Origin of the sequence: Chitinophaga pinensis (assembly GCF_007896845.1) — a bacterium.
Lineage (GTDB): Bacteria > Bacteroidota > Bacteroidia > Chitinophagales > Chitinophagaceae > Chitinophaga > Chitinophaga pinensis_C.
On sequence record NZ_VOHS01000027.1, the window covers coordinates 1 to 57,671 of the forward strand.

The 57,671-nt window shown below is 45.5% G+C and carries 49 protein-coding genes and 2 pseudogenes (1 of these 51 running past the window's edge); 33 read left to right on the plus strand and 18 right to left on the minus strand.

Annotation, left to right across the window (positions count from 1 at the left end):
* The first annotated feature begins 339 nt into the window (after positions 1 to 339).
* The 5 genes and pseudogenes from FEF09_RS21200 (at position 340) to FEF09_RS33370 (ending at position 2,305) form a co-directional block, all read left to right on the plus strand.
* Positions 340 to 647 (plus strand): annotated as a pseudogene (locus FEF09_RS21200) (aspartyl/asparaginyl beta-hydroxylase domain-containing protein).
* Entirely contained in the window at positions 640 to 789 is a 150-nt protein-coding gene (locus FEF09_RS30865) for a hypothetical protein (RefSeq protein WP_186774444.1), read from the plus strand. Before FEF09_RS21200 ends, FEF09_RS30865 begins: the two are co-directional and overlap by 8 nt.
* A 12-nt stretch (positions 790 to 801) precedes the next feature.
* Positions 802 to 942 (plus strand): hypothetical protein, encoded by a 141-nt coding sequence (locus FEF09_RS30870; RefSeq protein WP_186774445.1) that lies wholly within the window; start codon positions 802 to 804, stop codon positions 940 to 942.
* Between the two features lie 414 nt (positions 943 to 1,356).
* A complete protein-coding gene (locus FEF09_RS21210) occupies positions 1,357 to 1,644 on the plus strand; it encodes a hypothetical protein (RefSeq protein ID WP_146306965.1) in 288 nt (95 codons plus the stop codon).
* 101 nt (positions 1,645 to 1,745) lie between these two features.
* Positions 1,746 to 2,305 (plus strand): annotated as a pseudogene (locus FEF09_RS33370) (adenylyl-sulfate kinase).
* Here the strand turns inward: FEF09_RS33370 and FEF09_RS21225 are convergent.
* The 6 genes from FEF09_RS21225 to FEF09_RS21240 all read right to left on the minus strand — a co-directional run bounded on the left by FEF09_RS21225 (position 2,261) and on the right by FEF09_RS21240 (position 5,601).
* A complete protein-coding gene (locus FEF09_RS21225; RefSeq protein ID WP_146306968.1) occupies positions 2,261 to 3,040 on the minus strand; it encodes a hypothetical protein in 780 nt (259 codons plus the stop codon). The pseudogene FEF09_RS33370 and the gene FEF09_RS21225 sit on opposite strands and share 45 nt — an antisense overlap.
* Before the next feature lie 31 nt (positions 3,041 to 3,071).
* A complete protein-coding gene (locus tag FEF09_RS33375; protein WP_261387645.1) occupies positions 3,072 to 3,197 on the minus strand; it encodes a hypothetical protein in 126 nt (41 codons plus the stop codon).
* A 344-nt stretch (positions 3,198 to 3,541) separates the two neighbouring features.
* Positions 3,542 to 3,733 carry a hypothetical protein gene (locus tag FEF09_RS21230; protein ID WP_146306969.1) on the minus strand — a complete coding sequence of 64 codons (192 nt, stop codon included), beginning with the start codon at positions 3,731 to 3,733 and terminating at the stop codon, positions 3,542 to 3,544.
* 300 nt (positions 3,734 to 4,033) lie between these two features.
* On the minus strand, positions 4,034 to 4,162 hold the full coding sequence (locus FEF09_RS33380; protein WP_261387646.1) for a helix-turn-helix domain-containing protein: 129 nt from the start codon (positions 4,160 to 4,162) through the stop codon (positions 4,034 to 4,036).
* Positions 4,159 to 4,923, minus strand: coding sequence for an AraC family ligand binding domain-containing protein (locus FEF09_RS21235; protein WP_315898175.1), 765 nt, complete (start codon positions 4,921 to 4,923; stop codon positions 4,159 to 4,161). Before FEF09_RS21235 ends, FEF09_RS33380 begins: the two co-directional genes overlap by 4 nt.
* 180 nt (positions 4,924 to 5,103) lie before the next feature.
* Positions 5,104 to 5,601: a lysozyme gene (locus tag FEF09_RS21240; RefSeq protein ID WP_146306970.1), complete on the minus strand. Its 498-nt coding sequence runs from the start codon at positions 5,599 to 5,601 to the stop codon at positions 5,104 to 5,106.
* A gap of 199 nt (positions 5,602 to 5,800) precedes the next feature.
* Here FEF09_RS21240 and FEF09_RS21245 point away from each other — a divergent pair, with 199 nt between their 5' ends.
* The 11 genes from FEF09_RS21245 to FEF09_RS21295 all read left to right on the plus strand — a co-directional run bounded on the left by FEF09_RS21245 (position 5,801) and on the right by FEF09_RS21295 (position 16,364).
* Positions 5,801 to 6,115 carry a hypothetical protein gene (locus tag FEF09_RS21245; protein ID WP_146306971.1) on the plus strand — a complete coding sequence of 105 codons (315 nt, stop codon included), beginning with the start codon at positions 5,801 to 5,803 and terminating at the stop codon, positions 6,113 to 6,115.
* Positions 6,116 to 6,719: 604 nt separating this feature from the next.
* Positions 6,720 to 7,586, plus strand: a complete 867-nt coding sequence (locus FEF09_RS21250) for a sensor histidine kinase (protein ID WP_146306972.1) — start codon at positions 6,720 to 6,722, stop codon at positions 7,584 to 7,586.
* Complete coding sequence (locus tag FEF09_RS21255; RefSeq protein WP_146306973.1) at positions 7,570 to 8,193, plus strand: response regulator transcription factor; 624 nt, start codon at positions 7,570 to 7,572, stop codon at positions 8,191 to 8,193. The genes FEF09_RS21250 and FEF09_RS21255 overlap by 17 nt, the downstream gene beginning before the upstream one ends.
* Positions 8,194 to 8,278: 85 nt before the next feature.
* The gene (gene miaB, locus FEF09_RS21260) at positions 8,279 to 9,700 is read left to right on the plus strand and encodes a tRNA (N6-isopentenyl adenosine(37)-C2)-methylthiotransferase MiaB (RefSeq protein ID WP_146306974.1); all 1,422 of its coding nucleotides are present in this window, start codon (positions 8,279 to 8,281) and stop codon (positions 9,698 to 9,700) included.
* A 72-nt stretch (positions 9,701 to 9,772) separates the two neighbouring features.
* Positions 9,773 to 11,032 carry a sigma-54 interaction domain-containing protein gene (locus tag FEF09_RS21265; protein WP_146306975.1) on the plus strand — a complete coding sequence of 420 codons (1,260 nt, stop codon included), beginning with the start codon at positions 9,773 to 9,775 and terminating at the stop codon, positions 11,030 to 11,032.
* A gap of 42 nt (positions 11,033 to 11,074) precedes the next feature.
* Entirely contained in the window at positions 11,075 to 11,590 is a 516-nt protein-coding gene (locus FEF09_RS21270; RefSeq protein ID WP_146306976.1) for an LptE family protein, read from the plus strand.
* Positions 11,591 to 11,637: 47 nt separating this feature from the next.
* On the plus strand, positions 11,638 to 12,918 hold the full coding sequence (locus FEF09_RS21275; protein WP_146306977.1) for a hypothetical protein: 1,281 nt from the start codon (positions 11,638 to 11,640) through the stop codon (positions 12,916 to 12,918).
* A gap of 10 nt (positions 12,919 to 12,928) precedes the next feature.
* Positions 12,929 to 13,285 carry a preprotein translocase subunit SecG gene (gene secG, locus FEF09_RS21280; RefSeq protein WP_146306978.1) on the plus strand — a complete coding sequence of 119 codons (357 nt, stop codon included), beginning with the start codon at positions 12,929 to 12,931 and terminating at the stop codon, positions 13,283 to 13,285.
* Positions 13,286 to 13,353: 68 nt separating this feature from the next.
* The gene (gene mltG / locus FEF09_RS21285) at positions 13,354 to 14,412 is read left to right on the plus strand and encodes an endolytic transglycosylase MltG (protein WP_146306979.1); all 1,059 of its coding nucleotides are present in this window, start codon (positions 13,354 to 13,356) and stop codon (positions 14,410 to 14,412) included.
* A 13-nt stretch (positions 14,413 to 14,425) separates the two neighbouring features.
* Positions 14,426 to 15,397 carry a YihY/virulence factor BrkB family protein gene (locus tag FEF09_RS21290; RefSeq protein WP_146306980.1) on the plus strand — a complete coding sequence of 324 codons (972 nt, stop codon included), beginning with the start codon at positions 14,426 to 14,428 and terminating at the stop codon, positions 15,395 to 15,397.
* 364 nt (positions 15,398 to 15,761) lie between these two features.
* Positions 15,762 to 16,364, plus strand: coding sequence for a redoxin domain-containing protein (locus FEF09_RS21295; RefSeq protein ID WP_261387647.1), 603 nt, complete (start codon positions 15,762 to 15,764; stop codon positions 16,362 to 16,364).
* Between the two features lie 71 nt (positions 16,365 to 16,435).
* On the opposite strand, the gene FEF09_RS21300 is transcribed toward FEF09_RS21295, so the two are convergent.
* The 3 genes from FEF09_RS21300 to FEF09_RS21310 form a co-directional block, all read right to left on the minus strand.
* Positions 16,436 to 18,949, minus strand: coding sequence for a M14 family metallopeptidase (locus FEF09_RS21300; RefSeq protein ID WP_146306981.1), 2,514 nt, complete (start codon positions 18,947 to 18,949; stop codon positions 16,436 to 16,438).
* 77 nt (positions 18,950 to 19,026) lie between these two features.
* The gene (locus FEF09_RS21305; RefSeq protein WP_146306982.1) at positions 19,027 to 19,431 is read right to left on the minus strand and encodes a toxin-antitoxin system YwqK family antitoxin; all 405 of its coding nucleotides are present in this window, start codon (positions 19,429 to 19,431) and stop codon (positions 19,027 to 19,029) included.
* Between the two features lie 174 nt (positions 19,432 to 19,605).
* Positions 19,606 to 22,380, minus strand: coding sequence for a TonB-dependent receptor (locus FEF09_RS21310; RefSeq protein ID WP_146306983.1), 2,775 nt, complete (start codon positions 22,378 to 22,380; stop codon positions 19,606 to 19,608).
* A gap of 193 nt (positions 22,381 to 22,573) precedes the next feature.
* On the opposite strand from FEF09_RS21310, the gene ggt reads away from it, so the two are divergent.
* The 7 genes from ggt to FEF09_RS21345 all read left to right on the plus strand — a co-directional run bounded on the left by ggt (position 22,574) and on the right by FEF09_RS21345 (position 33,309).
* The gene (gene ggt, locus FEF09_RS21315; protein WP_146306984.1) at positions 22,574 to 24,274 is read left to right on the plus strand and encodes a gamma-glutamyltransferase; all 1,701 of its coding nucleotides are present in this window, start codon (positions 22,574 to 22,576) and stop codon (positions 24,272 to 24,274) included.
* Positions 24,275 to 24,295: 21 nt separating this feature from the next.
* Positions 24,296 to 24,826 carry a DUF1572 family protein gene (locus tag FEF09_RS21320; RefSeq protein ID WP_146306985.1) on the plus strand — a complete coding sequence of 177 codons (531 nt, stop codon included), beginning with the start codon at positions 24,296 to 24,298 and terminating at the stop codon, positions 24,824 to 24,826.
* A gap of 6 nt (positions 24,827 to 24,832) precedes the next feature.
* Positions 24,833 to 25,276: a hypothetical protein gene (locus tag FEF09_RS21325; RefSeq protein WP_146306986.1), complete on the plus strand. Its 444-nt coding sequence runs from the start codon at positions 24,833 to 24,835 to the stop codon at positions 25,274 to 25,276.
* A 6-nt stretch (positions 25,277 to 25,282) separates the two neighbouring features.
* Positions 25,283 to 26,329: a pyridoxal phosphate-dependent aminotransferase family protein gene (locus FEF09_RS21330; protein ID WP_146306987.1), complete on the plus strand. Its 1,047-nt coding sequence runs from the start codon at positions 25,283 to 25,285 to the stop codon at positions 26,327 to 26,329.
* Between the two features lie 2 nt (positions 26,330 to 26,331).
* A complete protein-coding gene (locus FEF09_RS21335; protein ID WP_146306988.1) occupies positions 26,332 to 27,210 on the plus strand; it encodes a TraB/GumN family protein in 879 nt (292 codons plus the stop codon).
* A gap of 222 nt (positions 27,211 to 27,432) precedes the next feature.
* Complete coding sequence (locus tag FEF09_RS21340; protein WP_222597062.1) at positions 27,433 to 28,320, plus strand: TraB/GumN family protein; 888 nt, start codon at positions 27,433 to 27,435, stop codon at positions 28,318 to 28,320.
* A 258-nt stretch (positions 28,321 to 28,578) separates the two neighbouring features.
* Positions 28,579 to 33,309, plus strand: coding sequence for a translocation/assembly module TamB domain-containing protein (locus tag FEF09_RS21345; RefSeq protein ID WP_146306990.1), 4,731 nt, complete (start codon positions 28,579 to 28,581; stop codon positions 33,307 to 33,309).
* A gap of 414 nt (positions 33,310 to 33,723) precedes the next feature.
* On the opposite strand, the gene FEF09_RS21350 is transcribed toward FEF09_RS21345, so the two are convergent.
* Positions 33,724 to 34,926, minus strand: coding sequence for a bifunctional 3,4-dihydroxy-2-butanone-4-phosphate synthase/GTP cyclohydrolase II (locus FEF09_RS21350; RefSeq protein ID WP_146306991.1), 1,203 nt, complete (start codon positions 34,924 to 34,926; stop codon positions 33,724 to 33,726).
* Positions 34,927 to 35,297: 371 nt separating this feature from the next.
* Between FEF09_RS21350 and FEF09_RS21355 the strand changes: the two genes are divergently transcribed.
* The 8 genes from FEF09_RS21355 to FEF09_RS21390 all read left to right on the plus strand — a co-directional run bounded on the left by FEF09_RS21355 (position 35,298) and on the right by FEF09_RS21390 (position 46,047).
* On the plus strand, positions 35,298 to 38,591 hold the full coding sequence (locus FEF09_RS21355) for a carboxypeptidase regulatory-like domain-containing protein (RefSeq protein WP_146306992.1): 3,294 nt from the start codon (positions 35,298 to 35,300) through the stop codon (positions 38,589 to 38,591).
* Between the two features lie 228 nt (positions 38,592 to 38,819).
* Positions 38,820 to 39,680 carry a hypothetical protein gene (locus FEF09_RS21360; RefSeq protein WP_146306993.1) on the plus strand — a complete coding sequence of 287 codons (861 nt, stop codon included), beginning with the start codon at positions 38,820 to 38,822 and terminating at the stop codon, positions 39,678 to 39,680.
* A 13-nt stretch (positions 39,681 to 39,693) separates the two neighbouring features.
* Positions 39,694 to 40,539, plus strand: a complete 846-nt coding sequence (locus FEF09_RS21365) for a hypothetical protein (protein ID WP_146306994.1) — start codon at positions 39,694 to 39,696, stop codon at positions 40,537 to 40,539.
* Between the two features lie 172 nt (positions 40,540 to 40,711).
* The gene (locus tag FEF09_RS21370; RefSeq protein ID WP_146306995.1) at positions 40,712 to 41,419 is read left to right on the plus strand and encodes an alpha/beta fold hydrolase; all 708 of its coding nucleotides are present in this window, start codon (positions 40,712 to 40,714) and stop codon (positions 41,417 to 41,419) included.
* Between the two features lie 81 nt (positions 41,420 to 41,500).
* Entirely contained in the window at positions 41,501 to 42,622 is a 1,122-nt protein-coding gene (locus FEF09_RS21375; protein WP_146306996.1) for a RimK family alpha-L-glutamate ligase, read from the plus strand.
* 221 nt (positions 42,623 to 42,843) lie between these two features.
* A complete protein-coding gene (locus FEF09_RS21380; protein ID WP_146306997.1) occupies positions 42,844 to 43,944 on the plus strand; it encodes a carboxylate-amine ligase in 1,101 nt (366 codons plus the stop codon).
* A gap of 17 nt (positions 43,945 to 43,961) precedes the next feature.
* A complete protein-coding gene (locus FEF09_RS21385; protein WP_146306998.1) occupies positions 43,962 to 44,807 on the plus strand; it encodes a type 1 glutamine amidotransferase in 846 nt (281 codons plus the stop codon).
* A 40-nt stretch (positions 44,808 to 44,847) separates the two neighbouring features.
* The gene (locus FEF09_RS21390) at positions 44,848 to 46,047 is read left to right on the plus strand and encodes a hypothetical protein (protein ID WP_146306999.1); all 1,200 of its coding nucleotides are present in this window, start codon (positions 44,848 to 44,850) and stop codon (positions 46,045 to 46,047) included.
* Here the strand turns inward: FEF09_RS21390 and FEF09_RS21395 are convergent.
* The 5 genes from FEF09_RS21395 to FEF09_RS21415 all read right to left on the minus strand — a co-directional run bounded on the left by FEF09_RS21395 (position 46,042) and on the right by FEF09_RS21415 (position 50,563).
* Complete coding sequence (locus FEF09_RS21395; RefSeq protein WP_146307000.1) at positions 46,042 to 47,670, minus strand: FAD-dependent oxidoreductase; 1,629 nt, start codon at positions 47,668 to 47,670, stop codon at positions 46,042 to 46,044. The genes FEF09_RS21390 and FEF09_RS21395 overlap by 6 nt on opposite strands.
* A 151-nt stretch (positions 47,671 to 47,821) precedes the next feature.
* Complete coding sequence (locus FEF09_RS21400) at positions 47,822 to 48,130, minus strand: rhodanese-like domain-containing protein (RefSeq protein ID WP_012793528.1); 309 nt, start codon at positions 48,128 to 48,130, stop codon at positions 47,822 to 47,824.
* A 54-nt stretch (positions 48,131 to 48,184) separates the two neighbouring features.
* The gene (locus FEF09_RS21405; protein ID WP_146307001.1) at positions 48,185 to 49,009 is read right to left on the minus strand and encodes a PASTA domain-containing protein; all 825 of its coding nucleotides are present in this window, start codon (positions 49,007 to 49,009) and stop codon (positions 48,185 to 48,187) included.
* A gap of 37 nt (positions 49,010 to 49,046) precedes the next feature.
* Positions 49,047 to 50,036 (minus strand): D-alanine--D-alanine ligase, encoded by a 990-nt coding sequence (locus FEF09_RS21410; protein WP_146307002.1) that lies wholly within the window; start codon positions 50,034 to 50,036, stop codon positions 49,047 to 49,049.
* A gap of 179 nt (positions 50,037 to 50,215) precedes the next feature.
* Positions 50,216 to 50,563: a 4Fe-4S dicluster domain-containing protein gene (locus FEF09_RS21415; protein WP_146307003.1), complete on the minus strand. Its 348-nt coding sequence runs from the start codon at positions 50,561 to 50,563 to the stop codon at positions 50,216 to 50,218.
* Between the two features lie 94 nt (positions 50,564 to 50,657).
* Between FEF09_RS21415 and FEF09_RS21420 the strand changes: the two genes are divergently transcribed.
* Both FEF09_RS21420 and FEF09_RS21425 read left to right on the plus strand, forming a co-directional pair.
* Positions 50,658 to 51,650: an acyl-CoA reductase gene (locus FEF09_RS21420; protein ID WP_146307004.1), complete on the plus strand. Its 993-nt coding sequence runs from the start codon at positions 50,658 to 50,660 to the stop codon at positions 51,648 to 51,650.
* Between the two features lie 307 nt (positions 51,651 to 51,957).
* On the plus strand, positions 51,958 to 53,496 hold the full coding sequence (locus tag FEF09_RS21425; protein WP_146307005.1) for a trypsin-like peptidase domain-containing protein: 1,539 nt from the start codon (positions 51,958 to 51,960) through the stop codon (positions 53,494 to 53,496).
* Between the two features lie 131 nt (positions 53,497 to 53,627).
* Here FEF09_RS21425 and FEF09_RS21430 read toward each other — a convergent pair whose 3' ends face one another.
* From FEF09_RS21430 to proS, 3 genes are all read right to left on the minus strand, one after another.
* On the minus strand, positions 53,628 to 54,389 hold the full coding sequence (locus FEF09_RS21430; RefSeq protein ID WP_012793534.1) for a LytR/AlgR family response regulator transcription factor: 762 nt from the start codon (positions 54,387 to 54,389) through the stop codon (positions 53,628 to 53,630).
* Positions 54,386 to 57,313, minus strand: coding sequence for a two-component regulator propeller domain-containing protein (locus FEF09_RS21435; protein WP_146307006.1), 2,928 nt, complete (start codon positions 57,311 to 57,313; stop codon positions 54,386 to 54,388). Before FEF09_RS21435 ends, FEF09_RS21430 begins: the two co-directional genes overlap by 4 nt.
* A 70-nt stretch (positions 57,314 to 57,383) precedes the next feature.
* Positions 57,384 to 57,671: the end of a proline--tRNA ligase gene (gene proS / locus FEF09_RS21440; RefSeq protein WP_146307007.1), read on the minus strand. It continues 1,194 nt past the right edge of the window; only the last 288 of its 1,482 coding nucleotides appear in the window; its start codon lies beyond the right edge, outside the window; it ends in the stop codon at positions 57,384 to 57,386.

Sequence of the window (57,671 nt, forward strand, 5' to 3'; positions counted from 1 at the left end):
ACAGATATCCATAGGGGATGTTTGATTTACTAAAACGGCCAAATTAATGCATTTAAAAATACTTTAATAAAATACTCATTATTGAATCAATTTAATCCCCTATCTTAGCCTTATCTTAAGATTTCCAATGAATTACATCAGGTTTTCTCTCTACCTATAATCACCAGCAGCTCTGTGCTGAACTGGAAAACGTGCTCCACAGGACTGGCCGCTCCATTTTAATACACGGGACTTTAATGGAGAGTGGCGCAGTATATCCCTGCGTCCGTCAGCGGAAACAGCCATGATATATTCGCACATCCGGATGCACAGTATCAGGATACCCCTGTACTCGCTGAGATGCCCTATGCGAAAGAGATCATAGATTCGTGGCAGTGCGAAAAAGAAGCCATCCGGTTACTCTCTTTATCTCCCGGCAGCGAGATCAAACCACATAAAGACCCTGGCTGTGGATACGAAGATGGTGTGTTCAGAATACATATTCCGATCATGACCCAATCCGATGTATACTTTATGCTGGAAGAGGAAAATTACAGCTGCAGCCAGGCGAATGCTGGTACATGGATTTCAGCCGTACACATGCTATCGTAAACAGGGGCTATACCGCAAGAGTGCACCTTATCATGGACTGCATCCGGAATGAATGATGACCAGCTATTTGCGGCAAATGGATATGATATCGCTGTAAAAAAGCAACCTGCTGCAATGGATGCTGCCACCCGCGCTGCAATGATAGCAGAACTGGAAAGAATGGATACGATGCCGCCAGACAGCTCATTGCCCGTTTAAAGAAGATCAATAATGCAATATACCCCGATCAACAACTGGATTCCCTATAAACTCACATATAGACAGGCAGAATGGATGGTGCAATGGCTGGATCTCAGCGATCACGCATGGACCTGCCCTTCTTTGATGAAACTATTCAGGCCTGCAGAATAAAACAGCTGGAAAGATCACGTCTGAAGAGTACTTCCACTGCCGGTTTTCTGATGGAGGCCTGCAAAGACCTGCCGGACTACAACCCTCCGCTTTTGTATTCATGTATCGCGTTGTGGATCCACACTGGTATCTCAGGCATTCAGCACTTCTGCAGAAAATATCGTAGTGGCAGAAGCTCCCCTACTGGATGAAATACTACGCAGCACTGAACAACAGACCGATCTTGATCCACAGACCGTGAAGCATGGTTCAAAGCGGCGGTTAATCTGATGGGACAACACCGCAATGCAGAGGAGACCGATTATATTATCATTGGATAGCTGGCATATTCATTTTTACGAACTACTGAGAGAATGGTATCCGGAGACACCTTTTTCTTCCTCTACCGCCGGCCCGATCAGGTAGTAGCCTCTCATGATAACGCAGAGGATTACAGGCTGTGCCCGGACTGATCAACCCTGCCTTGCTGAAGTAGGTGATGTTACACGTTTTGGCAGCGATTTCGACCGTTATACTGCTACTGTACTGTTGGAGTACTTTATCAGGTTACAGGCAATTCATGGACTTAATAATCCACTTAACGGATTCTTTGACTATGCAGACGGTGCGTTTGAAATGATGGAGGCTTTCAGTGCATTCTCCCGCATTCCTATAAAAGATGCCGCGCAGTTGAGCGAACGGTTAAATATCACAGCAGTATAAAGGAGACGTATTCAAACCGGATACCGCTGCTGATGTAAAGTATTTTTATGAAGATTGTCATGCTGCTTACGAACAGCTGAAAGCACGGATAAATTAACGAGATGGGGCAGATTATTCAGTTCACGGGCCTTTCAGGCGCCGGGAAAACGACGCTGTCAGCCGCCTTGCTGACATGGGGACAACAACATAATATTTCAATTAAACTGGTAGACGGAGACGTATACAGACAAACACTCTGTAAGGATCTGGGGTTTAGTAAAGCTGACCGCCTTGAAAATATCGCCCGGCTGGGCGCTTATGCGGCATCAATTGCTGCGGAATACGATTTCGTCATTATTGCTATCATCCGTATGAAGAAGGGAGGAATAAGCTGAAACAGCTTTATAATGCTGCTTTGGTCTGGTTACGATGTGACCTTACAACGTTGATCAACAGAGATCCGAAAGGCTTGTATAAAAAAGCATTGTTACCGGATGATCATCCTGAAAAGATCCATAATCTCACCGGACTGAATGATACGTTTGACATACCTCTCAGTCCGGATCTGATCATTGATACAGGCCATACAAACGCCGGTGAAGCGCTTGCTGCGGCAGTTGCTTTTCTTAATCAACTGTTACACCGGCAGGTCCCTGCAACTGATAGCCCTTCCCCCATTTGAAGACATAACGTCTCGCAAGGGTGAAAGTGCCTTCTTATTTGTTTTTGCGTAAGGTCTTACTTCATCCGGCAGACTTTCCAGATCGGTAGCCGTATATTTCCCTTTGATCGTTACGATGATATCGCGGAAGAAACGTTTGTCGCTTTCCGGCGAACTGTACGTACAATCCCATGAAGCCAGTCCTTCTTCTTCTGATACCTCCGTACGCTGCGCGTCATATATGGCCATCACTTGTTTATAAGTACCTCCGGTACCTGCTATCAGGTATAATACACCTCCGAATGGTCCGCCGGCAGGACCGTTCACCACCTTCAGCATAAATGCATACTGATCATGTCCGATCATGAGCGCCTTTGGATCCGGGCAATTGGAGAATGCGCCATAGGCACCAATAGCAGGCTGAAAGAACTTCATAGACCATACCTTGCCCGTCAGCGCGAACTTCGCAATACCCAGTGTGCCGCCGGTAAAACGGGATACCTGTGCACCATCCGCATCATATTCAGAATGGTTAAAGGTCAGCATTTTGTATTGCGTGCCCGAAGAGTCCTTATAGCTGATCACATTCAGCAAACGGGTGGCAACACCTTCCGCATATGGAAAGTCATACGCAGCGTCTTCATTTGCATCAATGTAAGCTTTGGCTTTACAGGTTTTACAATCCCAGTTGATCATTTCATTGATATAATCACCCGAAACGATTTTATAGTGTTTGCCCGGAAAGAGTTTTAACAATGCTTTTTGTCCGTCGAAAGGTTCCGGGATTTCACAATACGCGTGTGGGAGATAACATTGTGTCGCTGATATTCGCTTTCAATAATTCTCCGTCCTGTGCAAAGCAGCCTGTCGCGACGCCCAGACTGCACAGTAATCCAATAAATAATTGTTTCATAAAGTTATACTAGCAGGACTAAAGATAGCAGATTTTGACAGATTCTATTCTCCCTGAAATCTGTGATTTACATGATTGGAATCTGCCTTCTCCGGATATAAATCCGGGGAGCTATTCTGATAAAACCATAGTAATTCCTGTATTGCCTGTATTCATTCACCGCCTGCTCCACCGCCGAAAAATCATAAATGATCTCCCTGACACCCAATAGTATACTGGTATGTTCAAAGACGACAACACTGTCACAGGGTTCATCCTTCGGTAGGGGTAGTTTTCCTGAAAACTCACCGTCGCCTCCTCTCCCAGTGTGGCGGCTTTTTTACGCAGCTGCTCCGGCAGACTATTTATGGGAAATCGTTGCGTGGGATTGCCGGCCATCTGACGTAAGTATCAGCTGCGGCAGATACATCTCCGAGGTGCTTATTTACATAACGGGTGATATGTCTGTCATTCATCCTTTTCAATGCCACACAGGCACAACATTGAAAGGTAATACAGGCCATAAGGCCCATGAGGAAAAAACAGATCTTTTTCATCGGGTAAGAGGTGGATAAGTGTCCCTTCCGAATTTAAGCATTCATACCGGACCCGGCTAAATTTCCCTGTCAAATACTCTAAAAAGTGCTCAATTTCCACTCATTATGTACTTTTTCAGTATATTGATTTAACTTATGAAAGTTTGATCATGTACAATTCCATAATTATGAATTCCACAACAGCTAATGCTACCGTTCAGCAGCAGCGGATGGCACGTAAAATCACGATTGAAGTAGTATTAACCATTATCCTGGCAGGAGCTGCGGTATTGCTTACCATTTAAGGTCACAAAGAAAGAATTAACGAAGGCTTTTCCTGAACTCTTCGGGGGTTTGTCCTGTGTACTTCTTGTAAAATTTCGTGAAATAAGAATTATCTGCAAATCCCAGCTGATAGGCTATTTCAGAGATAGTAGAATCTTTGTTCACCAACAATCTTTTTGCCTCCAGTATGATCCGTTCCGGATCAGCTCTCCTGCAGACATGCCCAGTGTACTATTACACAATGCATTTAAATGGTTAGGGGTAATAAAGAGTAATTCTGCATACTCTCTGGGCAATTTCAGCGTAGTAAAATTCTTCTCTATCAATTTCTGAAAATTCTTCAGCAGAATATAATTGTAGTTATTCGACTGGACAGGTGATTTTTCAAAACTGAGTCTTCCGATAAGAATAAATGCCTGTAACATCAGCACCTGTATCATATCTACAGACATATCAGCGGACTGCTCACTCTCCCTGATCAATTCTTCAAAGATCCTTATAACAGGTGTATGTAGCTGTTCCGGCAGATTGATAACAGCTTCATCTACATCTCCCGTGAAAAAAGGAAACTGCTCAAGATAATCGGGTTTCTGTAAGAGCGATTGCAGGAAATTAAATGAGAAGTTGATAATGTAACCATCTACTTTCCCTTCAAACTGCCAGCTATGCACCTGACCGGGAATCATGAAATAAATCTGGTAAGGCTTTACAGTAAAGGTTTTGAAGTCGATCGTATGTGTACCGGCGCCTTCGGTGAATAAAGTAACGTGATAGAAATTGTGTTTATGCGCCGCACGGAGATTCTCATGTACACTGAGGTAGGATGCAAATCTGCTGATCTGAATATCATCGTGTTTATACCCCGTGAGTGTACTTACATCGTATACCGGAAATGCCTTTTTACCATCCTGACAGCTTAATATGATCTGAAATTGAGTTGACCTGTCGCAGCGATCAACGACAGGCTAAATTAATAAATTCATTGGGGAAGCTGCCCCTGAATCAAAACCGGCCTTCCCCGGGAATTAGCTGTGTATAAACAGATCATTCCTGAGAAAGGCCGGTAATATTTATACGGGCATACGGTGATGCACCAGAAGATGTAATCAATAATCGAAGAACTCAACCTCTCCGCTCATGTAGAGGTAAGCCTCTGCTTTACGTCTGCGGGTCAGGCCATCCAGCACTTTACCACCAGACATGTTCCATTTCAGGAACTCCATTACTACAGAAGGATCTTTAGGATCAGCTTTCACTACTTTCAGCAGGGTGCTATCACCCAGACCTTCCGCAATACCGTTTTTATTCATGTCGCTACCAACGTTGTAAGCGAAACATACCAGCGCGTCAAACTGCTGTTGTTTCAGTCCTTTTACACCCGCAGTAAGCTTGTTAACATCGGCTACAAAACCCTTTTTGATGTTGGCAAACAGTGCATCCGCACGTTGCTGTGTAATAGTATCTCCCTTTTTAACTGCTTTTCCGTCTTCATATACGGTATTGCCCCAACCGATTGTCCAGATGCCTTTGCTGTCCTGATATGCTGCCAGACGGCATTTCTCGAAATGTTTAATGAGCTTTTCCCCTTTTTCGCCTAATTCCATAGTTTGAGATTAAATATTATAACTGTGAGATGATAAAGATATAATTTTTCTATTATTTATCAAGAATAAGAGGATCAATGAAGGTATATATTAGTGAATTGAGATATTTTTATCAGCCGGGTTTACCGGATATACTGTCTACATAAGGCAGGAGCTCTGTTTTGCCACCTATATCACGACAACTGTTAATATTTTAGTAATGAGAAAGGCTTTTTTATTGATCCCCGTACTGCTATGCACGTGGCTGGTTTCCTGTGAAGGCTATAGTTGTGCTTCAGGGGTTATACTTGACAAAGAGACAAAGTTGCCGCTGGATAGTGTGTACATCCGGGTACTGAGCGATGATGATAAATCAATGTATACAGATAGTACAGGAAAATTCTCCATGTGCAATGGTATGGGAGCTTGTTTTCCCGACTGCAAGGATATTGTAGTAGAATTTTCAAAAGCAGGATATGGAACGGTAGCGTTCAAAGAACCGCATGACTCTATATTTTATCTGGAACCTTTGTGAGGAGATGAAGGGATTAAGTTAAAATCGTACAGACTCCTCACTTGTAAGGCTTCTGGCATTAGTCTGATAGTACTCATCCTTCGTTAATGCTACGTATTTAACGTAGCATTAACGAAGGATGAGTATAGTCTGAGTACCTTTTAATCAAAAAGAAGACAAGTATCTGATAGCAATATGTATCAAAAAAAGGAGCCGGACTAAACCAGTTTCTTCCTGTGTCAAAAAAACAATTCATACCTGTTACATACATGGTGAATATACGAAGCATCTCATGAAATCTGATGGCAATTGCCCGCTAACAATAAGTCCGGCAATTACCACTACAGCCTATTTAAGACATGTCTTCGGTTTTTTGATGCAATATGAAGGAAGCCGGTATTCCGTTGAAGCAGTGCTCCCTTGTTTTATGCTGATTATGAAGGTTATACATTTCAGGGTTTTCATGTTATTTTTTGAACAAAGCCCCTATTAAATTACCGTGGCAACACTTTTTTTTGTACAATTGTATAGAATTCAGGGACAAACTTTTCAGCACTACCCCAGTAGATAATCTGTCAGTCAGCTATTAAATTTTACTATTTATATCCTCTTATTTCTCTGTACTATGAGCGAGGAAATATTGACGCACCTGATCCCCTCAATAACGGTTACCCAGGAACCGATCATGTACTCTTTACGGCTTACCCATCCCGTAAGCAGTTATCTTTTATCCACGGGTATTCTACCGGCTACCTGCTGGGGAATTGCGGCGTTATGGATTATCGTCATGATAAAGCGACTGGATATATATGAGAAAAAACAACACGATCTGCTATTGCAACTGGAACGGCAACAGACGATGATGGCCATTCAGGAAGTCAGCATACAGGAAGCAGAACGTAAAAGGATCGCGGCCGATATTCATGATGAAATAGGCAGTAACCTCGCCGCTATCCGGGTCAATCTGCAAAGTCTCCATTACAGAACCGCTCAGGATGAGCAGCAGGCGAGTAATCTGCTGCAACTGGTAGACCAGACCAGTCAGAATGTAAGAAGAGCCGCACATAATCTCGTTCCCCCTCTTTTCGGACACATTCCCTTAACAGATATTCTCCAGTCATACTTTAGCTTGCTGAGGACTCCGGAGGTACTTTTTCACTTTTGCAACAACAAATACCAACCCTGCTTCGATGCCCGGCAGGAACTGATGTTATACCGGATCGTGATGGAACTGACGACCAATATTATCAGACATTCAAGGGCTTCCGCAGCAACCATTCAACTGCTTTACTATCCCGAATACCTGGAGATACTGGTAGAGGACGATGGCATCGGCTTACCACTTAATGGCCGTCCATCGGGTATCGGACTTTCAGGCGTGAAAACAAGGGTAAAATCCCTTGGAGGAAAATTGCACATTGATTCAGGCATTTCTGGCACAACCTTTATCATTCATATTCCCGTAATTCCACAACATGCAGCCCCCTGTTAATATCATCCTTGCGGATGATCACACCCTCTTTGCTGATGGCATCCGTTCACTGCTTGAGCAGACGCCACATATTACTGTCCAGGGTATCGCTTCCAACGGACAGGTACTCATCGAAATGTTGCAACGGCATCAGCCGGATCTTGCGATACTGGATATCAGTATGCCGATGCTAAATGGTCTGGAAGCGACAAAAATCATCCGGAGAGATATGCCACATATCCGGACCATCATTCTCTCCAGCTACAGCGATCCTCACCTCGTATCTCTGTCCCGTAGTTACGGTGCAGATGGCTACCTGATGAAGACCTGTAATCAATATGACCTCCTGCAGACAATCAGCCGGGTGCTCAGGGGAGAAAGCTGTTTTCCACAATTACCCCGGATGCAGGAGCCGGAAATTGATCACTCTTTCCGGGAATTCAATCTGACCCGCCGGGAATTGGAAATCTTACATCTTATCAATCAACAATTTACAAATCAACAAATTGCCACACACCTATATCTGAGCATTTATACGGTCGAGACCCACCGGAAAAATATTATGCAGAAACTACAGTTGAAAAGTCCCGCCGCGCTTACCCGTTTTCTCCTCGAAAAAGGGCTGTAACCGGTAGCCACAGTACCTGCCATGTCATTCTGTCATTTTCGGATTTTATTGCTTAGTTTTGCTTTCCTAAAATTACTTGAAAAGGATGCTGGAACAGGTTACAAAAGTGCATGACGAAAGTCGCCAGGGCGAGGCTTACACGCCTGTGGCCGGAGAATCACAGACTTATACAAAAAAATTCTATATAGAGAGCTATGGTTGCCAGATGAACTTCAATGATAGTGAGATCGTGGCATCCATCCTGAAAGAAGAAGGCTTCGGTCCTACCCGTAATGTGGAGGAAGCGAGTCTGGTATTATTAAATACCTGTTCGATCCGTGAAAAGGCGGAGACAACCGTACGCAAACGCTTAACAGAATTCCGTAAAATAAAACAGCGTAACCCGGAACTCCTGGTGGGAGTATTGGGCTGTATGGCTGAACGACTGAAGGCCAAACTGCTGGAAGAGGAAAAACTGGTAGACATGGTAGTAGGCCCGGATGCCTACAGAACCCTGCCGGCCCTCATCGAGGAAGCAGAAACCGGTCAGAAAGCCGTAAACGTACTGCTCAGCCGCGAGGAGACTTATGGCGATATCAATCCGGTAAGACTGGACAGCAATGGCGTTACTGCCTTCGTATCCATTATGCGTGGCTGTAACAACATGTGTTCTTTCTGCGTAGTACCGTTTACCCGCGGACGTGAACGCAGCAGGGACAAGTCGTCCGTTATACAGGAAGCAACCGATCTGTTTAACAGAGGCTACCGTGAGGTGACCCTGCTGGGCCAGAACGTGGATTCCTACTACTGGGTAAGTCCGGAAAATGACAATGATATCACCACCTTCGCCAATCTGCTGGAAGCGGTTGCCCTGATCAGCCCACTGCTCAGAGTACGCTTCAGTACCTCTCATCCGAAAGACATTACCGATGATGTGCTGCATACTATGGCGAAATACGAGAACATCTGCAAATACATTCACCTGCCTATGCAGAGTGGAAGTACCCGTATACTGCAACTGATGAACCGTACCTACACCAGAGAATGGTACATGAAAAAGGTTGACCGCATCCGCGAAATACTGCCAGGTTGTGCATTGTCTACCGACGTGATCACCGGTTTCTGTACAGAAACAGAGGAAGATCATCAGGATACCATGACCCTCATGGATTATGGTAAATACGATCTGGCCTATATGTTCTTCTATTCCGAACGCCCGGGTACACTGGCTGCACGCCGTTATCAGGATGATGTTCCGGAAGAAGTGAAGAAACGCAGGCTGTCTGAAATAGTAGACCTGCATCGCGCACAATCACTGAAAAGTATGCAGGAGGATGTTGGTAAAACGTTTAAAGTGCTGATCGAAGGCGTTTCCAAACGTTCAGAAGATCAACTTTTTGGCAGAACAGATCATAATAAGGTAGTGGTATTCCCGAAAGAGGATTTCCGTAAAGGGGAATACATATGGGTGAAGGTAGCCGATTGTACTGCCGGCACTTTACTGGGAACTTCGACAGGGCGAGTTTAAAAGACAAATTAATTGGATCACAGCACCATCTGCAGATTTCACAAGTCTGTAAATGGGTAAATTGAGGATGATATGGATAATAACATTCAGTCCATTAAAAACAGGTTTGGCATTATAGGAAACTCACCGGCATTGAATTATGCATTGCAGGTGGCAGCACAGGTGTCCAACACGGACCTTACTGTGTTGATAAATGGGGAAAGTGGCGTTGGTAAAGAGGCGTTTTCAAATGTTATCCATTCATTGAGTGCCCGTAAACATAACCCTTTCATTGCCGTTAACTGCGGCGCCATTCCTGAAGGGACTATTGACTCAGAACTTTTCGGCCATGAAAAAGGCTCCTTCACAGGCGCTGTAGACAGCCGTAAGGGATATTTTGAAACCGTAAACGGTGGTACGATCTTCCTCGATGAGATCGGAGAAATGCCACTGGGTACACAGGCCCGCCTGCTGCGCGTACTGGAAACAGGCGAGTTTATCAGAGTGGGTTCTTCCAAAGTACAAAAAACAGATGTACGCGTTGTAGCAGCCACCAACAGAGACCTGCTGGAACATACACAACAAGGTAAATTCAGGGAAGATCTGTATTACCGTCTGAATACCGTGCCTATCCGCGTACCGGCACTGAGAGACAGGAAAGAAGATATTATTCTCCTGTTCCGTAAATTCTGTGTAGACTTTGCTGAACGTTATAAAACACCCGCCATCCAGCTGGATGAGGAAGCGCGTAATATACTGATCAACTACACATGGAGAGGTAACGTACGCGAACTGAAGAATATGGCTGAACAGATCTCCGTACTGGCGCAGGATAAACTGGTAAACGCAAACGAACTCAGACGCTTTCTGCCTGAGATACCAGAGCCTTCCCGCCTGCCGATGATCGCAGCACCACAAGGCAAAAGCAATGGCGACTTTGCCAGCGAAAGAGACATCCTGTACAAACTCTTCTTCGATATGAAGAAAGATGTAACAGAACTGAAGAAGATGTTCTTCGACATCCTTCAGAATCCGGCCATAGCACATACCGGTAACTTTCAGGACAGCCATGTACTGCACAGTTTCCATCCGCAGCCGGAAGTAACGTCGACAGCAGTACCGGTACCAACCGCCATTTCGTCGCCACAACCCATTATTTTACAACAGGATAACAACAAGATAGATCACCACGAAGAAGTAGAGGAAACATTATCCATTGCCGACAAAGAGAAAGAACTGATCGTCAAAGCCTTAAAGAAACACAAGGGCAAAAGGAAAGACGCAGCACTGGACCTGGGCATTTCCGAAAGAACACTGTACAGGAAATTAAAAGAATACAACATTAACGAATAAGATGTCTGTCCGCCGCTGGCGGACAGCTTTAATTTTTTTACGATGATCAGATTACTTCAGGGGATAGTTACCATCAGCTTATTGCTTGTATTGGGCGGATGCTCCGTTCATTATTCCGCAACCGGAGCAAGTATCGAACCGGGTGCAAAAACCGTCAACGTAAGATTTATCGACAACAGGGCCCCTATCAATAACCCGACACTGAGTCAGAACCTGACCGAACGTCTGCGTAATAAGGTACAGTCCCAGACCAGTCTGGTACAGATCAATGAAGATGGTGCGGATTATGAGTTCAAGGGTGCAGTTACCGGTTACTCCTTCAGTAACGCGGCAGTGACGAATGTGGATCAGGCAGCTACCTCGAGGCTGACTGTGACCGTAAACATTACCTTTGTAAAAAGAATAGGCGATAAAAAAGGTTATTCGCAGTCATTTACCCGTTCTGCTGATTTCTCGGCTTCACAGTTGCCGACGACAGTAGAAAATGGGTTGCTTGAGAACAATATTCTGCCGCAAATTGTGGACGATATTTTCAACAAAGCATTCGCTAACTGGTAAGTATTACAAAAACTTTCGTATTTAACTTTTTTTCATACTTTAGCAGCATGACCGCAAATAGGATCGTCCAACACATATTCCAACAACCTGACATTAAGCAGGTTGATGAGTCGGCCCTTGAAAGGCTGGTATCCTCTTATCCGTATTTTACAGCTGCCCGCCTGCTGCTGGCGCGCAAACAATACACTGTGAACAAAAACCTGCTGTCCCCCGCCGTTAAGAAGGCACAGCAGTACAGCAATAACATGCATTACTTTTACCGCTTTGTCACTACAGATGAGAAAAGTCTCGCTGTAGCAGAAGAAGTGCCGGTAGTGCCTGCTCCTGCTGCACAGCAAGAAGAGAAAGCCGCATTTTCCGGTCAGGAAACAGCACCTGTAGCCGAAACCATTGCATCAACACCTGTAGCGGAGCCTGCTCCGGTTGCAGCACCGGAAGCACCGGTAACGGCAGCAACGATTGAGACGACACCTGCACCTGTTGCAGAAACGCCTGTACTGCAAGCGGTTGTGGAAACACCTGTAACAACAGCACCAGCACCTGAGCCGGTATCAGCTGTAGTTGCACCGGAAGCACCGGTAACAGCAGCCAATATCGCAGCAACTGCGGATCATCCCGTACAGGCCGCTTATACACCTGCAAGACCAGCTGATGTAACGCCTGTACCAGAAGAAGATACCGAAGAAGAGATCTCCGTGACTGCCAATGAGGTCGTAGCTTCTCCTGCACCTGAAGCTCCTGTAATGGCCACTCCGGTAACTACGCCAGCTCCTGAGCCGGTACGTGTTCCGGAACCAACGCCAGTTCCACAGCCTGTTGCTCAGGTGATGGAAGAGACAGCTGCGCCGGAAGCAGAACCTATTAAGATATTTCCTCTGGACACTTCCTCCGAACCGGAAGGCGCACTCACCTTTCAGCCGCTGTACAGCGATGACTACTTCGCTTACAAACGCCTGAAAGATCCTGAGCATGCAGAAGGTCTGAACGAGAAAGGCGCTGCGGAAATGAAGAGCTTCACTTCCTGGCTCAGAGACATGAAGCAGACCTTTGCTGAAAAAGCCAGCAAGAAATGGTATCATGAGCAGATGCAACGGAGCTATGAGGATTCCAATCCTGAGGTATCCGAGAAAGTGGAAAAGATGGCAATGGAGTCTATTACATTAAATAATGACATCGTTTCAGAGACCCTCGCGGAGATCTGGGCACGTCAGCAACAGTATCAGACAGCCATCCATATATATCAAAAATTAAGTTTGCTTAATCCCAACAAAAGCGCTTATTTTGCGCAAAAGATTAAAGAACTTCAGTTACTAACAGAAAAAAGTTAACTTATATACTATGTTATTGATTTTCGGCATTTTAATCATCCTGGCCTGTGTGCTTTTGGGTTTTTTCGTACTGGTTCAGAACCCGAAAGGTGGTGGTTTATCCGGTACCTTAGGTGGATTTGGTAACCAGGTGATGGGCGTACGCCAGACTACAGATGTACTTGAAAAAGGCACCTGGGTACTGTCAGCCATCATTGCCGTACTGTGTCTGACTTCTTCCCTGTTCATCTCCAGAGGTACTACTTCTGAACAGAGAAAAGCAATCATGGAGCAGAACGCAACCGCTCCGGCGCCAACACAGACTCCTGCAACTCCGGTAAATCCAACAACTCCGGCTGGTCAGCAGACTCCTGCGCCGACAAAATAATTTTCCGCTGTTAAAGCTATTTTTGAACCTCGCCGTCACAAGCGAGGTTTTTTATTGAATACCACCCTATGGCAAAGAAAAGCAAAGCAAAAAAAAGTCCAACTAAAAATCTGTGGATCAAACGTCTGCTGGTAGCTGCCGCCGCCATCCTCGCCGGCCTGCTGGTATACGTTGTATATTATGTCTTTGGTCCGAATACAAAAGCTTTCGGCGACAGCAAGTTCTTTTACATCCGTACTGGTAGTACCTATGGTACAGTAGAGGAAGGACTTGAAGAACAGGGCATCATCCGCAGCCGGCTCAGTTTCTCAGTAGTTGCTAAACAACTGGGATACCGCGACCACGTAAAAGCTGGTAAATACAAAATAAGCAGAGGCATGAGCAATTTCGAAATCATAAAACTGCTGCGTGCCGGTCGTCAGACGCCGGTGAATCTGACCATTACCAAACTGCGTACAAAACAGGATCTGGTCAGAAAGATCTGTTCCAATCTGGAAGCAGATTCTGCTACCTTCCGTGCCCTCCTGAGCGATCAGGTATATCTGCGCCAGTATGGTCTCGACACCAATACCGTCATGAGTGCCTTCCTGCCAAATAGTTACCAGTTCTACTGGAATACTACTGCAGAAAATGCCTTCAAAAAGATGGAAAAAGAAAGCGATGCTTTCTGGAATGATACGCGTAAAGCCGCAGCACAACGACTTGGACTGACACCTGTACAGGTCATCATCCTTGCCTCCATCGTTGATGAAGAAACCAACAAAAACGATGAGAAACCGCTTATTTCCAGCGTATACCTGAACCGTTTCCGCAAAGGAATGCGTCTGCAGGCAGATCCTACTGTTAAATTTGCCCTGCAGGACTTCTCCATCAGAAGGATCCGCGAAGGACACATCGCATTTGAATCTCCTTACAATACCTATCAGGTGACCGGTCTGCCGCCAGGACCCATCTGTACACCTTCTATCAAATCAATTGAAGCTGTATTGAACACACCTGAAACTGATTATATCTATTTTTGTGCGAAGGCCGATTTCTCCGGATATCATGCCTTTGCCGCTACTTACGCAGAGCACATGAAAAATGCACACGCATTCCATCAGGCGCTGAATGCGAGAGGAATATAACCAGCAATAAACAATGCCTTTCAGACCAGAAAACATCATCTTCCATTCAAAGCCTTTCCGCAAACTCGTGGATATCAGTAAAACACTGGTATTACCGGGATTTGAAGGAGTGCCCCTGTATGATGTGATCAAGTTCTTTCTGAAAGAAATGCGTAATCAAAGCCTGGGGGAACGGGCAGCAGCCATTTCATTCAACTTTCTGCTGGCTATTCCCCCATTCTTTATCTTCCTCTTCACACTCGTACCCTACATCCCTATGCAAAATGTAGAGGCGACGTTGTATGAATTGGCAGAAGATGTGACACCAAACTACAATACCTACATCATCATACGGGACATGATCCATGACTTCCTGTATACCCATCATAATGGTTTGCTGTCTATCGCATTTATCATGGGCTTCTTTACCTCCTCCAATGCGGTGATGGGTATCGCACGGTCATTTAACAAAAAACTCCCCGGATTCCGTCGCAGAAAGTGGTGGCAGAAACGCCTGATGGCACTCAAGCTGACGCTTATTCTCATCGTACTACTGCTGATCACAGTCATCCTCATCATCGCGCAGGGTACTGTGCTGGGATACATTTTCAACTATTTCGGTATAACTGATAAACGGATCCTTTCACTCGCCGATGTTGCCAGATGGTTGCTGATCGTATTACTCTTCTTCTCCATGCTATCGGTTATCTATCGCTTCGTACCGGCCACCGTCAAAAAGTGGAAGTTCATTACGGCGGGATCAACGTTTGCTACTATTCTGATGATATTAGTAACCATCCTGTTTTCATTCTTTGTAAATAACTTCGGCAACTACAATAAGATCTATGGCTCCATAGGCACCATTCTCATACTGATGCTGTCGATCTACTTCTACTCATTTATTCTCCTCATCGGATTTGAACTAAACGCAAGCATCCGCATCCTCAAAGAAATAGCCAACCTGCGGAAAGAAGATCTGCCACTCGAAGTACAGGGACTCTCCTGATCCGCACATCCGGCATCAGCTACTAAAACCAGTAACACCCACCTCCACTGCCAAAATCTCCGGAACAACGTTCCATAGCAAGGAACTTCAAAGAACTACAGCCGGATTTACACCTCTCCGCAGCATGGGAAACCCATCACAAAACACTGGATTTCAAAGCCTACAGAGTCCATAACAAAAGGCAGCCGAAACCCCTTACTGTAATAGGATTCTGCAACTTTAACCCTGAAAGAACAAGGCTCATAAATTAGAGAAAAACATCACATATTTTGTATCTTTGTAATGGAATCTGAGGTCGGATTCCCCGCATTGTTTTTTCCCCGGCAAATATGCAGGGGGACTTGTTAACCTGAAACCTATATTTATGAAAACACTATACTGTCTACTTTTTCTCAGTTGCTGCCTGATGGCCATGCGCAATCCAGCTGATCTGCCGCTGGAAATAGGCGCACCATTGCCAAAAGCAGATCTCGTCTTACAGGATTGCTCCGGTAAGGAAATCACTTTGAATAAAGCAAGAATGAATAACGGACTGCTGGTCATGTTCTCCGGCAACACCTGCCCATATATCGAAAGAAATCAGCTAAGAACACAGGAAATCTGTAAATATGCACTCAGTAATAACATCGGCGTCGTACTGGTTAATTCCAATATCGCGACCACAGATGAAAAAGCAGTACTGGCAGCTATGCAGACCTACGCAATGGGCCAGCAATATAACTGGTACTATGTAGCAGATAAAAAAGCGGAATTAGCAGACGCTTTTGAGGCGAATCATACGCCTGAGTGTTATCTGTTCAACCAACAGGCAAAACTCGTTTATAAGGGCGCTATTGATGATAATCCGGGCAATGCGGAGGCTGTGAAGATGCGGCATCTGCATAATGCTATCAATGATATGCTGGCAGGAAAAGCAGTAAAGGTGAATTCAACAATGGCAACAGGTTGTAATATCAGGCGTTTTTAAAACGCTTATCGGATATAAAAAAGCCTGACAGATACGAACATCTGTCAGGCTTTTTATTTTATCTGTGTTACCTACCACACCATAAACACCGCATTTCCAAACAGCAGTTTACCATTCTCCCAGAAGCTCCTGAATAAAGGGTCATCTGCCATCATCACAATCTTCCCTTCTCCTATTTCCTTCACACCGAATATCAGACCATCTTTCAGCTTTTTCCGCATCTCTGCTCCAACAAAACCACTCAGATAATTATCTTTTTTGATGATCCCGACATTCCATCCACCCTCTTCCAGATACTCGTATATTCTGCTATCCTGTTTAAGGGTATAATAAACCGAAGGAAAGCCAAATGCCAGCGGGTGCGTATTATCAAGCTGCACCTTATAGATAGCCCCGGGAATCAGCTGTTTTACCCCTTCACGTTCACGATTGGCATAGGTTTTCAGTAACGCATATTCATCCTTCTTTTCGTCTTTATCATCGTCCAGCTTTTTCTGATGAATGCCCCAATCCAGTCCGGCTATCTGCGCCAGCGCATCCTGCATAACGATCAGTTTACCACCACCATTTACCCAATCGCGCAATTTGTTCGCAAAGTCTTTATCAGACAGGTACCGATAATTGCCATCAGGTAAAATTAACACGTCGAGTGCCTTCCAGTTCACATTGGGCAATTGCTTTACATCTACGACCGTCAGTGGATAATTGATCTGCTGTTCAAAGAAATGCCATACTTCTCCGGCAGCAAGGGATGAAATACCCTCTCCCATTACGACAGCGATCCTGACGGGTTTGATGAAACGTACTTTCTCAGAACCGAAATCCACCCCTTTTTCTACAAAGCCGGTAGTAACAGCATCCAACGTAGTTTTGTAAGTATTGGCCAGCGAGACTACCTGCTCATCAAACTGTCCGTTGGTGGCCTCATTGCCGGAACGGGTAATGATCAGGGTACCTGCGGGGAAGTTTTTACCACCTGCCATGAATTCACCTTCTGCATATCTCACCCGGATCTTCTTTTGCAGTAATGCGGAAAGAAAACGTACGTCTTTAATACTGTTCCAACGGGCAAGATAAGCGTATGGACGGGCAGCTGCCAGCGCAGTGTTCACCGTCACCTGCAAACTATCTTTTGCCGGTGTGAGCGGCTGACGCAATGCGTATGTCTGCAAACCGTATGCATAGGGTAAGGACCATGCGGTGATATCATAAGTCACGGAGTCGGTCAGGCGGGAATCTGGTTCAAACAATACTTTCAGGAGATTGGAGCGGGCCTGTGCAGCACTGATCACCATATCTTCTTTATCGATGGTGAAACTTTCCGTCTTACCGTTGAAATAGTTAAACCCACTGGCTTTGCTGATACCTGCACCATATCCGAAACGGATACCATTTCTATTGAGCAACACACCCAGACTGGCGAGTTTTTCATTATTACCTGCCGCCTTGACGACATAAGATTGATAAGGCCCTTCTGGTGAATGAACAGCCTCATAGAAGTATTTAGCATATTCATTCAGCAGCTGCGAAGCCTGTTGCGAAGCGATTTCTATTGTAGACAAACCCGTTGTACGGTGATGTGCGATACGCTGGGATAAGGTCAGGGTATCACCATCCTGTTTAAGTCCGGCGAGACCTGCTCTTCCGCCACCACCCTGTTCGTAGGTCATACCGATAGCGCCATTATAAGTCGGATATGTATCACCATAACTGGGATAAAACATATCGAAGAATTCTTTTGTGAAATACAACCAGCCTTCTTTATCAAAATAGCGTGCATTATTCTTACCGATCAGCATCTGCATACTGCGCTGCCATGGTTTGATGATATCGTGAAAAGGCTCAGCTGCAGGTGCAAAATAGTAAGGTGCGTCAATGGATTGTTCATGAAAATCGACATGCACCTGTGGCATCCAGCGGCTGTACTGTGCTACACGTTGCTGCGATTCTTTCTGCGTCTGCCATGCCCAGTCTCTGTTCAGGTCAAAGTAATAGTGGTTGGATCTTCCTCCCGGCCACGGCTCATTATGCTCACGTGCGAAGAGCAGAGGATCTGCAAAACGGGTATGTACCTGATTGTAGAAATTCACATAACGTTCCCTTCCGTCAGGATTCAGACATGGATCGATCAGCACAACAACATTCTTCAGCCAGTCCTGTGTTTCCGTATTGGCTTTATTGGCCAGCAGATACAGGGTGATCATAGCGGCTTCCGTAGATACCGCTTCATTACCATGTACATTGTAACTAAGCCATACTATAACGGGATCGCCGGTTGCAGGTTTGCCGGTACCAGATGACAGGTCCAGATTGTGTTGTCTGATCTGTTCTGTTTTACCCATATTTTCCGGAGATGAAATAACCGCCAGCATCAGTGGACGGCCTTCGTAGGTAGTACCGTATTGGGATAATTGCATGTTGGGTGTAACAGCGGCAACGGCTTTGAAATAGTCCAGTACGCGGTGATAGGGTGTGAATTGAGTCCCAAGCGCATAACCGAGGAACTGGTCAGGTGTAGGCAGGGTCTGGGAAAACCCCATCTGCACGAAGAACAGTATTAGGGATGATAACAGCAATTTGCGCATAATTGATCCTTGGATTTATTTACCTAAGATAATCAATTGCAGCCTTATATAGTTGGATGATGTATGTTGGGGCGATGTCAGGGGGTTTCTACGCTTTCGCCTATCAGACCATAATACTGCACGCATTCCAGTTTGCCATCCTGACGATAATAACGGAATTCACCCACCCTGTTATCTTCATGCCAATGACCGCTTTCAGATAGTTTTCCGTTATCATAAAATACATTACGCTGCCCTTCCAACTGTCCCTGATAACGGTAAAAGACCTCTCTGATTTTACCATTTGTAAAGTAAAGCTCCACTTTTTCCTTATTAGGATCGTTCCGAAAACCATATACTTTCCAGCGGATACAGCCGTTCTCTTCCCGCATCACCTGACGCAACAATTGAGTATCCTGCTCCACGGCATCCGTACAGCCTGACTCCATCTTTGTCAGAGACAGCAACAGTAATCCTGAAAGTAATCTGCCGTATTTAGTCATAGAAATATGTTCGCAGGGCTATGCCGTGCTGATATTGTCCTCAAAAAAGCCCTATCGAATATAGAGAATAATCTTAATATAAAGAAAGGGCAGGTAACAAAAATCGCTTACACATTAGTATAAGCGATTTTTGTGCCTATTTATTGTGTAGGTTACTATATGATATTCATATGGTTATAAATTCAACTCCAGTCTTGCGAACAGAAAACGTCCATTGTAACCAAACTGGGTAGCCCTCCGGGAATACCTGAATTGGTTGTTGGTCGTATTCGCAGGATTCTCTACCAGGTCCGGATAAACGTCAAAAACGTTATTAGACCCCACACTCAGCTTCAGGGCCGGAGTAAGTTTATAGCCAAGCGCCACATCTGTCACCACTTTCGCGGAGAAAGTCTGATAGAACTTCGGGTCGTTGGTGGCCTCTTCCACACTGCCAAAATGCACATTACGCAGGAAGGCGTTGAACTTGCCAATGTTATAAGACAATGTCAGGTTCACCTTCTCACGGGGTACACTCCTCTCCAGATAGATCCTGCTGGCCCGGCTGAAATAGATGCTTTCTTTACCTTTTAGTTTTTCGGAAGCCTTGATCTCTCCTACTCTTTGCGTATAGCTGTAAGTGCCGGAAAGGTCTGCCCGGAAGGTACCTGCACCCAAGCGGGTACTATATGTCAGTACCAGATCCACGCCCTTCGTTTCGGAGTTAATGGCATTAGCGAAGAAAGCAGCCCTGTTGGCATTGGCAAGCGACAACAACTGATATATTTCCTTATCAATAGCAGACGCTGTATCTGCATTGTTGCCGGAGAACTGGTCCGTATATACGATACGGTCGTTGATACGTGTGAAATAACCATCCAGCGTCAGATTGAATTTGCCGAAACTACCGGTAAAACCGGCACTGATACTTTTTGATTTCTCCGGCTTGAGTTCCGGAATACCCAGCAGTTGCGCAGGCCGGCTGTCATTCGTGAAAGTACCCACTTCATATGGCACACCATCTACAAACAAAGTAGAAGTCGAAGAATAATAACGCTGATGCAGGGACGGCGCTCTGAAACCGGTGCTGGCAGAAGCCCGGACCGCCGTTTGCTCACTTAGCTTATAACGTGTGGTCAATTTACCATTCAGCGTACTACCGAAATCGTTATAATTCTCAAAACGTAATGCACCTCCCAGTAAAAAGGCATTTGTAAAATTAGCTTCTATATCCATATAACCGGAGATCGCGCTACGGGTTGCCTTGATAGCATTCTCCGGCCGGAAGCCCGGGAATACCTGTGCACCACCGGGTCTTGCACTACCATCAGGACCGAAGATCGTATTAACAGCTCCCTGCGGATCAGGGATCAGTATGGGATTGCCATTGGCATCTGTCCCGATCTGTGAAGCACGGCCATAGTCTGTGTAGGAGTTTTCAGCACCGGCAACCAGCTCATATTGTTCAAAGCGATGTTCCGCACCAAAAGCGATATCCAGTCCCTGTAATACATCCAGCCGACGGGAGAAATCGAGGTTGGTGGTATTCTGGGTGAAGACAGGCCCACCACAGGTGAAACGTGTCGGAGAAGCTTTTTGTAATGAGGCATTCAGGGAGTTTTCTACTTTGAAGCCAAACTCATTACGACCGTAAGTATTGCTGAAATCAACTTTCCAGTCACCAAGATTACCCCTTATACCAGCAGCCAGCGAACGATCATAAATATCACTTTGTATCATCGGCAGGAAGCCCAGCGGATAGATATCTATGATATTACGACTGTCATGTGGCAGACGGTATACTCCGGCAGCATCGCCGTTGCGATAACCGATTCCTCCGAAGAAATAAACTTCCGCATTGTTCTCCAGCGGAATATTTGCGTTTACAAAAAGTTGCGCACTGCGTAATCTGGATTGCCCGGCGCGCATACGGATATCATTACGGGTGATGTTATTGGCCACCAGAAAAGAATCCGTCTTATCAACACCGCCGGGATATGTTCTATAGATAGCCCCTTCCCATGGACCGGAACGGTTAGTATAATTACGATAGTCATAAGAACCACCGAAGTTGATATAGCCTCCTTTCTGTCCGACAGGGATACCATAATTCACGCCGGTTTGTACGGTTTGTCCGTCGATATTATCATCCGCCTGTGAAGTTACATTTGCTCCGGTGGTTACATTCACCGTCAACCTGTTCACGGAACTTTTCAGAATGATGTTGATCACGCCTGCGATCGCATCAGAACCATATTGCGCGGCTGCGCCATCACGCAGTATCTCCACACGATCAATAGCGGATGTAGGAATACTGTTCATATCTGTACCTACGGCGCCACGGCCAAACGTACCGTTTACATTGACAAGGGCTGTATTGTAGCGGCGTTTACCATTCACCAGTACCAGGACCTGATCCGGACCAAGACCACGCAGGGAAGCAGGATCAATATGGTCCGTACCATCGGCGACAGTCTGCGTCCCGGAGCTAAACGAAGGCGCTACATAGTTAAGGATCTGGTTGATAGATACCTGTGGTGCATCTGCCGCAATCCTTTTAATATCTATCACATCGACAGGAACAGGCGTCTCTGTCTGTGTACGGGGCAGATTCCGCGAACCTAACACGACCAGCTCATTCATGGTCGTACTGGCTGTCAGAATCACGTCGAGCGAAGTGGTTTGTCCGGCGCTTACGGTCACTGTTTTACGCTGGGTGACAAAGCCTACATAGCTGATCTGTACGGTGTGAGTGCCCGGTACTATCTCAAGCGAAAAACGGCCCTGCGCATTGGTATAACCGCCTTTATTGGTATGTTCGATATGGACAGTCGCATTCGCCAACGGGGCTCTGCCATCTGTAACGGTACCGGTGATGGTGCCTGTCTGGGCATACGTAAGGGTTGACAGGCATAAAAATGCAAGCAATGGAAGCACAAAGCTTCTCAGGTGGGTTACCACGTGTAACATAGGGTTCGATTTAGATTTAGTGTTTAAAGATTTCGGCTATCGGGTTTTTATGGTTATGAGTCGGTCTTCTTATTTTGTTGCTACATGTGTTGGCACTGTTCCTGATCTACATCTAAAATACTAATTTGGAAGCGCATTTTATAATAACTTGCAAATATTCCAGTCACGATAACTTAAGGAAAATCCAGCTAACATGCGCAAGGTTTCATTATTACTGGTTATGACCCTCACCAGTACAGCTTATGCTCAGCAGCGTCCTGTAAAGAACGACGCCTATCACTACAAAATAGAGAAAACGATCACTGCCTCACGTGGGGCGGTAGTATCAGCCCATCCGCTTGCGAGTCAGGCAGGATTACAGATGTTACAACAAGGAGGCAATGCAGTAGATGCGGCCATCGCCACACAGCTGGCACTGGCAGTTGTATATCCTGCTGCGGGCAATCTCGGTGGAGGCGGATTTATGGTCGCACATCTGAAAGATGGAAAGAATATAACGATCGATTACAGAGAAAAAGCGCCCGGCGCGGCCTCAAGAGATATGTATATCGACGCGAGTGGTAACGCCAATACCAGCCTGAGTCAGGACGGACATCTGGCAGCCGGCGTACCCGGCACCGTCGCTGGCCTGTTTGCCTCCCTACCCTATGCAAAACTGACGATACAGCAGCTGATTGCACCAGCCATCCTATTGGCAGAAAAAGGATTTGCCATTACGGAAAGAGAGGCCATATCACTGAACAGAACACAGGATAATTTCAAGCAACTGAATACACAGGGTAACGCTTTCATAAAAGCCACTCCGTGGAAAGCAGGCGATACACTCCTGCAGAAAGACCTCGCCGCCACCCTGAAAAGGATCAGAGACAATGGCAAAGCAGGTTTTTATGAAGGAGAAACAGCCCGTCTGATCGTTGCTGAGATGCAACGTGGACACGGCCTGATCACAGCAACGGATCTGAAAACATATGAAGCAAAAGAAAGAACAGCCGTTACCTTCGCCTACAAAAAATATAATATCGTGACCATGCCATTGCCTTCCAGCGGAGGTATCGCTTTACAGCAAATGATGGGTATGGTGGAGAAATATCCTCTGCATGACTGGGGCTTCCATTCCGTTGCAGCTATGCACCTGATGATAGAAGCAGAACGGCGCGCTTACGCAGACCGTGCAAAGTTTCTCGGTGATCCTGACTTCGTGAAAGTACCTGTAAAACAGCTGACGGATCCTGCTTATCTGCAGACGCGTATGCAGGACTTCGATCTGAAAAAAGCCAGCGTCAGCACCGCTGTTGCTGCCGGCAATATATATGAAAGCAAAGAAACCACTCACCTCTCTGTGATGGATAACGAAGGCAACGCCGTTGCTGTTACTACCACGCTCAATGGCGGGTATGGCTCAAAGGTAGTGGTAGGTGGTGCCGGCTTTTTCCTGAACAATGAAATGGATGACTTTAGCGTAAAACCGGGTGTGCCTAATATGTACGGATTGATAGGTGCAGAGGCGAATGCAGTCGCACCGGGTAAACGTATGCTCAGCTCCATGACACCTACTATCGTCCTGAAACAGGGTAAACCTTATATCGTAACAGGTACACCGGGTGGTTCCACCATTATCACCTCTGTATTTCAGACCCTTCTGAATCTGCTGGAATTTAACCTCTCCGCACAACAGGCGGTTGATGCACCAAAGTTTCACCACCAATGGTTGCCTGATGAAGTCTATGTAGAACCAGACTTTGATCAGACGCCACTGAACGGTCTGAAGCAAATGGGGTATAAAATCGTACCGGGCAGCCCTATTGGTCGTGTGGAACTGATCAGGATCAATGGAAAAGGACAACTGGAAGCAGTGGGCGACAAACGAGGTGACGACAGCGCTGCAGGTTATTGATAACAACAAAAACTATTTATCATGATAGGAAAGATATTTCTCGACAGCGTACTGAAAAGATTTGCCTATTATAAATCACTCGGCGATCAGACCATTGGGGCGCTGACAGCAGCACAACTACACTGGCAACCGGAAGGTGAGCCAAACAGCATCTACCTCATCATTAAACATATGAGTGGTAATATGCGCTCCCGCTGGACGGACTTCCTGACCAGTGACGGAGAAAAACCCTGGCGTAACAGGGACGTCGAGTTTGAAGCAGATGAGATACCCGAAGCAACGATCAGGCAATTGTGGGAAGATGGCTGGAAATGCATGCTGGATGCTATTGCGGCATTACAACCGGAGGATCTGGAAAAGACCGTATACATCCGCAGTGAACCACATATTGCACTCGATGCCATCAACAGGCAACTGGCACACCTCCCCTATCATGTAGGGCAAATTGTGTACATTGGCAAAATGATTAAAAAGAACGACTGGCAAAGTCTGTCTATTCCCAAAGGGAAATCGCAGGACTTCAATCAGGAAATGTTCGGCAAAAAACAATAATAAAACATGCGCATTCCATCACGGATCTTCCTGTTCATGGCCCTTTTAGCCATCGTATTCAGCGCCTGCAACAGCAGCCGCAACAACGAACTGCTCATCCATAAGAAATGGCGTGTATACGATGTAGTAGTGCCTCCGGGCAGTCCGTATGACAACACACAGATCACACAGGCGATCGACCTCAAAAGAGGTTATTATACCAATGTGTATTATCAGTTTCTGGATAATAACCTGTTCATTGCCACCATTGACAACAGACCTGATTCCGGCAGATATAAACTGCTGAGTGACGGGAAGATCATATCAGTGACAGCCGCCAACGGACTCCGTTCTGCGGCAGACAAGGTGACCGAAAACCTCGTAACAATAGTAAAGCTGGACGCTACACATTTTGATATGAAAGTGTATACCGGTGAGTACTATTTTATACTGAAAACAAAAGCTGAATAATTAAGCATGGAGGCACAGTTCACACATTCCACGCCCACCAGCACAAGTAATATAGCCGGAAAAGAATATCTCTTCTTTTCCGGCTTTTCTTATCTGGGGCTACATAGTCATCCGGCTTTCAAGGAACTCCTGAAAGAAGGCATTGACCGGTATGGTACGGTATTCATTTCTTCCAGAATTGCCAATACAAGACTGCATCTCTACGAAGAACTGGAACATGCGTTAGCTGTGCACCTGCGACAACAAGCTTCGGCCACATTCTCTTCCGGATATCTGGCCTCACAGGCAGCAGCACAATATGCAGCGACACAAGGAGAGTTATTGTATGCACCTAATGCCCATCCGGCATTAAGAACTAATAAACCGGCCATCCCGACAGATATCTGGGCAGACTGGGCTGCCAAAACAACAGAAAAAGTAAATGCGCATCCTGATCATACTTTTGTGATCGTTGCGGACGGAGTCAATCCTCTAAGCAGCACTATCAATGATTTCAGCTGGTTAAGTGAAATAAAACGGCAGGTATTGGTACTGATCGACGATTCGCATGGCATAGGAATTGTCTCAGATGATGGCAGTGGTATTATCAGTCGCTTACCGCAATTGTCTGCGGTTCGCTATCTGCTATCCGCGTCACTGGCAAAGGCTTATAGTACGGAAGGAGGCGTTGTGGCCGGACATGCAGGGCATATTGCTGCTATCAAAAAAACAGCCTTATTCACAGGCGCCACACCGATGATGCCCGCTAATGCGTGGGCATTCCTGCAAAGCTTTCCTTTACATACTGCTCAGCTTACGCTGTTGCAGCAGCAGATCCGGCACTTTGAAGCGCTGGCAAAGGGAATAGGGTATCTGTATAATCCTTTTCATTTGCCCATTTTTCTGCTGAAGGATCGTGCAGGCATAGAAAAGTACCTGCTGGACCATGACATTATGATCTCGTCTTTTGGCTATCCGAATCCTGATAGTCCGCCGGTGAACCGGATCATTATCTCCGCCCAGCACAGTGACAAAGATCTGGAAGTATTGCACACATTACTCATAAACCAATAAGTATGTTACTTAAAAAGATCGGTACACTGCTGCTTTGCAGTTTTTCATTGTTAACCGCCAAAGCTCAGCAACAACCCAAAGAAAAGTCTTCCCTCTTATGGGAAATCTCCGGTAAAGACCTTAAAAGCCCTTCCTGGTTATATGGTACCATCCATATTGTTTGCCAGGACGACCTGCATTTCTCCACCGCTACCAGGGATGCTATTAAACAGGCTAAGTCATTATTCCTTGAGATCGATATGTCTGATCCGCAGGAAATGCAGTCCCTGCAGGCAGCGATGATGATGCCGGAAGGTTATTCCTTTAAAAGCTTTGTCAGTGAAGCCGAATACAAACAATTAAAAGAATGGTGTCAGGACTCTATGCATCTGGACGTAGCGGTACTTGACAGATTTAAACCGCTTGTATTGCTGTCGCTGATCACCAGACAGTATTTTACTTCTGTTTGCCAGAACCCGGCTTATTGTGAAGCAGAACTGGTAAAGCTTGCACAGGAGCAGCAATTGCCTGTTCACGGACTGGAAAAAGCACTTGATCAGGTTGCCATATTCGACAGTATTCCTGATAAGGAAGAAGCACAGATGATCCTGAAAACCATCGGTGAACCTGAGAAAACACGCGAAACCTATTCTCAGATGTTACAATCTTACCGCGCACAAGATGTGACCGCACTCGCCAAACTGATGACCGAAACAGAAGACATGGTACGCTATAAAGATATTCTGCTGGATGCCCGTAACCGTAACTGGGTGCCACTTATTGCAGCAGCAGCGGCGAAAGAACCTACTTTCTTTGCAGTAGGCGCAGGACATCTGGGTGGTAATACCGGCGTTATTGCATTATTGCGCAAGCAGGGATATACAGTGAAGCCAGTACAATAAGCTCCCACCCATCAATGATAGCCGGCATGTCCTGCATGCCTCAGGTCATTCAGGGGGATGACAATTCAATTGTCTATATAGCTGATACAGCTATGAACTATGGCGCAATTCTGCTAATTTCGCCCCATAAAATCCCGCAACCTGAAACGAATACCTAAGAAACCAGCCATTATACTCCTGAGTATATCAGGGCTTATTGCTTTGACAATTGTCCTGATGAAGATGCCAGCAGTAAAGCTGTTTAAAACGCATACGGAGACAGACCGGCTATCTGCACAACAAACAAAAGATACTGCAGTTACATCATCCCTGCTGTGGAAGATATCCGGCAATGACCTGGAAAAACCATCGTGGCTCTACGGGATAATAGATGTATTCTGTTCACAACAGCCTCACATACCTGAGGCTGTACGCACCGCGCTGAAACAATCACGTTCATTATATCTTCCAACAGATATACTTGTGCCGGGCCCTGAAAAGGAAAAGGCAATACGGGCAGCTATAACGATGCCAGAAGGATATTCGTTCAAAAAGCTATTCAGTGAAGCAGAATACAAAGAGCTCCGTGAATGGTTTCCCGACTCTCTGAAAACGCGCCTGGCATCGATGGACAGAGTCAGACCAGCAATCATAAATGCGCTGATTATATATATGGCTTTCGCACCATTTTGCAAAGAGCAGGTGTATGATGGTACAGAACTGGTAAAACTTGCGCAGGCGCAGCAATTGCCCGTATTTGGACTGGAAGAAATAGCCGATGAAATAGCTGTGGCTGACAGTATCCCGGATGAAGAAGAAGCACAGATGATGCTCAAAATAATCAGAAATCCCCAAAAAATGGATAGCTTATTTCGTGGAATTATCAATGCCTACAAAATACAGGATATTGATTCAATTCTCATAGCAATGACGGCTACAGAAGATATGCAACGTCATAAAGCCATGATGCTGGACCACCGTAACTATAAATGGGCACCTCTCATTATCGATCAGGCTCTCTGGGCACCTTCATTCTTTGCTATACCAGCCGTTCACCTGGGTGGCAGCACAGGACTGGTCGCATTACTCCGTAAAGAAGGCTATACGGTCACTCCTGTGCTCATGCAATAAACTGTTAAATTCCTGTTACAAACGCCCATTTACAGACGACAAACAGTGATCCCGCGTTCTCATGGGGGTTCTATCAACACATCACCGGATATTAAATCGTTGCATTCATAGACTATTCAGCTATGGACTATGGACTAATTCAACTATTTTTGCCGGATTAAATCTCGCAGCCTGAAAAAAGTACGCAAAATATTAACTGTAATCCTTCTGAGTTTACTGGGCCTTGTTATCCTGATAAGCGTCCTCGTAAATATTCCGGTGGTACAGAACTTCCTTGTACATGAGGCCACAAGCCGGCTATCCCAACAACTAAAGACGAAAGTTGAAATAGAGCACGTCAATATACGGCTCTTTAACAGTCTGCGGTTGGAAGGAACCCTGATCGAGGATCGTCATAAAGACACCCTGCTGTATGCCCGTGTACTACAATTGCGTATTACAGACTGGTTCTTCTTTCAGGAAAAGCCCGTACTGAAGTTCATAGGACTGGAAGATGCTGATGTGAACCTGATCCGTCACAGAAATGACTCCTTATGGAACTATCAGTTTATCATCGACGAATTCAGTGCCCCACCAGATACCACACACAAGAAAAAGGAAGGAAGCGGAGGCATATCCCTTGATCTGCGTAAAACGGACCTGCGCAATGTCCGTATCAATCAGATAGACGCCTGGATCGGTGAAGACATGCGTGTGGCTGCTAAACGCATTTATCTGGATGCCAAGAATATAGATCTCAATCTGCATAACATTGATATACAGGAACTGACACTGGATAAGCCTACGTTTATCATTACCCGGTACCCGGCTTCTCCACTTCGCAAGAAGAGACCTGCACCACCCGCACCCGAACTGACAGATACCGCTGCCATACCAGCCTTACGCTGGAACAGCGCCAACTGGAAGTTGCTCGTAAAAGAGATTTCCATCAAGGACGGTACACTGGGAGTAGATGATCTGGAAGATTCTACAAAGATTGAAGCAGGCTATTTCGCCCCCAACCATATCCGTTTCAATAGTATCAATCTCTCTCTGGCTAATACAAGTATGGTAAAGGACAGTATCCTCGGCGATCTGACCATGAGCACCAAAGAGCGTTGCGGTTTCGAGGTAAAGAAACTGACTGCACGCTTTAAGATGTCGCCGGTGGAAATGGAGTTCTCCCACATGGACCTCATGACCAACCGTAGCCATCTGCGGGATTACTATACCATGCAATATGCTGATATCAGCAACATGAATGACTATGTAGATGCCGTTTATATGCGCGCACATATCGTGAACAGTAAACTGCATTCTGATGATATTGCCTACTTTGCACCGATCCTGTCCGACTGGAAAAAAGAGATCCTGCTGAACGGAGACGCCAGAGGCCCTGTCAGCAATCTGAAAGCTAACAACATTGAATTACAGGCCGGTACAACCACCCGTTTACTCGGAGGTATTGAACTGCGCGGCCTGCCTGATATCAACAACACCTCCATTGATTTTCATGCAGATGAACTGCTGACCACCGGTGCAGATATCCTTAGTATCGCGCCGGAGTTAAGGAATACAGATCCATTAAGGCTGGACCGCCTGACCAACATCCGTTTTGCGGGTAGTTTCACAGGATTCGTAAGTGACTTCGTTGCCTATGGTAAGTTCCAGACCAATCTGGGTAACCTGAACTCGGATATCAACTTCAAAACGAGCAAGGATATACCGGTGTATTCCGGTAGTCTGACAACAGATGCCTTTAACGTGGGTAGCCTCTTAGGTGTACCTGAACTGACCAGCATTTCCCTCAGCGCAAAACTGAACGGCGAAGGCTTCAACTTCAAGACACTGAAGGCCGCAGTAGATGCAGATGTACAACAGATCACGCTTAACGGATACTCTTATAGCAATATCAAGACGAAAGGCGATATGAACCGCAAGTTCTTCAACGGTTCACTGACTGCCAATGATCCGAACCTCGATATGGATTTTGCAGGTACTATTGACTTCAATGAAGAGGTACCCATATTCGACTTTGATGCTGACATCCGTCACAGTAATCTACGCGCCTTACAGCTGACAAAAGATTCCATTATGCTGCAGGCAAAACTGGCACTTAACTTTGCCGGTAGCAATATTGATAACTTTAACGGTTCTGCGAGAGTATACAACGTATCCCTGTTCAAAGACCAGCGCAGACTGGAATTTGACTCCCTCAACGTGTCCACTCACTTTGAGAATAATGTAAAAGTACTGGCGATACAGGGTAGTGAAATCGGCGGGTATGTAAAAGGTAATTACAGCTTCATGCAGTTACCAGACGCCTTCCGGCTCTTATTGAACAAATACTATCCGAGCTACTTCCCCGATGCGCCAAAAGATAATATCCAGCAGGATTTCTCTTTTGCATTCAATATGGGACAAGTAGACAAACTGATCCGTGGCTTCTCTAAAGACATTTCTGGTTTTGATAATTCTACTGTAGAAGGCTCACTGAATACAATCAAAGGAAATCTGGCCCTGCAGGTGAATGTACCGCTGGCCTCCTACAGAAATTTCCATTTTGAAGACCTGCAACTGAAGAGTTCCGGTAACTTCAATAAGATTGATATCAGCACAAGTATCGGAAAAGTCTCTTCCGGCGATCGGGTATGGCTACAGCATCCGCTGATACTGGCAAACTCCGGACGGGATACTTCCTATATCAAAGTAGACCTTCAGGCTGGCGACTCTTCCAGTCTGGATGGATTCTATGCCCGCGTGGTGACCGTACAGGAAGGCGTCAAGGTGAGTTTCCTCAACAGCGCCTTTACAGTAAACGAGCGACAATGGAATGTGACACCGGGCAACGAGATCTACTGGAGCAAAGACTTCCTGACAATCAATAATCTGCAGGTAACGAGAAATGAGCAGAGCATTACGGTGGAAACCAATGAGTTCAATCCGGATGAGTCACGGTTCATCGTGAATCTGAAGAACCTTAATCTGACAGACGTAATCCCTTCCCAGCTAACCGCCTTGCGTATTGAAGGCTTTGCTGACGGGAAAATAGATATTTCCGATCCGATACATAATCTTGCTGTTGATGCCAATATCACAACCAGCGAATTACGTATTGATAACGACTCCATTGGTCTGGTAGCTTTTGAAGGTGGATACAGACAGGAGACTGATGACGTGACCTTTTCAGTACGATCAGAAAATAAAGGAAAGAACCTCTTCGCAGAAGGCCTGATCGGCGTGTCTGAGACTAATAACAGACTGGAAGCCAATGTAGAGCTAAATGGCACCTCCCTCAGTATACTGGACCGTTTTGTCAATGAGTATGTAACTGATCTGAAAGGCAATGTGAGCGGAAAGCTGTCTGTTGCCGGTACTACCAAAGTCCCGTCGGTCCGGGGGAATCTGCGTATTGACAGTGTGGGGGTCAGGGTATTATACCTTGGTACCCGTTATACCATTCCACGACTGAATGTCAATGTGGACGATAACCTTATAGAATTCGGTAACTTCTCTATCGTCGATAAGAATAACAGCAGGGCGAGTGCCAGCGGTTATATCTCTCACGATCATTTCAATAACCTGAACTTCGACTTTGACGTAACTGCCCGCAACTTTGTCTTCCTTAATACGGGTGCGGCAGACAGCGACCTGTTTTATGGAGATGTAATTTCAGATGGTAAGGTGTATTTCTCCGGTCCGCTGAATGATCTTCAATTGCGTATTCAGGCCCGACCGGGTAAAGGCACACACTTCTATCTCCCCTTATCAGATAGTAAAGACATTGGCCGTTCTGACTATATCACTTTCAAATCCTATGGTACAGAACTGAAGGAAGAAAAGAAAAAGAAGAAGGACAACGTACGTCTGAACGTGAAACTGGATATTTCGGCTACGCCGGATGCGCAGATCGACGTGATTATGGATGCTGCTTCCGGTGATATGATCTCCGCAAATGGTAACGGTAACCTCCAGATTATGGTGAATACTGAGGGAGACTTCAATATGTTTGGTAACTATGAGATCGTTTCCGGATCTTACAATTTCACCCTGCAAAGGCTGACCAGCTGGAAATTCGACATTGATAAGAGCAGTACCATCACCTGGAATGGTGATCCGAATGAAGCCAAAGTAGACGTTCACGCCAAATACACCCTGCCTAAAGTCAGTCTGTACAACCTTGTGGGCACTGCCTCTACTGCAAGCGACAAACTGGCTACCCGTACTGAAAGAGTGGACATCCTGATCAATCTGCGGAATGAGCTGATGAAACCGGATATTACTTACGAGATCAACCTGCCGGAAGTAGGGTCACTGGCTTATGAAAGTGGCGTTGCTGCCAAGCTGCGTGAGGTGAATCAGGACCAGAACAAAGCACTGCAACAGATGGCCGGCCTCCTGTTGTTCAACCAGTTCCTGCCGGAAGATCCTAACTCCGCCGGCGGTGCAAACGTGGCAACTACCGGTAAGAACAGTGTGGGACAGGCATTGAGTGCACAGGCATCAGCCATCCTGAATAATATTACCGGTGTACTGCTGAAAAACAGTGGTATCGGTATCAACGTGAACTACCGCGCCTATAACATTGGTAATCAGGACAATGCCTCGCTTGACCGTAATCAGGTAAGCGCCGGTGTGACCAGTAACCTCTATAACAACAGGATCAGATTATATGTGGGTGGCGACTATGATTGGGGGAAGGCGAATACATCGGCTAATGCAAACCGTTTCGCAGGTGACTTCCGTGCGGAGTATCTGCTGACACCGGAAGGCCGTGTTCGTATCAATGCGTTTAGCAAATCGGATTATGATGTGTATAACCTTGTAAACCGTAACAAGGCTGGTCTGGGTATTTCTTACGTACGTGAGTATAATAAGTTCTCGGAGCTGTTTAATGAACGGAACAGGCGTCGTATGCTGGATTCTATGCGTAGAGCGGAAGCAGCGAGATTAGAAGAGAAAGAGCGGGAAGACAGAAGGGAAGATTCGATAAAGAGAGTTAAGAATTAATATTCAATTAGTTAAACCTGACATTGTCCTGAAGACCAGCAAATTAAAGACAGGCATAGGACAGTTGTAAGGGTGTAGATGAGGTGGATCTGATACGGGCCTGAGATACTGTAAAGCCGGAGAAAAGGTGGACTTGATCTGGAGATGAGGTGGACTTGATATGAACCTGAGACGCTATAAAGGCGGAGAAAACGTGGACTTGATATGGAGATGAGGTGGACTTGATATGGACCTGAGAAGCTATAAAGGCGAAGAAAACGTGGACTTGATATGGAGATGAGGTGGACTTGATATGGCATTAATGCGATCTATATATAGTTAATATAAAAGTGAAGGCGCTTCCGGACCGGAGGCGCCTTCACTTTTATATTAACTTTTGCAACGATCTCCGCTGCATTTGAATTCCTGCTTGCATTACCCTTTGAGGATCTCATGTCCTAACTTATCACGTTTGGTCTTGAGATAGAACTCGTTATGTGGGTTTGGATGTACCTCGATCGCTACATTTTCCACGATTTCAAGACCGTATCCTTTCAGACCGGCTCTTTTACGCGGGTTATTAGTGATCAGGCGCATTTTGGAGATGTTCATATGACGGAGGATCTGTGCTCCGACGCCATAGTCGCGTTCATCCATTTTGAAACCCAGTTCGAGGTTAGCCTGTACGGTATCGCGGCCTTCTTCCTGCAGTTTATAAGCTTTCAGTTTGTTGAGCAGACCGATACCACGACCTTCCTGATTCATGTACAGGATCAGGCCTTTCCCTTCACGTTCTACCATTTCCATGGCTTTATGCAGCTGTTCGCCACAATCACAACGGAGGGAATGGAGGATATCGCCGGTTACGCAGGAAGAGTGAATGCGAACCAGTACGGGTTCACCTTTTTCCCAGGTACCTTTTTTCAGTGCCATGTGCAGGTCACCTGAGTTGAGCTGTTTAAAAGCGACGAGTTCGAAATCACCGTATTCAGTTGGCATGTTTACGGTTACCTGTTCCTCGATCAGGGTTTCTTTTTCGAGGCGGTATTCGATCAGGTCTTTTATGGAGATCAGTTTCAGGTTAAACTGGTTGGCAATTTCGCGTAATTCCGGGAGGCGTGCCATGGAACCGTCTTCGTTCATGATTTCCACCAGTACACCAGCAGGTTCGAATCCGGCCAGTCTGGCCAGGTCGATGGTTGCTTCGGTATGGCCGGTACGACGAAGTACGCCACCACTTTTTGCTTTCAGGGGGAAGATATGTCCCGGTTTGCCCAGTTCTTCCGGACGGGTATTAGGATCAATCAGGGCCTGTACGGTCTTGGCGCGGTCGTGAGCCGAGATGCCGGTGGTGCAGCCGTGACCCAGCAGGTCAACGGATACAGTAAAGGGAGTCTGGTGCAGAGCAGTGTTATCACGCACCATCATTTCCAGTTTCAGTTCCTCGCAACGCTCCTCCACCAGGGGGGCACATATTAAACCACGGCCGTAACGGCTCATGAAATTGATGATCTCCGGTGTAACGTTCCTTGCTGCTGTAACAAAATCTCCTTCATTCTCCCTGTCTTCATCATCTACCACTATTACCAGCTTACCATTCCTGATATCTTCTATGGCTGATTCTATTGTATCTAACATAGAGCTTTATTATAGATTAATGTGCAAAGTTATGGTAAAATAAGAACTGTTCACTTTCCTTTCTGCTTACTTTCAGGTAAGCCGATGCATATATTATTATATGTATATCAATCTCTCATTGATAAAACCGAATAATTTGACAACGTACGCGGCTATAAATAAGGTATTTAAAAGTTTTCTATTCGATTTTTTAGAAATTACGAAGCAATTTCTTGAACAAACTCAATGAAATGGCTGTTAAAACTGGCAACTGTCCAAAATTGTATCCTATAAGCCTAATGAGATCAATCGCATAACAATTTGTTAATTTCAAGTTAAAATTCGTTAGGATTTATTCCCCAATTTTGCGTCATAAATCAAACTGCTCTTATATGGGATTTAGAAGACTACTATTTACATTCATTGTTCTGTTTAGCACAATCACTTCGTTTGCGCAGGTAACTACCAGTAGTATGATTGGTAAAATTACCGGACCTTCGAAGGAGGCGTTACCCGGGGCTACCGTTGTTGTGATCCATCTGCCCTCAGGTACCAAATACGGAACAACCACCGATGCGGAAGGTTACTACCGTATCCCCAACATGAACGTTGGTGGTCCTTACAAAGTAACATCTACCTTTATCGGTTACACTGAATTCAACCAGAGCGATATCTTCCTCGCACTCGGTCAGCCATTCAGACTGAACATCAGCCTTGGCGAAAAAGCCCAGGACATCAAAGAAGTACAAGTAGTTGGTCAAAGAAGCTCTGTCTTCAATTCCAGCCGTAAGGGTGCACAGACTACCCTGAACCGTACACAGGTTGAAGCACTGCCTTCAGTAGGTAGAAACCTGACCGACTTTGTACGTTTAACGCCACAGGCGAAACTGACCAAAGATGGTAGCGGTAACCAGACTATCTCCATCGCAGGTACCAGCAACAAGTACAACGCTACTTTCGTGGATGGTGCGGTACAGAACGATGTATTCGGTCTGGCTGAAAATGGTACCAATGGTGGTCAGATCGGTATTTCTCCGTTCAGCATCGACATCATTGACCAGTTCAATATCAACGTATCTCCGTTTGACGTTAAACAGGGTGGTTTCGCCGGGGGCGCCATCAACGCCGTAACCAAAAGCGGTACTAATGAAATAGAAGGTTCTGCATACTACTTTGTACGTAATGAAAGTCTGGCTGGTAAAACACCTACCAAAGACGAAAGCAAACGTACCAAACTGGCAGATTTCTCTTCCAAAACATACGGTGCACGTTTAGGTGGTCCGATCATCAAGAATAAACTGTTCTACTTCATCAACGCCGAGTGGCAGAAAGAAAACCGTCCGCAGCCATTCATCTACGACACCTATGCGAACGGTCGTGCTACTCCTGCATCAAGAGCTCAGCTGGATGCACTGGAAGCTAAACTGCGTTCAGCTGGTTACGATCCGGGAGGATACGAGACAACTGAAAATACATTGGATGGCCGCAAATTCTTCGCAAGAATCGACTGGAACATTAACGAATCCAACAAATTCACTATCCGTCACCAGTATACACACGGTGAAAGCGTAAGCCCTGGTAAATCCAGCGCCTCAACTATCACCTTCTCTAACAAAGGTATCTCCTTCCCTTCTACCACCAATGCTACCACTGCTGAGCTGAAAAGCCAGTTTGGTAACAGGGCGTCTAACTCCCTGTTGTTAGGTGCTAACTTCGTAAGAGACGATCGTGGTATCACCGGTGCTCCATACACTTCAGTATTCATTTCAAGAGAATCTATCAGCTTCGGTACAGAAGAGTTTTCTGCAGCTAACCTGCTGAAACAGGATGTACTGACCCTGACCGATAACCTGGAACTGTACAGAGGTAAACACACCATCTCTTTGGGTACAAGTAATGAGTTCTATAATATGACCAACGTATTCATCGGTCAGAACTTTGGTTCTTATACCTTCGCTACCCTGGATGATTTCATGAATGATAAATCACCAACCCAGTACAACCGTTCATTCTCCGCTGTAGATAAAACTACCGGTGATAACACTAATGGTGCGGCTAAATTCAAAGCACTGCAATTAGGTCTGTATGCACAGGACGACTACCAGGTAAGCGATCGTTTACGTTTATCACTGGGTGTTCGTGCTGATCTGCCTATGCTGCTGACTGATCCTGCTGTAAACAACGATTTCAATACCAACGTACTGCCTCAGGTAGTTGCTGCTGGTAAATGGGATATCAAAGGTGCACAGACAGGTGTTAAGCCAGACGCTAAGATCCTGCTGTCTCCACGCTTTGCCTTCAACTGGGACGTGAAAGGTGATCAGACTACCCAGATCCGTGGTGGTGCAGGTATCTTCACCAGCCGTATCCCTTATGTTTGGTTAGGTGGTATCTATAATAACAACGGTGTTACCCTCGGTGGTATGAGACTCGCCTACGATTCTACCAAACCAACCGGCGGTACCAACAACCCGATTCCTTTTGTATCTGATCCTTATGCTCAGCCTAGCATTACTGCTGCGCCATCAGGTAAGATCGACCTGTTTGCAAAAGATTTCAAATTCCCACAGGTATTCAGAACCAGCATTGCTGTTGATCAGAAATTACCCTGGGGTATGGTGGGTAGCTTAGAAGCAATCTATACCAAGAATATCAACAACGTTGCTTACTACAACCTGTCATACATCCCTGCTGGTACTAATGTAACCGGTAGCGGTAGTGACAATCGTCCTATGTGGAAGAATGTAGGTAAATCAGTTCTGGGTAACTACACAGATATCATGTATGCTGATAACACCAGCAAAGGTTATTCTTACAACCTGACTGCTCAGTTACAGAAAACCTTCTACGGTGGTTTCAGCGCCATGGCTGCTTACACTTACGGTCGCTCCAAGAGCATCAATGACGGTCAGTCTTCTCAGAACTCTTCTCAGTGGAGAGTTGCTAACATCAGAGGTCGTAACGATATCGACCTGGGTAACTCCATCTTCGATCTGGGTTCAAGGATCATCGCTTCTGTAACTTATAAGAAAGAATACCTGAAACACTTCGGTACGACTGTTACCCTGTATTACACTGGTCAGTCCGGCGAAAGATTCTCTTATGGTTACAGAGATATTCCTAACACCAACATCGTTGGCGACTACAATGGTTCCAGCAGTGATAAAGGCCTGAACCTGATCTACATCCCAAGAAGTGCATCAGAGATCAACCTCGTATCTTATCAGGCTAACGGTGCTATCGTTACTCCGGAACAACAGTGGGCTGCATTGGATGCGTTCATCAACGGTGACAAATACCTGAGCAAACACAGAGGTGAATATGCACCGAAGAATGGTCTGAGAACTCCGTTCACACACATCTTCGACCTGCACATTGCACAGGATATCTACATCACCCAGAAAAATGGTAAACGTCATACTTTACAGATCTCCTTCGACGTATTCAACCTGGGTAACATGATCAATAATGACTGGGGTCGCGTATACTCTACCCGTACAGGTATGAGCTACAACAACTACGGTCTGATTGACTTCGTTGGTTTTGCTGCTAACGGAACTACTCCGACTTATAACTTTAAGGCTCCTACCAAATATGACAACAAGACTGTTGCCCAGATCGATGATTTCGGTTTACAGTCTGCCCGTTGGCAGGGTCAGCTGGGCTTCCGCTATATCTTCAGATAAGCAGTATTCAGCTAAAAAATATAAAAAAACGTTCCGCTCAGGCGGAACGTTTTTTTTTGCTACCTGTTCACACTGAGCAACTTAACGAACACCCGTTTGCGTTAACCTAAATTTAGCGCAATTGCAGGCCCACAAAGTGATACACACATTTAAAATAAGACATATATTTGTACCCTGGACTGTATCTGAGGATACAACCGGGCTATTATAAACGGTCCCTATTACCCTATGAGAAAGATCCTGCTAAGCGCAGTACTCCTTACATCATTGTTCGCTTCCTGTAAAAAGGAAGATGCACCCGTTACGGAAGATCCCATTCCAAAGGACCGGGTATTCTTTACACTCGACGGTGGTAGTATGAGAAATTACACCATGTTACAACTCGATGACAAACAACGGGTTGATTACTACATAATAGCCGATCTTGACAAAAATTACTACTTCAGACAGGACCCGATATTCGATGCAGACGGTCGCATGACCGGCATGAACACCAATTCAGAAGCGGATCCATCTGCCCTGTTGAAGACAGCCACATTCGCTTACAACAGCAACAATAAACTGATCATTATCAATCATATATCCCCTACTACCTGGAACCGTCTGAGTTACGACAGTCTGGCATACAATGGAGAGGGAAAACTGTCTGCTATCTATCATAGTAAACCGAACAACGACGTCACACCACAATTCGCCTTTTACAGCAAGGAGACGATGGTATGGGACAGCAAGAGCAACATCATTGCCAGACACATATTGCCCTTCTCCGGCGATACGGAAGGCAAGGATACCATCAGCACTGCTGCCTACACCTATGACGACGCGATCAATTTCATGATAAAACCGGCGGATCTGTTTGTAATGGATCTAAACAATGGTATCACCTGGTTGTCCGCCAATAACCCGCTTACGCAGGTAACAAGATACCCTTCGGGTGATTCGGTGGTAACAATCAGCAACTTATACACTTATGACAAAGGTAATTATCCGGATTCGGTCTTTCGCACCAGAAAGGCTACGCAAGGCGGTGCCGAAGTGTATAACAATACCAACAAATTTGCTATCAAGTATAAAATTCTCGACAAATAACTGCTCATAATACATGATTAGACTTCTACTAACTGCAGCTTTATTTATCACATGCTTTGCTTCCTGTAAGAAGGACGATGGTCCGCAGGGAGAAAGAGCTTTTTCCACCATGGAACCTCAGAACGATCGTGGTCTGAAAACCAGCTCCTACTCTTATGACAGACGTAACAGAGTAGCGATCTTCCAGACTTCAGATATAACAGCGGAAGATTTTCACTCTGAAATGATCCGTTTTGACACCGCAGGCAAAATCTCCTTTACATACGTTTCCAATGAGTTAGGTAGTGTAGGTGCGAAGGCGAAAGAAGTAGAGTATGATGCGGAAGGCAGAGTCGGAAAAGTTATATTATTCTCTTCTTACAGTGGATTGAAAGACGGTTATGACAGTCTTGCGTATGATAATGCCAACAAGATAGTAGGCATTTATCATTATGAAATAGACGGTGTAATTGCTCCTTATCTGTTGACACGCAAAGACCTCATGGTGAGAGATGCGAGAGGCAGAGTGACTGATCGCCGTGAGATACCGGTATACAGAAACACTGAAAGCACCCGTATCACGACCATTACCTATACCTATGATGAGAAGCCGAACTATAAAGGCGCGTCTTTTACGCACTTTATATTCGATACAGAAGAAAGCGCCGGCTGGATGTCTTCCAACAACGTGCTTACAAAAACGACACAGTATCCTGATGGCTCTGTACAGACTATCACGAATTCCTATACTTACGATGGTGACAGCTTCGCAACATCCGTTAATCAGAACGAGCAGCTGACAAGAGGTGGCACGATGGTCTCCAACAAAACCACTTCGTACAATCTGAAGTATACGTTCCTGCTTCCGAGCGATCTGTAATTTACCGCAGGTCAATATCCGCTTTAACCTGTACCAATATATTAAGACAAAGAAGAGCGTCCCGCTGTATAGCAGGACGCTTTTTTTATGCCATAAACCGTCTGTCAAAAACCATGGTATATCAATATGTTGCCGCACGGGTGCTTAATTTTTTTTCCTTATATTTATAACCATGCTGGAACAACATTACAAATGGCATTCCCCGCACCTGGGCCATGAATTTGAAATGCTGGTGTATGGAGAAGAGGGCTATCCGCTGATACTCTTCCCTACTTCCATGGGAAGGCATTATGAACACAGGGACAGAGGCGTGATACAGGCATTGGAATGGTTTATCAACAACCAGCTGATCAAGGTATACTGTCCGGATACAGTGGACGTACATAGCTGGTATAACATACACATCACCCCTGCTGAAAGAGCCCTTCATCATATCAGATATGACCGCATGCTCCGTCATGAGATACTGGAAAAAGTAACCGAAGAAACCGGCGTTCAACGCATTGCCGTAGCCGGTTGTAGTTTCGGTGGTTATCATGCAGCCAACTTCGCCTTCCGGTATCCTGAAAGAGTGTCTTACCTGTTCAGCCTTAGCGGCGTTTTTGATGTAAAAACCCGGCTGAATGGCCATTATGACGACAATGTATATTATAATAACCCGGTAGATTTTATGCCGGCTAATCCGCATGAAGCCCTTTGGCGGATGGGAATTATCCTGGGCGTAGCTGAAAAAGACATTACCCGTAGCCAGAATGAGACAATGTCCGGCATCCTTCATAATAAAGGCATTATGCACTGGCTGGACGTAAGGCCTAACAAGACACACGACTGGCCCACATGGCTGGAGATGCTGCCTTACTACCTGTCCCTGATCAAATAGCCTCTACTGTTGGCGCGAATATTGATTTTCATCGGCGGCTGTTGTAAACGACGGATAACCAAACAGTAAAACTCTTTACAGATGAAAAAAATAGGACTCCTTTTCGGCCAGGAAAATGGCTTTCCGCAGGCCTTTATCGATCGTGTGAATGACAAACAGATAGACGGAATCACAGCAGAAGCAATATCCATCGAGAAAGTGATACAGGGTACCCCTTCCGGCTATGCCGTCATCCTTGACCGCATCTCTCAGGACGTACCCTTTTACCGCACCTGGCTTAAACAGGCCGCACTTGACGGCACTGCGGTTATCAACAATCCTTTCTGGTGGAGTGCGGACGACAAATTCGTCAACAACGAACTGGCACACCGCACCGGTGTAAAAGTGCCTAAAACAGCCCTGATCCCTTCCAGAGATCTTCCGCTGAATACGTCAGACCAGTCCTTCAGAAACCTGGTCTATCCCTTTGACTGGGACGCCATCTTTGATCACATCGGCTTTCCTGCCTACATGAAACCATACAATGGCGGCGGCTGGAAACATGTGTATAAAATACATGATCGTGAGGAGTTCTTTGCACAACATGCCCGCACAGGTCAGCTGGTCATGATGCTGCAGGAAGAGATTAAATATCAATCTTATTACCGTTGTTATTGCATAGGCGGAAGATATGTGCGCGTAATACCTTACGATCCATATCAGCCGGAAAATCAGCGTTACCTCACGGAAGATTCCGGAGATACCACTCTGCTGAACACCATTGCCGATCAGGTAGCACAGCTGAATCAATATCTTGGCTATGATTTTAACTCCGTTGAAATCGCTATCCAGAATGGTGTGCCTTATGTGATTGACTTCTGGAACCCTGCTCCTGAAACAAATGAGAAAGTAATCGGTACCGAAAACTTCGAATGGGTGGTAGAAACAGCTGCTACCTACGCCATACAGCGTGCGCAACAGCAAACGTCCGGTACTGATAACCTGACATGGGGCAATTTCCTGCAACATGCCATACAGGGACAACAAACCGCTATCGTACCCGGTGCAAAGAGAGTAGCCGCTAAAAAGCCTACTGCTGTCTCCCCTGCCAAACCGCCAAAAGATACTAAAACACTGAAGGAGCCCAAAGCGCCGAAAGTAGAAGAGAACGAAACACCGGCGAAAAAGACGCCTGTAAAGAAGACGAAGAAGAAAGAAAGCTGATTCAATCAGCCATCAGGAATTACGCATTAGTAATTGATATTTAAAGCCGTAACCGGCAGTTCCCGATTCTTGTCTCTAAATTATTCCCCATGTGAATTTCGACAGAAAAGAAAGAATAACTTTGGGATAATTAGGAAAAGTAATCCGGAATTGAAGTGTCAGCTTATCGAACTCAATTCCTAATTTGTAATTCCTGATTCCTAATTGAATTGAATCACCGCATGCTCAACAACTTCACCCTCGGTATTGAAGAGGAATACATGGTCATGGACCCTCAGACAAGAGAACTGAGATCTCATGAACAAAAGATCGTAGAACAAGCCCACAGGGTGCTCAGAGATAAAGTAAAGGCTGAGTTTCATCAGGCGGTTGTGGAAGTAGGCACGGAGGTATGCGCCAACATCGATGAAGCCTGCGAAGACGTATCTATGCTACGCAGGACAATTGCCAATATAGCAGGTGATCTGGGATACAGCATCGGCGCTTCAGGTACACACCCTTTCTCCAAATGGCAGCTCCAGCATATTACCGACAATCCCCGTTACTTTGAGATCGTCAATGAAATGCAGGATGCAGCACGCTCCAACCTCATCTTCGGACTACATGTGCACGTAGGTATGGAAAACAGAGAAATGGCCCTTCACATTGCCAACTCTGTACGCTATTTCCTGCCACACGTATTTGCACTTAGCACCAACTCCCCTTTCTGGGAAGGCCGTAACACCGGCTTCAAATCTTACCGCACCAAAGTATTTGATAAATTCCCCCGTACCGGCATCCCCGATTACTTCGCCAGTATCGAGGAATATGACAGGTATATCCAGCTGCTGGTAAAAACCAATTGTATCGATAACGCCAAGAAAGTATGGTGGGACCTGCGGGTACACCCCTTTTTCAATACAGTGGAATTCCGCATCTGCGACGTACCGCTCACCGTACTGGAAACCTGTACCCTAGCGGCACTCTTTCAGGCTGTCTGCGCAAAGATTTACAAACTGCGCATGCAGAACCTCAACTTCATCATCTATAACCGTGCTCTGGTCAATGAAAACAAATGGCGGGCCTCCCGCTATGGTATTGATGGTAACCTGATCGACTTCGGAAAAGAAATGGAAGTCAACGCCAGAGCATTGATCCATGAACTGCTCGACTTTGTGGACGACGTAGTGGATGAACTGGGCAGCCGTCATTATATACAGCGTACCCTTGATATTCTTGAAAATGGTACAGGTGCAGATCAGCAGTTAAAAGTATATACAGACACCAAAGATCTGGTATCTGTTACCGACTTCATCACCAATAGCTTTCTGAAAGACTGCTAAACGTGTACCTTTGCAGTATGATACCGACTAAGCAGCATTGGAAAATTGCCATCCTCGATATGTACGAGCAGGTGCCCAACGAGGGTATGCGCTGTATCCGGGAGATATTGACCAGCTATGCTGAAAAGCATGCGCTGGACATGGTATTCCATGAATATGAAGTGCGGATCGCACAAGAGGTACCTGATCTTTCCTATGATATCTATATCTCCACCGGCGGGCCCGGTAGTCCCTTAGACAGCGAAGGCAGCGAATGGGAAGCCCGTTACTTCCGGTTGATGGAAGAGATCAGGCAATTGAATAAAACAACTGACGATAAGAAACAGGTATTATTGATCTGTCACAGCTTTCAGCTGATGTGCCGTTATCTGAAACTAGGTAATGTATGCCGCCGCAGATCACCTGCATTTGGTGTCTTTCCTGTACATAAAACAACAGCCGGTGAAGGCGAACAGGTGTTCAATGAATTACCTGATCCCTACTTCATCGTAGATAGCCGTAACTGGCAGGTCATAGAACTCGATCAGGAGCAAATGGCGACTACCGGTGCTACCGTCCTCGCATTGGAAAAAGAAAGACCGCATGTACCACTGGAAAGAGCCACAATGGCTATCCGTTTCAGCGATTATTGCATCGGTACACAGTTCCATCCGGAGGCAGATGCCACAGGTATGCGGATGTATCTCCTCCAACAGGAAAAAAAGAATCAGGTCATCACCAACTATGGTGCTGAAAAATACTATAGCATGCTGGAACACCTTTCCGATCCGGATAAAATCATGCTCACTCATGATGAATTCATTCCCGCATTCCTCGACAATGCTATTTTTAAACAGTCCGTTTCTGATAAAATTGAAGCGTAAGAAGTGCAGTGTATCAGCCTATGGACTTTAACTGACAACCATGATCCCTTCAATACGTACCGCATATAACCATCAGTTTACACACAAACAATATCAGGATTTCCTTGCAGGTATTGCTGCGGAAGCTGGAGAAGCGCCTGTTTTTAAAGTCGCCGAAACACCTGTATTTATTCCTGCAGCGCTGACAGCCCAACTCAAAAAAGCCTGCGATGAAATCATTGCCGTGATCATGCGGCCTGACTTTAAGGAAATGACACGTAATACCATTCCTCACCAGCTGAAAGTACCACACGAAAATGAGCATCCTCATTTCATAGTGATTGACTTTGCGGTGTGTCGCGATGAACAGGGAGCATTGACACCACGGCTGATCGAATTGCAGGGATTCCCATCGTTATATGCATTTCAGGAATTAATGGCCAGACAGTTCAGGACACATTTCAATATTCCTGATACAGTTAATAACTTCTTCGGCGGATTAAACGCAGACAGTTATTTTCAACTGTTGAAAGATGTGATCGTTGGAGAATATCAGCCGGAAGAGGTAGTATTGCTGGAAGTAAAACCACACGAACAGAAGACAAGGATCGATTTTTATTATACAGAAAAGCAACTGGGTATTCAACCTGTTTGCGTGACAGCACTCATACAGGAAGGAAAGAAACTGTATTATGAAAAAGAAGGTAGAAAAATTCAGATCAAAAGGATCTATAATCGTGTGATATTTGATGACCTCCATCGTCAGCACGATAAACTGGGTAAACATGTCAGCCTGTTTCAGGATCTCGATGTTGAATGGATCACCCACCCGAACTGGTTTTATCGCATCAGCAAATACATATTGCCTTTCATACACAGTGAATACGCTCCGAAAAGCTGGTTCCTCCATGAATTGCCTGTGATTCCTGCTGATCTCGAAAACTATGTGCTAAAGCCGCTTTTTTCTTTCGCCGGACAAGGTGTGCTGATAGACGTCACACAAGCAGATATTGACAAGATCACTGATCCGGAGAACTGGATCCTGCAACATAAAGTACAATATGCGCCCGCTATAGAAACACCAGAGGGGCCGGCCTATTGCGAAATACGTATGATGTATATCTGGCCTGATGGGAGTCCGACACCGATACTGGCTCACAATCTTGCCAGAATCAGTAAAAGTAAAATGATCGGTGTTACACAGGGCAAGCCGCAAAACTGGACCGGTGGCAGTTGTGCCTTTTTTGAAGATGCTTTATAAACGCTGCTTATCCTTCTGCAGCTGTGCTTTCAATTGATCATAACTGATATCCTGTATTGCTTTTCTGCTGTCAATAGCCTGAATAGCAGCAGTAGCAGCGCTTTGTCCGAGAATCATGAATACAGGTTCCATCCGCACAGAGCCGTAAGCAATGTGTGTACAGGACAGACATACAGGCGCCAGCAGATTGGTACATTCTGTCTTTTTCGGTACAATAGAACCATAGCTGATACGATAAGGAACAGGTATTTCCACACCAATATCGCCTTCATTCTGTACAGTACCATCCTCTTTTACATAGCGCTGTGCATTGTGCGAGTCCAGTGTATAAGAACCCATACCGATAGCATCGGATACCTTATTCCTGCCTAACACCTCATTTTCCGTCATCGTCTCCAATCCTTTCATACGTCTGGCTTCACGGATATACAGTTGATGTGGCCAGTTACCATTATCCTTGAATTCGTCGCGGGAAAGTCCCCACTGTGCCATGCGTGTACGGATGCTGTCAGGTACACGCGGATCTGTTGCAATAAAGTATAACAATCCTTTCTGATAAGTGGTATGCGCTGCTATGATTGCTTTTCTTCTTTCATAAGAGGCATCCGGATAGTCATAGTTCATCCCGATATAATCCGTGCTGAAAGGCCCATGATTATTGACATCCGTCTTATGATTAGGGATAGGATCAAATTTATTGAAGACTTCATTCCAGCCTGTTTCAAACACACGCAGCAGCAATGCATACTGTGTGGAGTCATAGTCCGCAGGGCGGGTAAATGGGATCCGGTTAGCCGGCAGATCTGTCAGACATAAACGGAAACAATACGCCTGAATACGTTTATCACCACTTCCCTTTTCACCGGGTGCCTGACCGGCAATCAATGGCAATAATCCACTTTTAGGATCACCGGGTATTTTATATGCGCTGACAGGTTTTTTAAAATGATGACCGTGTTGGAATACGTCTGTCTGCACACCTGCCCAGGTTTCATTGAACTCACTACGTGCTTCCCGGCCAACACTATAAGAGATGCCTGCAGCGGCCATAAGATCTCCTTCATAGGTAGCGTCTATAAACATCTTCCCTTTGAAGGTCTTTCCGCTAAGTGTTTTAATGGCTGTGATCTGTTGTCCTTTTTTTGTTACGCCTGTTTCCCTGTCCAGCCATTCATTGCGGTAGACTTTGATCTTATATTCTTTTACAAAGTCTTCAAATACCTTTTCAGCAGCGTGCGGTTCGAAGATCCACATCGTGCGATCTGTACCGTCGATAGCAGGTGTTCCCTGCCCTCTGTTACCATAGGCGGATTGTTCCTGCCAGTTCCAGGATGCAGGTTGCTGATAGTGCATGTAAATGCGATGATAGAATTCACGGGCGAGCCCTCCTATCACTTCTTTATTACCGGTATCAGTAAAACCGAGGCCGCCGGCTGATAGTCCGCCGAGATGTTGGTCAGGAGATACCACTACAACAGATTTATGCATTCTGCAAGCCTGTACGGCAGCGGTGATAGCAGCCGAGGTCCCGCCATAGATAACGATATCTGTTTCGCTGGTAGTCTGGGCAACAGTAGCAGAGAATGTCAGCAGGGAATAGCAGAGGAGCCATATATGCTTCATAACAGTGGATTTAACGGGTTAGCGGGAATCTGGGTTAGCATCAGTTGGCGATGCGGATAAGATGGATAGCTGTAAAAAAGCCTTCCGGACACTGACCCGCTGTTGGCGAAGTACAAGCCGGAAGGCGTTATAATATTGTGCGACTGATCAGTTATTTACCGAACTGGTCCTGCCAGGCCAACATACCGCCGGTCAGGTTCTTTACATTCTGGAAACCCATTGTTTCGAGGATCATCGCTGCCTGTCCGCTACGGCCACCGCTACGGCAGTAAACAATTACTTCCTGATCTTTCAGATCTTCCAGTTCATCTACCTGCATGGCGCGGATCTCGCCTAATGGTACCAGCTTACCGCCGATATTGAAATCCTCATGTTCATGCGGTTCTCTTACATCTACAAGGTTCAGTGTTTCGCCGCTGTCGATGCGCTGTTTCACGTCTGCTGCGCTTATATTTTCCATGGCTGTAAATTTTTATGTTTTTGATTTATACAGCAATATTAAGGTATTGCGTGATTATTTCTGCTCTTCCTCTACCGGAGCTGCCGGGGTTACGCCACTGTCCTTATCAGGACGCGTATTAGACAACCAGATATCGACGCTTTCACCTGCACGGATCATATTTGTTTCGTTCAGGCTGTTTTTGCGCAATGGGATCTGTTTTACCACGAAAGCATTAGCCGTATCGGTCACAGAAGGATCTATGATTACGGTACCCAGCCCCAGATTACTGGCACTAAGGGTTTCTTTTGCTTCCAGATAAGTCATACCAGTCAGGTCCGGAACAGGGTTTTCGGTATTACCGGTACCGCTGCTCAATACGAGGGTGATATTGCTACCTTCAGGAATGTCTCTGCCCGGCTTAACAGTTTTACCGTTCAGCAATTGCTGTAGTACGGTGTTGGTAGCGAAGTCGGGTTTATAGATAGTATCGCCTACATTCAGTCTGAGACTGTGCAGGGTCATTTCAGCACTACGGAAAGTGAGGCCTGTCAGATCAGGCATCTGTACCATTGGAGGTATTACTTTGTTAACAGTCAGGTAGATTGTACGACCTACTTTTACAACAGATCCTCTGGCAGGCGTCTGTTCCCATACGGCCAGCCCCGGAAGACTGTCTACATAAATTGAATCTCTCACGTCCACGCTGAATCCTTCTTTTTCGAGGATCATAGTGGCTTCCTGTATATTTTTCTTATAAACGTCAGGTACGGTAAGGGTATCCCCGTGTTTTGTGATAATTCCCAGTAAGGAAAAGAAAAGCAACCCCAGAACGGCAAAGATCCCTATGATTACCAGCAGATTAAAGCCGAAGGAGCGTTTAGTTATTGAATTGAACACAGATTATATTTTAACGTTAAAATGAACTCAGGTGTTGTTATTTCCTCAGGCATTCTTCAATTAATGTGCCGTAAAACTCCTGCAGGGTTTTACCTGTGGCTCTTACCTGCTGAGGTACGATGCTGTTTTCAGACTGTCCCGGCATTGTGTTCACTTCGAGAAAGAACAGACGGTTGCTGGCTTCTTCCCAGATAAAGTCCATTCTCACAATACCACGGCAGTTCAGTTTACTGTACAGCTTTTTAGCGGTCTCCTGAATCTGGGTGACAATTTCATTGGGAGCTTCTGCAGGAGTTACCTCTCTGGACACACCAGGTGTATATTTCGCTTCATAATCAAAGAATTCCTTGCTGCTGATGATTTCGGTTACCGGCAGAACGGTGAATTCACCATTTGATCTGTAGAGGCCACAGGTGATCTCTCTTCCCTTCACGAACTCTTCTATAAGGATCTGTACGTCTTCATTGAAGGCTTTTTCGATCGCTGGCGCCAGTTCTTCCGCAGTATTTACTTTGGACATTCCGATGCTGCTGCCACCTTCAGCTGGTTTCACAAACACAGGCAGTTTCAGTTCCTGCAGGATAGCCTGCGTATCAAAAGGCTGATCTTTAAAAATATGCACCGACTTTGAAACATTTACAACACCAAGAGAGGCTACTACTTTGTTACAATAGCTCTTGTTGAATGTCAGCGCGGAAGTCACCATGCCACAACTGGTAAATGGAATACCCAGCATTTCAAAATATCCCTGCAGACGGCCATCTTCACCCGGTGTACCATGTATACCAATGAAAACCGCGTCAAATTTCACTTTATTTCCATTGATAGTCAATGTAAAATCGTTCCTGTCTACGGCGATCAGCTGACCATCGGAACCTGTGTAGTTCCATCCATCGCGGGTAATAGAAATCTTATAGACATTATACTTGCTGCTGTCAAGATGTTTCTCTATTACGGCTGCACTTTGAACTGAAATTACATATTCACCGGAGTATCCGCCGGCTACCAGGGCGATGTTCTTTTTCATATATAATTTAATAATAAGCGGATAAAGTTAATAGAAAAATGGTGGATGTCCGCTTTTTTTAGGTTAAAAGAAAAGGGAAGAAAGTTTTGATCCTTTCTTCCCTTCAGGTTCCGGCATGCGTTCCGATATTATCGATGACCAGTTACCGGGTAATTCCTTAAGCTTCCTGTATGATGATATTACATATGTAATTTTTCTTTCTTAGCCAGCAGTTCATCTACTGTTTCCTGATACATTTCGTCAGGAACGCAGCAGTCTACCGGACAAACAGCCGCACACTGAGGCTCTTCATGGAAGCCCTGGCATTCTGTACATTTGTTTGGAACGATGTAATAACTGTCTACAGCAATAGGCGCGTTACGTTGGTCAGCATCAATAGTAGAACCGTCCATCATCACGAATCCGCCCTTAATGGAAGTACCGTCAGCCATTGCCCATTCAACGCCACCCTCATAAATAGCATTATTTGGACATTCAGGTTCACAAGCACCACAATTAATACATTCGTCTGTTATCTTGATTGCCATAGTATAAACTTTTTGTTTAAGTAGTAAGCCATTAATTTTGCAGACAAAAATAGAATATCTAGGTTTAAAAAGTTAATTATTTATATAGAGATTCATGAGTAGTACAGAAAAAGTAGCAGCCCTTGTGCGTTTGGGTCAGTACCTGTCAGGCAACGATCCTGCGTTACAGGCTGTGAAAGACAGGGCATTTCAGGCTAACGGATGGTTCACCCACGAATTCATAGATCTATCCCTGCAAAATATTTGCCGTTATTACCTCGACGAAACCCGGCTTAACAGCTGGCTCGCGGGTTATCCTGCTCCGTCAGGCAATCCCCGTTCAGTCGGTATCGTAGCAGCCGGTAATATTCCGCTGGTGGGTTTTCATGACTGGTTGTGCGGATTCCTCAGCGGTCATCAGGTACGTCTGAAGCTGTCTTCCAAGGATGTTGTGCTGATGCAGCATGTCATTGATAAAATCAGTGAATGGTATCCACAATATGCGCAACAGACACTTGTACAGGAAATGCTGAAGAATTGTGATGCCTACATTGCGACAGGTAGCAACAACTCTGCACGGTACTTTGAATATTATTTTGCACAGTATCCACATATTATCCGTCGTAACCGTACCTCCGTAGCCATCCTCGACGGAACGGAAACCCCGGAGGAGCTGGAAGCACTGGCTGATGATGTAATGCTGTATTTCGGACTGGGATGCAGAAATGTGACCAAGATCTTCGTCCCGGATGAATACAATTTCGAAGCACTGATCAAAGGTCTCCGTAAGTATTCTTATCTCGCAGATCATCACAAGTACAAGAACAACTATGACTATAATCTTGCCCTGATCCTGCTGAACAGCGGACTATACATGGCGAACGATAATATTATTTTACAGGAATCAGCCTCACTCTTCTCTCCGCTCAGCGTGCTGCATTACAGCCATTATGCAGATAAAAACGTGCTGACAGAAGAACTGAAAGTCAATAATGACCTGCAATGTATCGTAGGACATGGCTTTACTCCTTTCGGTACCGCACAGCAACCCAGCTTGTCCGATTTTGCGGATGGCGTGGACACTATGCAGTTCCTGACAGGTTTATAGGCGATATTTCTTCTCCATTATTTACACGGGCAGCTTCCCTACACGGGGCTGCCCGTCGTCTTTTGATCCCCATCCAGCCACCAGTAACTGTAAGAATGACGGTTTTGGTTATATAAACAGACACAATCTTGTCATGAAAAGCAACAATCTGTCAGTCCCGGCATTAAGATCATATTAACTATTCATATAAAAATGTGTTAAAGTAAAAGCAGTACCTTACGTACAGTGCTGCGTCCCCTTAAATTTGTGTCACAAGGCATGTAAATTGTTATTCATTCCTTATACAAACATTTAAACAACGAAACATATGAAATTCCGGCAAATTGCGGCAACTGTTCTTATCAGCGCGGCAACTGCTGTTGCCAGCATCTATGCGTACAACAGGTTCCAACCCCGGCAGACAGGCCCTTATCAAAATGGATCTCAGGACATCCCTGTCAATTACGCCCGTTATATGCCAGGCGCGGAAGTGAAAAACGCGACACCGCCAACTGATTTCAGTCAGGCAGCAAAAGTGGCTGTTCCCGGCGTAGTGCACATTAAGACAAAAATTAATCCAAGGCAGGTTAGCAATAATCTCCAGCGAAGAAGAAGCGTTTTACAGGACCTTTTTGGAGATGATTTCTTCGGAGATGAATTTCAGGGCGAAGGTGGTGGCCGTAAGTATTATGTACCCGGTCAGATGGCTTCCGGTTCCGGTGTGCTGATCTCTGACGACGGTTATATCATCACTAACAACCACGTGGTAGACGACGCTGATGAAATAGCAGTGACGCTGAATGACTACAAGACTTACAAGGCAAAAGTTATTGGTACTGACCCTAATACAGACCTTGCAGTAATCAAGATAGAAGCGAAGAACCTTCCTTATCTATTGTATGGTAACTCTGATGATATAGAGATCGGACAGTGGGTACTGGCAGTAGGTTATCCTTTAAATCTGGAAACTACCGTGACTGCAGGTATCGTAAGTGCAAAAGCACGTACGATCGGTATCAATAAACAAGTAAGAAGAAATGCTATCGAATCCTTCATCCAGACTGATGCTGCGGTGAATCAAGGTAATAGCGGTGGTGCATTGATCAATACTTCCGGTGAACTGATTGGTATCAACTCTGCCATCGCTTCTCCAACCGGCGCATACGCAGGTTACTCCTACGCTATTCCGGTAAATCTGGTAAAGAAAGTAGTAAATGACCTGATGAAGTATGGTAATGTACAACGTGCATATCTGGGCATCTACTATCAGGATCCGAACAGTATTCCTGAAGAAAGATGGGAAGAAGCAGGTATCAGAAGAGATATCAACGGTGTAGCTGTTACAGGCGTAGTGGAATCTGGTTCTGCAGCTGCTGCAGGCATCAAAAAAGGCGATATCATCACAGGCATCAACGGTGTATCTACTCCGTCTATCCCACAGATGACGGAACAGATCGCACGCTACAAACCAGGTGATAAGATCAGCATCAGCTACCTGCGTGAAGGCAAACAGTTTACACAGTCTACTGTATTGAAGAATGCAGACGGTAACACTGAGATTGTGAAAAGCAGTGTACTCGATGCACTGGGTGCAGACCTCATTACACTGAATAAAGCAGATGCCGCGAAAGTAGGCGTACGCGGTGGTGTATATGTGGATAACATCAGCAGTGGTATCCTGAAGAAACAGACAAACATGAAGCGTTCCTTCATCATATTGAAAGCCGGCGGACAGCCAGTGAATTCAATTGAAGATCTGAAGAAAATACTCGACAAAGAGAAGAAAGTCCAGATGGAAGGTGTATACCCTGAATTGAATGGTGTATACTACTACAATATTGATCTGGCCAACGGACAAGAGTTCTAAGGTTTCATATAGGTTTATAGGTTAAGGATGGAGAGTCCCGGGGTAATTACCGGGACTTTCTTTTTGTATAGAAACACAAAAAGACGCCACTACAGCGCCATTCTTAAAGTGCAGTTCCTAAATACTTTCTGTTATAAATTGATTACGCCTTTCAGCTGTGCGAAGAATTCGTCTTTCTTACGGGAAGAAATAGGAATGTTTTTCTGGTCGCTCATGACAACGGCCGTACCAAGACCTTTGATGATCTTTACGATATGGTGAATATTGATAAGGAAAGACTTGTGCACACGATAGAAGCCCTTATCAGACAACATCTCTTCATATTCCTTCAGGGACTTGGAGATGAGGTGAGACACGTTGTTGATCAGCTGTATTTTAGTATAGCTGTCAAATGCTTCGCAGTAGATAATATCTTTCAGATCGATGACATTGTAACCGTCATTAACAGGGATGACTATCTTGGAGAATGCGTTATCATTGTTCTTAACGTAGTCCTTCAGGATAGAAGCCAGTTCGTTGAGGCGTCCTTTTTTGCTCTTCTTCACTTTTTCCAAAGCATCTTCTACCTCACTAACCTTGATAGGTTTGAGCAGATAATCTAATGCAGCAAATTTGATCGCCTGCAATGCATATTCCTGGAAGGCTGTAATGAAGATGACTTCGAAATTCAGGACAGGGAACATTTCCAGTAACTGGAAACCATTATGGGGCGGCATTTCAATATCCAGAAACAGTACATCGATCTGGGTATTTTTAATCATTTCCGCCGCGTCATGAATGTTCTGCGCCTCTCCCGCTACCGTAACATCTTTACAGTAATTCTCCAGAATATTTCGCAAAATATGGATGTTGCGGACTTCATCGTCTACGATCGCAGCTTTAATATTACTCATAACATCTTAACAATGGGAATCAGTATTTCAACCAGGGTACCCTCCTTATTGCCGAAACCAGACTTAAATTTATCAATTATTTCTAACTTTCCAACATTTCCATTAAAAGATTTTATAATCTGCAACCTTTCCCTAATCACACTCAAAGCGGTGGATTCGTGCTTTATCAGACGGCCACTTTTGATTTCATTGGCACGTTCCCAACCTATTCCATCATCGTCTACGGAGCAGTATAACATATCCTCCCGGAGCACTAGTTTCATTTCCAGTCTGCCGCTGCCATTTTTAGGCGCCAGTCCATGTTTGATAGCATTTTCCACAATAGGCTGGATAATCATAGGAGGTATATAGATCGTATAATCTTTCAGGTCATCCTGTAAAATAAACTGGTAGGTGAACACATTCGCGAATCGGATCTTTTCCAGCTCGATATACCGGGTCAGGAAAGCGATCTCTTCTTCCAGTGAGATATGCGACTTCCGGGAGTTGTTCAACATCTGCCGCATCAGGGTGGCAAAGTCAGCCAGGAAGTTGAGCGCCTGTTTTTCTTCTTTTTCCATGATCAGGTGTTGCACTGAATTCAGGGAGTTGAAGATAAAGTGAGGGTTCATCTGATTGGTCAGGGCTTTAGCTTCCAGTTCAGCGATCCTTCTGTTGTACTCTGTCTTACGCATTTCCGCCCGCTGGATTCGCCTGATCACATCTCTCAATACAAAAGCTACCAATGTCAATCCGAGGAGGATAACAATCCCCCTTGCCCACCACTGCTGATACCAGCGTGGTAGTATCGTTACCGTAATGATTACGGGCTGGCTCCAGTTGCTTCTATATTTTCTTGCCCTTATCTGCAACTGATAGGTATCTGGCTGCAGGTCCGGGAAAGGTACGATATTGGACATTGTTGTGATCCATCCGCTTGAGGTATCGCTGGAAAAGTTGTACTGGTACTCAACGAGATCAGGCAGATCATAGGCGATAGCGCCAAATTCTACCTCAAAAGAGGCTTTCCTCTGATACAGGAGTACAAACTGTTTACCCGGCAGATAAGTGCTGTCTCCATAGCGTACATGATTCAGATAAATAGCCGGCGGCACTGTATCTACAGGCATCTTATCATCCTGAAAATAACTGAGACCGTTGGAGGTAGCTATATATAAGATGCCTTGCTGGTAATATACCCCGCGGGTATCATCACTCATCAGGCCATCATTCGAATTAATATTCCGGATCAGGGTCTGGGTTTTGACATCAATGACGGAAACGCCTTTGTTGGTCGAAACGTACAACCGGCCGATACCATCGTAGTATAACTGCTGACAGATATCGCTGACCAGTTTATCTGCAGTACTCAGGTGTTTGATCACCTGATTATTGTGCAGTACATATAAACCATGGTCGCTGGTACCAATCCAGAGGTTACCATCAATCCATTTCAGGTCCTTAATACTTCTGTGCAGGGAGGAATCTTCTCCGGGTATACGTAAGGTGCGTAAAGCATCATTTCCATACAGCAGTCCTGCATTTGTACCTACATAGTAAGCGGAATCATTGATACTGGTAATGGAAGTAATCAGATCATCTTCCACCCCTACGCTGTAGTTATCTGTGATCACCTGATCTTTGGTCACCAGCCTGATTTTCCCTCCGGGAGCGATATCTACGTCTTTTAAAGCCTTGACTGGTTTCAGCAATGAGGCTTTTTGCTTTAGTGTATTAAATACAAACAGCCCATTATCTGAGCCGATCAGCATTTCATTGGGCTTATAAGGCAGTATACTGATTATGCTGTTACGGCCACTGGTGGTATCCAGATTAAACTGGCGTATCTTATTATTATTGTCGATGGTATTGAGTACCCCGGCGTTTTGTCCGACCAGCAGAGTCTCCGTTTTCGGATCTTTGGCAATACTAAAAATGGAGTGTGAATATAGTCCGTTGGTATTGTCGAGGTAATTGAAGTAGAAATTCTTGTAGGGGATGTTATATACACCGTCTCCGAAGGTGGTGATCCAGATGTTACCATCACGGTCTTTAAGGAGTGAGGTGATATAGTGATTCTGCAGCAGCTTAACCGGATTCCTTTCTCCCTTAAAAAACCCTTTCAGATAATACAATGCCCGGGGTGTACCAATCCAGAGGTTATCGTTATCGACACAGATATTGCTGATCTCTTCCCGGATACCCCAGTCATCGCCATTGAAAAAGCAGACAGCTTCTTTATTGCTGTAGGTATAAAGATTATTATCAACGATGATCACCGGATAAGAGCGGGCTCTTTCAACTGCCGCACGTTCCATGGGAAAGCTGCAGGAGGTGAGAATACGTTGATCGGGGTTGTAACCATCTCTCAGGTTGACCATGTTAAAGTATGGCTGCAACGGCTTGAAGATGGTATCGTTACGGAGAAAATAAAAAAGGTCAGTACGTTGCGCACCGAGTTTATCGTAGGTCGTCTTTCTACCACTATATTGAATAATCCTGTTATCCGTATTAAGGAACCAGATAAAACCGGCATAATCTTCAAACATGAACTGCATGTACTGTCCGCGGGCGTCCACGTGCAGGGAAGAGTCATTCTGTCCGGTATGAATAGTAGAGTTCCAGTAGAAAGAAGGTTGTCCGTTGAGGGTAGAAAACCAGACGCGCCCTTTGGAATCGGCGGAGAGTTTTACGACGTCATTGTCGGTGAGACCGTCTTTTTTAGAATAATTGCGAAAGCGTTTTCCGTCAAATTTACTGACACCTGTGGGGGTAGCAAACCATATAAATCCTTCCTTATCCTGTACTACAGCGTAGACAGTGGCATTCGCCAGGCCATCCTTCACGTTGTAGTTACGGATCATGAGCCCCTGAGCAACAGCATGGTAACCTGTGGTCAGGACCATTAACATCCACCATAAGAATATGTAACGGACTTTAGGCATCAAGACGGGTCGGATTTTGATTAAAAAACCGGCAGTACCACCTGACTAATGGGTACTGCCGGCAAGTCTTTTAATAAGCACGTGCAAAGAGAACACGCTGAGTAGACGGTTTGCCTGTAAGGATACAGGTACCAGCCTCCTGTTTATTGTTCAAAGGAATGCAACGGATGGTTGCTTTTGTAAGTTCCTTGATCTTTTCTTCCGTTTCAGTTGTGCCGTCCCAATGTGCAGCGATGAAGCCTGTTTTCTCATCCAGCAGACGTTCGAATTCTTCCATCGTGTCAGCAGGTGTGATATGCTCATCTCTGAATTTAAGCGCTTTATTGTACATCTCTGTCTGGATATCCTGCAGTAATGT

What these genes read in the sequence shown, in the direction of transcription:
- FEF09_RS30865 (WP_186774444.1), top strand. Translation starts at nt 640, where the DNA reads ATGAATGATGACCAGCTATTTGCGGCAAATGGATATGATATCGCTGTA.
- FEF09_RS30870 (WP_186774445.1), top strand. Translation starts at nt 802, where the DNA reads ATGCAATATACCCCGATCAACAACTGGATTCCCTATAAACTCACATAT.
- FEF09_RS21210 (WP_146306965.1), top strand. Translation starts at nt 1,357, where the DNA reads ATGATAACGCAGAGGATTACAGGCTGTGCCCGGACTGATCAACCCTGC.
- FEF09_RS33375 (WP_261387645.1), bottom strand. Translation starts at nt 3,197, where the DNA reads ATGAAACAATTATTTATTGGATTACTGTGCAGTCTGGGCGTCGCGACA.
- FEF09_RS21230 (WP_146306969.1), bottom strand. Translation starts at nt 3,733, where the DNA reads ATGAAAAAGATCTGTTTTTTCCTCATGGGCCTTATGGCCTGTATTACC.
- FEF09_RS21240 (WP_146306970.1), bottom strand. Translation starts at nt 5,601, where the DNA reads ATGGAATTAGGCGAAAAAGGGGAAAAGCTCATTAAACATTTCGAGAAA.
- FEF09_RS21245 (WP_146306971.1), top strand. Translation starts at nt 5,801, where the DNA reads ATGAGAAAGGCTTTTTTATTGATCCCCGTACTGCTATGCACGTGGCTG.
- FEF09_RS21250 (WP_146306972.1), top strand. Translation starts at nt 6,720, where the DNA reads ATGAGCGAGGAAATATTGACGCACCTGATCCCCTCAATAACGGTTACC.
- FEF09_RS21255 (WP_146306973.1), top strand. Translation starts at nt 7,570, where the DNA reads ATGCAGCCCCCTGTTAATATCATCCTTGCGGATGATCACACCCTCTTT.
- miaB (WP_146306974.1), top strand. Translation starts at nt 8,279, where the DNA reads ATGCTGGAACAGGTTACAAAAGTGCATGACGAAAGTCGCCAGGGCGAG.
- FEF09_RS21265 (WP_146306975.1), top strand. Translation starts at nt 9,773, where the DNA reads ATGGATAATAACATTCAGTCCATTAAAAACAGGTTTGGCATTATAGGA.
- FEF09_RS21270 (WP_146306976.1), top strand. Translation starts at nt 11,075, where the DNA reads ATGATCAGATTACTTCAGGGGATAGTTACCATCAGCTTATTGCTTGTA.
- FEF09_RS21275 (WP_146306977.1), top strand. Translation starts at nt 11,638, where the DNA reads ATGACCGCAAATAGGATCGTCCAACACATATTCCAACAACCTGACATT.
- secG (WP_146306978.1), top strand. Translation starts at nt 12,929, where the DNA reads ATGTTATTGATTTTCGGCATTTTAATCATCCTGGCCTGTGTGCTTTTG.
- mltG (WP_146306979.1), top strand. Translation starts at nt 13,354, where the DNA reads ATGGCAAAGAAAAGCAAAGCAAAAAAAAGTCCAACTAAAAATCTGTGG.
- FEF09_RS21290 (WP_146306980.1), top strand. Translation starts at nt 14,426, where the DNA reads ATGCCTTTCAGACCAGAAAACATCATCTTCCATTCAAAGCCTTTCCGC.
- FEF09_RS21295 (WP_261387647.1), top strand. Translation starts at nt 15,762, where the DNA reads ATGAAAACACTATACTGTCTACTTTTTCTCAGTTGCTGCCTGATGGCC.
- FEF09_RS21300 (WP_146306981.1), bottom strand. Translation starts at nt 18,949, where the DNA reads ATGCGCAAATTGCTGTTATCATCCCTAATACTGTTCTTCGTGCAGATG.
- FEF09_RS21305 (WP_146306982.1), bottom strand. Translation starts at nt 19,431, where the DNA reads ATGACTAAATACGGCAGATTACTTTCAGGATTACTGTTGCTGTCTCTG.
- FEF09_RS21310 (WP_146306983.1), bottom strand. Translation starts at nt 22,380, where the DNA reads ATGTTACACGTGGTAACCCACCTGAGAAGCTTTGTGCTTCCATTGCTT.
- ggt (WP_146306984.1), top strand. Translation starts at nt 22,574, where the DNA reads ATGCGCAAGGTTTCATTATTACTGGTTATGACCCTCACCAGTACAGCT.
- FEF09_RS21320 (WP_146306985.1), top strand. Translation starts at nt 24,296, where the DNA reads ATGATAGGAAAGATATTTCTCGACAGCGTACTGAAAAGATTTGCCTAT.
- FEF09_RS21325 (WP_146306986.1), top strand. Translation starts at nt 24,833, where the DNA reads ATGCGCATTCCATCACGGATCTTCCTGTTCATGGCCCTTTTAGCCATC.
- FEF09_RS21330 (WP_146306987.1), top strand. Translation starts at nt 25,283, where the DNA reads ATGGAGGCACAGTTCACACATTCCACGCCCACCAGCACAAGTAATATA.
- FEF09_RS21335 (WP_146306988.1), top strand. Translation starts at nt 26,332, where the DNA reads ATGTTACTTAAAAAGATCGGTACACTGCTGCTTTGCAGTTTTTCATTG.
- FEF09_RS21340 (WP_222597062.1), top strand. Translation starts at nt 27,433, where the DNA reads ATGCCAGCAGTAAAGCTGTTTAAAACGCATACGGAGACAGACCGGCTA.
- FEF09_RS21350 (WP_146306991.1), bottom strand. Translation starts at nt 34,926, where the DNA reads ATGTTAGATACAATAGAATCAGCCATAGAAGATATCAGGAATGGTAAG.
- FEF09_RS21355 (WP_146306992.1), top strand. Translation starts at nt 35,298, where the DNA reads ATGGGATTTAGAAGACTACTATTTACATTCATTGTTCTGTTTAGCACA.
- FEF09_RS21360 (WP_146306993.1), top strand. Translation starts at nt 38,820, where the DNA reads ATGAGAAAGATCCTGCTAAGCGCAGTACTCCTTACATCATTGTTCGCT.
- FEF09_RS21365 (WP_146306994.1), top strand. Translation starts at nt 39,694, where the DNA reads ATGATTAGACTTCTACTAACTGCAGCTTTATTTATCACATGCTTTGCT.
- FEF09_RS21370 (WP_146306995.1), top strand. Translation starts at nt 40,712, where the DNA reads ATGCTGGAACAACATTACAAATGGCATTCCCCGCACCTGGGCCATGAA.
- FEF09_RS21375 (WP_146306996.1), top strand. Translation starts at nt 41,501, where the DNA reads ATGAAAAAAATAGGACTCCTTTTCGGCCAGGAAAATGGCTTTCCGCAG.
- FEF09_RS21380 (WP_146306997.1), top strand. Translation starts at nt 42,844, where the DNA reads ATGCTCAACAACTTCACCCTCGGTATTGAAGAGGAATACATGGTCATG.
- FEF09_RS21385 (WP_146306998.1), top strand. Translation starts at nt 43,962, where the DNA reads ATGATACCGACTAAGCAGCATTGGAAAATTGCCATCCTCGATATGTAC.
- FEF09_RS21390 (WP_146306999.1), top strand. Translation starts at nt 44,848, where the DNA reads ATGATCCCTTCAATACGTACCGCATATAACCATCAGTTTACACACAAA.
- FEF09_RS21395 (WP_146307000.1), bottom strand. Translation starts at nt 47,670, where the DNA reads ATGAAGCATATATGGCTCCTCTGCTATTCCCTGCTGACATTCTCTGCT.
- FEF09_RS21400 (WP_012793528.1), bottom strand. Translation starts at nt 48,130, where the DNA reads ATGGAAAATATAAGCGCAGCAGACGTGAAACAGCGCATCGACAGCGGC.
- FEF09_RS21410 (WP_146307002.1), bottom strand. Translation starts at nt 50,036, where the DNA reads ATGAAAAAGAACATCGCCCTGGTAGCCGGCGGATACTCCGGTGAATAT.
- FEF09_RS21415 (WP_146307003.1), bottom strand. Translation starts at nt 50,563, where the DNA reads ATGGCAATCAAGATAACAGACGAATGTATTAATTGTGGTGCTTGTGAA.
- FEF09_RS21420 (WP_146307004.1), top strand. Translation starts at nt 50,658, where the DNA reads ATGAGTAGTACAGAAAAAGTAGCAGCCCTTGTGCGTTTGGGTCAGTAC.
- FEF09_RS21425 (WP_146307005.1), top strand. Translation starts at nt 51,958, where the DNA reads ATGAAATTCCGGCAAATTGCGGCAACTGTTCTTATCAGCGCGGCAACT.
- FEF09_RS21430 (WP_012793534.1), bottom strand. Translation starts at nt 54,389, where the DNA reads ATGAGTAATATTAAAGCTGCGATCGTAGACGATGAAGTCCGCAACATC.
- FEF09_RS21435 (WP_146307006.1), bottom strand. Translation starts at nt 57,313, where the DNA reads ATGCCTAAAGTCCGTTACATATTCTTATGGTGGATGTTAATGGTCCTG.